We start from the raw sequence: 57,671 nt of genomic DNA, 5'->3' as shown, positions 1-57,671 counted from the left end.
CAGCGGGCAGGTCCCGGAGCGGCCGCGTCGACCGCCTTCACGATGCGTTTGTCGGAGATCGGATACGCCGTTCCGAGGGCGTGCGCGAAGTAGCTGACCCGCAGTTCCTCGATCATCCAGCGGATGTCCGTGACCGCCGTCGGGACCGGTCGGCCCTTGGGCAACTGCTCCAGCAGCCACAGGTACTCGTCCCGCATCTCGTGGACCTTCTCCATGCGCGTGGTGTCGCGCTGGACCCCCGTGGGCATCTGTTGGAGCCGCCGGTCGACGGCCACCAGGTAGCGCATCAGGTCCGGCAGCCGGGGCAGTCCGGTCAGCGTGACGAAGCCGGCCGGCATGAGTGCCGCGAGCTGCGTCTTGGCGTCCTGGACGTTGGCCACCAGGGCGAGGCTGGCCGTGGTCTTCAGGCGGCGTTCACAGGCCTGCCAGGCGGCCAGCACCTGCTGCACCTGCGTGATCGTCCGTACGGTCGTGTCCACCAGGTCGGTCCGCACGGCCTCGTAGAGCTTCCGGAAGCCCGCCTCGTCCCACGCCGGTCCGCCGTGCCGCGCGATCAGGTGGTCGGCCGCCGCGGTGGCGCAGTCGTCGAACAGCGCCTGGATGGAGCCGTGCGGATTGCGCGACAGCGCCAGCTTCTGCTGGTTGCTCAGGTGGTCCGAGGCGAACTTCGCCGGGTTCACCGTGATGTTGAGCAGGATCAGCCGCCGGGTGCCGAGCCGCATCGCCTGCTGCTGCTCCGCCTCGGTGTCGAAGAGGCGTACGGAGACGCTCGTACCGGCGTCCACGAGCGCCGGGAACGCCTTCACCGGCTGGCCGGCCCGGCGGGTCTCGAAGACCTTGGTCAGGGTGCCGATGGTCCAGTCCGTCAGCCCGGTCTTCTCCACCGACTCCCCGCCCTCCCGCTCGGCGGTGGCCGCGGCGGCCTGCGAGAGGGCCTGGCGGGCCTTGGGCTTGAGCTGGAGCCGCAGGGCCTCCAGGTCCTTGGCCTCGGCGAGGTTCTTGCGGCGCTCGTCGACGATCCGGAAGGTGATCTTCAGGTGGTCGGGGATCCGGGTCAGGTCGAAGTCCTCGGCGGTGACCGGGACCCCGACCATCCGGTGCAGCTCGCGGGCCAGCGTGACGTGCAGGGGCTCCTGGAGGGGATGCGAGGTGGCCAGGAACCGCGTCGCGAAGTTCGGCGCGGGCACGTAGTGCCGGCGGATCGGCTTCGGGAGCGACCGGATCAGCTCGGTGACCACCTCTTCCCGCAGGCCCGGGATCTGCCAGTCGAAGCCCTCGTCCGTGACCTGGTTCAGCACCTGGAGCGGGATGTGGACGGTCACGCCGTCCGCGTCCGCGCCCGGCTCGAACTGGTAGGTCACCCGGAACTTCAGCCGGCCCTGGTGCCAGGAGTCCGGATAGTCGGCCTTGGTGACCCCGGCCGCCTTCTCCGTCAGCAGCATCTCGCGCTCGAAGTCGAGCAGTTCGGGCTCGTCGCGCTTCTTGTGCTTCCACCACGAGTCGAAGTGCGCGCCGGAGACCACGTGTTCGGGGATCCGCTGGTCGTAGAAGTCGAAGAGCGTCTCGTCGTCGACCACGATGTCGCGGCGCCGGGCCCGGTTCTCCAGCTCCTCCACCTCGGTGAGGAGCTTGCGGTTGTCGGCGTAGAACTTGTGGTGGGTCCGCCAGTCGCCCTCGACCAGGGCGTTGCGAATGAACAGTTCGCGCGAGACCTCGGCGTCGATCCGGCCGTAGTTGATCTTCCGCTGGGCGACGATCGGGACCCCGTACAGGGTGACCTTCTCGTACGCCATGACGGCCGCCTGGTCCTTCTCCCAGTGCGGCTCGCTGTAGGTGCGCTTGATCAGGTGCTGGGCGAGCGGCTCCACCCACTCCGGCTCCACCTTGGCGTTGACCCGGGCCCACAGCCGCGAGGTCTCCACCAGTTCCGCCGACATCAGGAACTTGGGCTGCTTCTTGAACAGCGAGGAGCCGGGGAAGATCGCGAACTTGGCGGACCGGGCCCCCAGGTACTCGTTCTTGTCGGTGTCCTTGAGCCCGATGTGCGAGAGCAGGCCGGCGAGCAGCGAGATGTGCACGCTCGTCTCCGGGGCATCGGCCTCGTTGACGTGGATGCCCATGCCCTTGGCGACCGTACGCAGCTGCGAATAGATGTCCTGCCATTCGCGGATCCGCAGGAAGTTCAGGTACTCCTGCTTGCACATCCGGCGGAAGGAGGACGAGCCGCGTTCCTTCTGCTGCTCGCGCACGTAGCGCCACATGTTCAGGAACGAGAGGAAGTCGCTGGTCTCGTCCTTGAAGCGGGCGTGGTTCTGGTCGGCCTGGGTCTGCTTGTCCGAGGGCCGCTCGCGCGGGTCCTGGATGGACAGGGCCGCCGCGATGACCATGACCTCGCGGACGCAGTTGTTCTTGTCCGCCTCCACCACCATGCGGGCGAGCCGCGGGTCGACCGGGAGCTGGGAGAGCTGGCGGCCCATCGGCGTGAGCCGCTTCTTGTGGTCCTTCTCGGCCGGGTCGAGGGCCCCGAGCTCTTGAAGGAGCTGGACGCCGTCGCGGATGTTGCGGTGGTCCGGCGGGTCGATGAAGGGGAACTTCTCGATCTCGCCGAGGCCCGCCGCGGTCATCTGGAGGATGACGGAGGCCAGGTTCGTGCGCAGGATCTCGGCGTCCGTGAACTCCGGACGGGTGGTGAAGTCGTCCTCGGAGTAGAGCCGGATGCAGATGCCGTCCGAGGTACGGCCGCAGCGGCCCTTGCGCTGGTTGGCGCTGGCCTGCGAGATCCGCTCGATCGGCAGCCGCTGGACCTTGGTGCGGTGGCTGTAGCGGGAGATGCGGGCGGTGCCCGGGTCGATCACGTACTTGATGCCGGGGACGGTCAGCGAGGTCTCGGCGACGTTGGTGGCCAGGACGATCCGCCGACCGGTGTGCTGCTGGAAGACGCGGTGCTGCTCGGCGTGCGAGAGGCGGGCGTAGAGGGGGAGCACCTCGGTCAGGCGGAGCTTGCGCTTCTCCAGCGCGTCCGCCGTGTCGCGGATCTCGCGCTCGCCGGAGAGGAAGACCAGGATGTCGCCCGGCCCCTCCGCCTGGAGCTCGTCCACGGCCTCGCAGATCGCGGTGATCTGGTCGCGGTCGGAGTCCTCGGAGTCGTCTTCGAGGAGCGGCCGGTAGCGCACCTCCACCGGATACGTACGGCCGCTGACCTCGACGATCGGGGCGTCGCCGAAGTGCCGGGAGAAGCGCTGCGGGTCGATCGTCGCCGAGGTGATGATCACCTTGAGGTCGGGGCGCTTGGGCAGCAGCGTGGCCAGGTAGCCGAGCAGGAAGTCGATGTTCAGCGACCGCTCGTGGGCCTCGTCGATGATGATCGTGTCGTACGCGCGCAGCTCGCGGTCCGTCTGGATCTCGGCGAGCAGGATGCCGTCCGTCATCAGCTTCACGAAGGTCGCGTCCTGGTCCACCTGGTCGGTGAACCGGACCTTCCAGCCGACCGTCTGCCCGATCTCGGACTTCAGCTCCTCCGCGATGCGCTCCGCGACCGTGCGGGCCGCGATCCGGCGGGGCTGGGTGTGGCCGATCATGCCCCGGACGCCGCGCCCCAGCTCCATGCAGATCTTGGGGATCTGCGTGGTCTTGCCGGAGCCGGTCTCGCCCGCGACGATCACGACCTGGTGGTCGCGTATCGCCTCGGCGATCTCGTCCTTCTTCTGGCTGACGGGAAGGTTCTCGGGATACGTGACCTCCGGCATCCGCGAGGCGCGCCCGGCCAGTCGCGCGGCGGCCTTTTCGGCCTCCGTGGCGATCTCGTCGAGTACGGCCTGCTTGGCCTCGGGCTTGCGGATACGGCGGGCGCCTTCGAGGCGGCGGCCGAGGCGGTGCGCGTCACGGAGGTTGATCTCACCGAGAAGCGTCTGCAGGGCGGCGAAGGAAGTAGACATACCTGGTCGAGGATCTCACCCGCAGGTGCCGGGTGGCGAACGCATTTGTGCACCCTCCCCGTACCATTTCGGGACGAGATCCCCTGAACCGACCCGCCGTCCGAGTGAGAGGCCCGCCATGTTCCGCGCCCGCGCCCGAGGAGCCCGTGGATGGCGGCTCCTGCTCGGCGCCGTGCTCGCGGTGCTGCTGGCCTGCGCTGCTCCGGCGACTCAGGCGTCTCAGGCTCAGGCCGCTCCCGCTCGGGCCGCCTCGGCGCAGGCCGGTCCGGCTCACGCCGTCCCGGTTCAGCCCGCCTCGGCTCACGCCGTCCCGGCTCAGGCCGGTCCCGCAGCGGTCCCCGCCGCGGCCGTGGTGTTCGGGGCCGCGGAGGTCGTCGGTCGGGGGCCCGCCTGCGCCCCCGGGGCGCCGGAGCGGGGGCCGCTGCCGGCCGCGCCGCCGCGCGGAGCCGGGGACCAGGGGCACGTGCCGCCCGCGCGGGTCGGGGCGGAGCGGGCCTGGGACGGGCGGGCGATACCCCTACGGGTCCTCGTACGCGGGCCCGAGCGGCCGGCGCCGTCTGCTCCGGAGCTCTCCGTGATGCGGGTCTAGGAGGACCGGTCGCAGCCCGCCCGGTCCGCCGTACCCCTCTTTACGCAGCTCTGGAGCATCCGCATGTCCTCGTCCCCCCGTAAGCCCGCCTCCTCCCGCAAGCCCCTGCTGATCTCCGCCGGGGTCGCCGTCGCCGCGGTCACCCTCGGCATCGTGTCCTGGCAGGCCACCGCGCCCGGCGAGAACCCCGCCAAGTCCTCCTCGGCCTCCGCGCCGCAGGCCTCCGACGCCCACGCGGAGCTGAAGGCGCTCGCCCGCCGCGAGTCCGGCGACAAGCTCGCCGTCGGCCGCGCCGACGCGCCCGTGGTCCTCATCGAGTACTCCGACTTCAAGTGCGGCTACTGCGGGAAGTTCGCCCGCGACACCGAGCCCGAGCTGATGAAGAAGTACGTCGAGGACGGCACCCTGCGCATCGAGTGGCGCAACTTCCCGATCTTCGGCGCCGACTCCGAGGCCGCCGCCAAGGCCGCCTGGGCCGCCGGCCAGCAGGACCGCTTCGCGCAGTTCCACGCGGCCGCGTACGCCGAGGGCTCCAAGGACAAGGGCTTCGGCGAGGCCCGGCTGGAGGAGCTGGCGCAGCAGGCCGGGGTCCCGGACCTGGAGCGCTTCAAGAAGGACATGGCCGGGGAGCAGGCCTCCGCCGCCCTGCGCAAGGACCAGGAGGAGGGCTACGGCATCGGCGTCACCTCCACCCCGTCCTTCCTGATCAACGGGCAGCCCATCGCCGGAGCCCAGCCCATGGACGCCTTCACCACCGCCATCGCCAAGGCCAAGGCGCAGGCCCAGGCGCAGGCCGGGGCGGGCTCGAAGTGACCGACATCGGATACCTGGCCGCCCTGCTGGGCGGCCTCCTCGCGCTGCTCAGCCCGTGCAGCGCCCTGCTCCTGCCCGCCTTCTTCGCCTACTCCATCGATTCCACCTCGCGGCTGCTGGCCCGTACCGGGATCTTCTACGCGGGCCTCGCGAGCACCCTCGTACCGCTGGGCGCGGCCGGTTCGTACGCCGGGCGGTTCTTCCACAGCAACCGGGACGGGCTGGTGCTGTTCGGCGGCTGGCTGATCATCGCGCTCGGGCTCGCGCAGATCCTGGGACTCGGCTTCGCCTCGAAGCGGATCTCGGAGCTGTCCGGGAAGATCCGGCCGACGACCGCCCTGTCCGTGTACGCGCTCGGCGCGGTCTACGGGCTCGCCGGATTCTGCGCCGGCCCGATCCTCGGCAGCGTCCTGACGGTGGCGGCGGTCAGCGGCAGTCCGGTCTACGGGGGCCTGCTGCTGGCGGTGTACGCGCTGGGCATGGCGGTGCCGCTGTTCCTGCTGGCGCTGCTCTGGGAGCGGTTCGACCTCGGCCGCCGCCGCTGGCTGCGCGGCCGGACCTTCTCGGTCGGCCGCTTCGAACTGCACACGACCTCGCTCGCGTCGGGCCTGTTCTTCGTCCTGCTCGGCGCGCTGTTCCTGATCTACGACGGGGCGAGCGCACTGCCGGGGCTGCTGGACGTGGACGACTCGTTCGCGGTGGAGCAGCGGGTGCAGTCCGTCGCGGACGCGGTGCCGGACTGGGCGCTGCTCGGACTGGTCGCGCTGGCGGCGGCGGGCGTCGGGCTGGCGCAGTGGCGCCGCCGGGCGCGCGCGGAGGCCGCGGAGGTCACCGTAGGGGAGGAGTAACGCAAGAAGGCCCCGTCCGATGGACGGGGCCTTCTTGACTCTCTGGTGGCTGGGGCCGGGGTCGAACCGGCGACCTATCGCTTTTCAGGCGATCGCTCGTACCAACTGAGCTACCCAGCCACGAAACCGTTTCCGGTCTCAGCGAACCTGACGGGACTTGAACCCGCGACCTCCACCTTGACAGGGTGGCGAGCTAACCAACTGCTCCACAGGTCCTTGCAATGTGCGAGAACAAGTCTCGCACACGGTAATGCGTACCCCCAACGGGATTCGAACCCGTGCTACCGCCTTGAAAGGGCGGCGTCCTGGGCCACTAGACGATGAGGGCTAAAGGCCCGCCGTGCACTCTCGAGTGCGTCGGGGACGTGAGAAGCATATGGGATCCCGGCGGCGATCGCCAAAACGGTTTCCGCGGGCGGGTCAGCGGTCGCCCGGGGGGACCCGCAGGTCAGCCCCAGCCGAGTTCGTGGAGCCGCTCGTCGTCGATGCCGAAGTGGTGGGCGATCTCGTGGACCACGGTCACGGCCACCTCCTGGACCACCTCCTGCGGGCTCTCGCACATCCGCAGGGTCGGGCCCATGTAGATCGAGATCCGGTCGGGCAGCACCCCGGCGTACCACTCGCCGCGCTCGGTGAGCGGGGTCCCCTCGTAGAGGCCGAGCAGTTCGGGGTCGTCGGCGGCGGGCTCGTCCTCCACGAAGACGGCCACGTTGTCCATGACCCGGGTCAGCTCCTCGGGGATCGAGTCCAGCGCCTCGGCCACCAGCTCTTCGAACGCGTCACGCGTCATCTCCAGCACGCGCCCATTCTCCGGGACGGCCGCCCGTTCCGGAGGGCCCGGACTCGGCGGGCCGGCGCGCGGCGCGCGAGAATGGCCCGGTGACGAGACGTGCGGAGCCGCGCCGGTGACCCGGCCGACGGCGGAGCGCCGGTGACCCGGCCGACCGGGGGCGCCGAGGCCATCGACCCGGACGTCGACCTCCATGTGCCCGCGCAGCGCGCCGAACCCCTGGGGCGGGTGCTCGCGGCGGTGGCGGCGGGCGGCGCCGTGGGCGCCTCGGCGCGGTACGGGATCTCCCTGCTGTGGCCGGCCGCGCCCGGGGCGTTCCCGTGGGCGACCTTCTGGATCAACGTGACCGGCTGCGCGCTGATCGGCGTACTGATGGTGCTGATCAGCGAGGGCGGCCGGACCGCCCCGCATCCGCTGGTGCGGCCCTTCGCCGGGGTCGGGGTGCTCGGCGGGTTCACGACCTTCTCCACCTACGCGGTGGATTTCGCGCACCTGCTGGACGACGGGGAGGCCGGTACCGCGCTGGCGTACGCCGGGCTCACGGTCGTCGGGGCGATGGGCGCGGTGTGGGCGGCGGCCACGGTCACCCGGCGCGCGGTCGGCGACGGCCGCGCTCGTGGACGCGGGCGGTCGCGGGGGCGGGGGCGCCGGTGAGCTGGCTGAACTGGCTGACCGTGATGGCGGGTGCGGCCGTAGGGGCTCCGCTGCGGTACCTGACGGACCGCGCGGTGCAGCTGCGCCACGACTCGGTGTTCCCGTGGGGGACCTTCGTGGTGAACGCCACAGCCTCCCTGGTGCTGGGGGCGCTGGCCGGCGCGGTGCTGGACGGGGCCGCCTCCTCGCGGCTGAACCTGCTGATCGGCACCGGGCTGTGCGGGGCGCTGAGCACCTACTCGACCTTCTCCTACGAGACGCTGCGGCTGGCCGAGCGGGGCTGGAAGTTCCTCGCCGCCGCCAATGTGGCGGCCTCGGTGCTGGTCGGGCTCGGCGGGGTCGTGCTCGGCTACCAGGTGGCCGGACAGCTGTTCGCCTGACGGGGCGCGGCCCCGCTCGGCACTGGGGCGTGTCTCTTACGGGGCAAAGGGAGTTGGGCACATTGACCCGCTCACTGCGGACTCTTGTTCTGTGTTCCGGAGGTGCCCCGTGCGCCAGTTGTCCGCTTCCCTCCGCTTCCGCCGCCCCTCGCGCCGCCCCCTCCGGCTGGTCGTCGCCGCCCTCGCGGTGGCGGCGACGGCCTCCACGGCCGGCTGCATGAGCGTCGGCGACGACGCCGCGAAGCCGGGGCCCTCCTCCTCGGCGGGCACCCAGAGCGGGAAGTCCGGCGGGTCCTCGTCCGGGAAGGGCGCCGGGGTGCACGGCGGCGGCCACGGCTCGAAGGACGTCGCGGGGAACCAGGAGGGCAAGGCCGGGGAGCCCGGCAAGGCCTCCGGCGCGCCCGGGGCCTCCCCCAGCCCGGGAGCCCCGGCGGGCCCTCCCGGGGCCCCCTCGCCCTCGGCGGGGCCGGGCGGCGGCGCGGGCGGCCAGAGCGGCCAGCAGCCCTCGGGCGGAGGCTCCGGCTCCGGGTCGGGCTCCGGCGGGGCGGGAGGCTCTGCCGGAGCCGGTGGCTCCGGGGGCGGGCAGCCGCCCTCTCCGAGTCCGCAGCCGCCGACCCCGGCTCCGTCGGCCTCGACTCCGCCAGTGACGCAACCCACACCGAGTCCGGTGGTTCCGTCGCCGGATCCGAGCGGGGTGCCAGGGGGGCAGTGACTGGCGCGTTCCTCTGTTCGCGCGCCCCCCTACCGGTGTCGGCCGCTGCTCTCCCCGTTGGCGTTTGTGCAGGTCAGAGGCTTATTCGGGGGAGTGACTTGCCAGACCCGGGGGAGGGTGCGTATGGTTATAGATCGTTTGATCCCATTGCCCGGCGCCGACTCCGAAGAGCGCCGCGTGGCGCGTACTCTCCCCAACCGTGGCTGACCGCATTGAGGCGGTCGATTTGCGATTCACGGAGTTTGGGCGCGTGCCGAGACTCCGGAAGGTTTCGCATTTCGCATGTCCATTTCCAGTTCTGACCGTTCCGTCATGCCCGAGAACGACTCCAACGAGATCGTCGACGCCGAGACCCTTGCGGTCACCGAGGCCATCGAGGCCGTAGTCGCCGACGAGATCATCGAGGCTCTTGAGGCCGACGTGGCGACCGGCGAGTCCTTCGAGGACTCCACCATCGACACCGACACCACCGACTTCGACGACGAGGCTGCGGCCGACGACGCCGACGCCGAGCCCACCCTGACCTTCGGCGACCTCGGTCTGCCGGACGGCATCGTGCGCAAGCTCGCGCAGAACGGCGTCACCGCGCCCTTCCCGATCCAGGCCGCGACCATCCCGGACGCCCTGGCCGGCAAGGACATCCTCGGCCGTGGCCGCACCGGCTCCGGCAAGACCCTCTCCTTCGGTCTGCCGACCCTGGCCTCGCTGGCCGGCGGCCACACCGAGAAGAAGAAGCCCCGCGCGATCATCCTGACGCCGACGCGTGAGCTCGCGATGCAGGTCGCCGACGCTCTCCAGCCCTACGGCGACGTGCTCGGCCTGAAGATGAAGGTCGTCTGCGGCGGTACCTCCATGAGCAACCAGATCTTCGCTCTGGAGCGCGGTGTCGACGTCCTCGTCGCCACCCCGGGCCGTCTGCGCGACATCATCAACCGCGGCGCCTGCTCCCTGGCGAACGTCCAGGTCGCGGTCCTCGACGAGGCCGACCAGATGGCCGACCTGGGCTTCCTGCCCGAGGTCACCGAGCTGCTCGACCAGATCCCCGGCGGCGGCCAGCGCATGCTCTTCTCCGCCACCATGGAGAACGAGATCGGCACCCTGGTCAAGCGCTACCTGACCAACCCCGTCACGCACGAGGTCGACAGCGCGCAGGGCAACGTCACGACCATGACGCACCACGTCCTCGTCGTGAAGCCGAAGGACAAGGCGCCGGTCACGGCCGCCATCGCCGCCCGCAAGGGCCGCACCATCATCTTCGTCCGCACCCAGCTGGGCGCCGACCGCATCGCCGAGCAGCTCATCGAGTCCGGTGTGAAGGCCGACGCGCTGCACGGCGGCATGACGCAGGGTGCCCGTACCCGCGTCCTCGCCGACTTCAAGGACGGCTACGTCAACGCGCTCGTCGCCACCGACGTCGCCGCCCGCGGCATCCACGTGGACGGCATCGACCTGGTCCTGAACGTGGACCCGGCCGGCGACCACAAGGACTACCTGCACCGCTCGGGCCGCACCGCCCGCGCCGGCAAGTCCGGTGTCGTCGTCTCGCTGGCGCTTCCGCACCAGCGCCGCCAGATCTTCCGCCTGATGGAGGACGCGGGCGTCGACGCCACGCGCCACATCGTCCAGGGCGTCGGCGCCTTCGACCCCGAGGTCGCCGAGATCACCGGTGCGCGTTCGCTGACCGAGGTCCAGGCCGACTCCGCGAACAACGCCGCGAAGCAGGCCGAGCGTGAGGTCGCCGACCTCACCAAGCAGCTGGAGCGCCTGTCGCGCCGTGCCGTCGAGCTGCGCGAGGAGGCCGACCGCCTGGTCGCCCGCTCCGCGCGTGAGCGCGGCGAGGACCCGGAGGCCGCTGTCGCCGAGGTGGCCGAGGCCGCTGTCGCCGAGGTCGCGGCTGCCGTCGCGTCCGCGCCGGTCGTCGAGGAGCGCCCCGCGTTCCAGAGCCGTGACGAGCGTGGCAACTTCGAGCGCCGTGACAACCGTCGCGACGACCGCGGTGACCGTGGCGGTGACCGTGGCGGCGACCGTGGCGGCTTCCGCCGCGACGACCGTGGCGACCGCGGTGGCGACCGTGGCGGCTTCCGCTCCGGTGGCGACCGTCCGACCGGTGGCGGCTTCCGCTCCGGTGGTGGCGACCGTCCGTCCGGCGGTGGCTTCCGTCGCGACGACCGCCCCTCGGGTGGTTTCAACCGTGACGACCGTGGCGGCTTCCGCTCCGGTGGCGACCGTCCGACCGGCGGCTTCCGCTCGGGTGGCGACCGTCCGACCGGTGGCGGCTTCCGCTCCGGTGGTGGCGACCGTCCGTCCGGCGGTGGCTTCCGTCGCGACGACCGCCCCTCGGGTGGTTTCAACCGTGACGACCGTGGTGGCGACCGTGGCGGCTTCCGCTCCGGTGGCGACCGTCCGACCGGCGGCTTCAACCGTGACGACCGCGGTGGCGACCGTGGCGGCTTCCGCCGCGACGACCGTCCGTCCGGTGGCTTCCGCTCCGGTGGCGACCGTCCGACCGGTGGCGGCTTCCGCTCCGGCGGCGGTGACCGTCCGTCCGGCGGTGGCTTCCGCCGCGACGACCGCCCCGCGGGTGGCGACCGCCCGTACGGCCGTCGTGACGACAACCGTCCCTCCGGCTCCGGTTCGACCGGCGGTTCCTCCTTCGGCCGCCGCGACGACAAGCCGCGCTGGAAGCGCAACGACTAATAACGTCCCGAGCTGACGGCTCGGAACATGAACAGGGCCCCTACGACACCTTCGTAGGGGCCCTGTTCGCATTCCACCGCGAGCCCCAGAGGCCCTCGCCGACATGCTCCGGCCCGGACAAGCCGATATGCGATCGGCTGCCCGGCGCTCTGCGGCTATGCTCTGGGGTGAGCACGCCACGGGCCATTAGCTCAATTGGCAGAGCAGCGGACTTTTAATCCGTTGGTTGTCGGTTCGAGTCCGACATGGCCTACTGCTCGCAGGCGGGGGTCAATCCCTCCGGACCTGCTCCTGAGCGCCCCACCCGGCTTCGGCCCGGTGGGGCGCTCAGTCGTTTCCGGGCCGGATGGCCCGTACGCGGGCGGAGTTCGCCGACTCCACTGACCTCGTGAGGTCGGCCCCAGCGGCCGCGGGAAACCCGGTTTCAAGGCTCTGACCTGCGGTTATGCCCGTCTGGGAGAGGGGCGGACGTTAATTGGCGAAGCCCTCCCCCCGGATGGCGTAGAGTTGGGTTTACCGACGCGGGGTGGAGCAGCTCGGTAGCTCGCTGGGCTCATAACCCAGAGGTCGTAGGTTCAAATCCTGCCCCCGCTACTCAGTACGAAGGCCCGGTCCCCTCAGGGGGGCCGGGCCTTCGTCGTATACCCGTGCAGATCTCCGCACTCCGCACTCCGCTCCCGTCACCCGAACGGTCCCGCCCGGGTCGCCGAACGGGCCCTCCTGCGGACAGCCTTGGGGGGCGAGGCGGCGGCGGGCCCGCACCCGTGCGAGGGACCGGGCGGCAGGAGAGCAGCGTGGTGCGGCTGGGCCGACAGGGCAGGGGCGGGCGCGTGTTCGGCGCGGCCGTCGGCAGCAGCCGGGTCCGCCGGATCGTCAGAACGCTCCCGTTCACCCTGATCGTCCTCGGATTCCTCTTCGACCTCCTCACCCCGCCCAGCTTCACCGGCTCCCCCTTCTTCTCTGCGGCCCCGCTGATCGCGGCCCCGCTGTTCTCCCTGCGCTCCACCATGCTGATCGGGGCCCTGTCCACGGTCGCCGTGATCCTGCTGCACATCTTCAACGGCACCAGCTGGCAGGTGGAGTCCCTGACCGAGCTGGCCACCGTGCTCACCGTCTCCGGGCTGGCCACGCTGATCAACACCGTGGTGCGGCGCAGCGGCGCGCAGCTCGCCTCCGCGCGCGGGATCGCCGAGGCCGCGCAGCGCGCCGTGCTGCCGACGCCCGCCGAACGGATCGCGGGGCTGCACGTGTCCGCCTCCTACGAAGCCGCGCAGGCGGACGCCTTCATCGGCGGCGACCTCTACGCCGTGCAGGACACCCCGTACGGGGTGCGCCTCGCGGTGGGCGACGTACGGGGGAAGGGGCTGGGGGCCGTCGAGGCCGTGGCGGTGGTCCTGGGGGCCTTCCGGGAGGCGGCGGAGAGCGAGCCCTCGCTGGAGGCGGTGGCGCAGCGGCTGGAGCGGGCGCTGGCCCGCGAGGGCAACCGGCGCGACAGCCTGGACGCGGTGGAGGGGTTCACCACGTGCGTGCTCGGCGAGATCCCGCCGGGCGCCGGCGTGCTGCGGCTCGTCAACCGGGGCCATCCCGAGCCGCTGCTGCTGTACGCGGACGGCGGCCTCGCGGCGCTGGCCCCCGCCGAGCCGGCGCTGCCGCTGGGCATGGGGGACCTGGGCGGCTGGCCGGACCGGGTGCAGGAGTGGCCGTTCCCGGCGGGGGCCACGCTGCTCCTGTACACGGACGGGCTGACGGAGGCCCGGGACGGGTCGGGGACCTTCTACGATCCGGCGGACCGGCTGCGCGGGCGGGTCTTCTCCGGCCCCGACGAACTGCTGAGCGCGCTCGGCACCGACGTACGCCGTCATACGGGTGGCGAGGCCACGGACGACATGGCGCTGCTGGCCGTCGCGCGGCCGGGGGAGCGGCAGCAGGACCGGCGGCGGACGGTGCCGGTGGTACCGAAAGGCAACTGAACGTAACCGAAAGGGCGCGTTCAGCAAGGTCTCTGACGAGCCGTCAATGTGAAGATGTGGCGGAAGAGGCGAGGGAGTCGGCCAATTTTTGCCCGAGTTGATCCGGGAGTGAGCGCAAAAGTCCTGGCCATAGCCGTTCGGGGAGTGGCTGATTGTCGTTAACGATCAATCGCAACTGCTTGGAATCACTCCCCTTCTTCTATTACCGTTCGATAACGCAGCGCGGTCGTCCCAGCCGTCGCAAGAGATGGCGCCGTGCGCGTGCGTGTCCATGAGGAGTGTGCCCCGGTGGCCTCCAACTCGCCTGCCCCTGAAGGCATCGAAGTCCAGGAGCCGCCCACCGCCGGCGCCTGGGGCGAGTGGAACCCGACCGAGGACTCGGCCCGGCCGCTGCGCGGCAAGCACCGCGTCCTCAAGCAGCGCGGCGGACTCGCGCGCTCGTCCACCGTCCTCGGGGTCGGCGTCATCGCGGCGGTCGGCGCGGGCGGCATCGCCACCGCGCAGGACCGCCCCCAGGTGGCCATCACCCTGCCCTCCCTGCCGTCCCTGCCCGAGGTGCTGGGCGGCAGCGGAGACGGCAACGCGCAGCACGCCGACGGGAATTCGGACGGGAACGCGGACACCGCGGCCGTGCAGCGGACCGGCCTCATCCCGAGACAGGCCGACCGGAGCAATGACGCCGGTGAGCTCCTGCGCAGCCGCATCCTCCAGCAGGCGGGGTCCCAGCAGGAGGCCGCCGCGGCCCAGGAGCGGGCCGAGACCGAGCGGATCGCCCAGGAGGCCGCCGCCAAGGACGCGCACGCGGCCCAGGAGACCGCGCGCAAGGCGGCCGAGGCAGCGGCGGCCGAACAGGCCGCCAAGGAGACGCGCGAGGCCGAGGAGGCCAAGGCGGCCGCCGAGGCCAAGGCCAAGCAGGAGGCCGCCGCGGTGGCCGGCAGCTACTCCCTGCCCACCTCCGCCTACACCCTCACCTCGCACTACGGGGACGCCGGCTCCATGTGGTCCTCCGGGCACCACACCGGCCTCGACTTCGCGGCCCCGACCGGCACCCCGGTCAAGGCGGTCGGCAGCGGCAAGATCACCTCGGCCGGCTGGTCCGGCGCGTACGGCTACCGGATCGTGCTGGAACTCCCCGACGGCACCGAGATCTGGTACTGCCACCTGTCCTCGATGTCCGTGACCGGCGGCACCGTCGCTGCGGGCGACACCATCGGCCGCGTCGGCGCCACCGGCAACGTCACCGGCCCCCACCTCCACCTCGAAGTGCGCGAAGGCGGCTCTACGGTGGACCCGCTGGCGTGGCTGACGGCACGGGGCCTGAACGTCTGAGGCCGTACGGCCCCCGCTCCCGCGGAGCCGGTACGCCGGCCAGCACGGGCCGGCCCGCTCCCGCCGGGCCGAAGCGGTCGGCCGCGGCGAAACGATCGTCCGTGGCGAAACGGTCCGCCGCCTCGAAGCGGTCCACCGTCCCGAAGCGGTCCGCCGCCCCGAAGGCGTCCGCCGCCTCGAACGGGTCCGCCGGGCCCAGGGCGTCGAAGGAGGGCGGCAACAGCTCCTCCAGGGCCGCCGCCCGGCACAGCGCCGGGCCCGCCGTCGCCCGGCGCAGCCAGAGCCGGCTCAGCAACTCCCGTTCCCGGAGCGCGAAATCCGGCTCGCCGACCGGACCGCCGCTGCGCGCCCGGCGGCGTAGCAGGGCAAGGGCCACCGCGTCGGCCTCGTACAGGGCGACCGCCCGCGCGGCAGGGCGGCCCCCCACGCCGCGGGCCAGCTGGCGGGCCAGCGAACGCGCCGGCACCGAAGCCAGCGCGGGCACCTCGGCGCGGCCGAGCCAGCCGGCGGCCGCGTACACCGCGAGTTCCGCGGCGACCGTGCGCAGGCGGCGCCGCCGCAGCCACACGGCCAGCCAGACCAGGATCCCGAACACCGGGACCATCACGCAGCCGTAGACCACGTAGAAACCGGACTCACCGAGGTCCGAGGAGCTGTTCCACAGCGCGTGCAGCCCTATGGCCGGAGCCAGTCCCAGCAGCGGCAGCACGATCCGGCGGGCCCGGCGGACGCTGAGCGCGGCCGCGCCGAAACCGAGGCCGGTGAGCACGGTGAACAGCGGATGCGCGAAGGGGGACATGACGATGCGGACGAAGAACGTCGCGGCCGTCACGGAGTTCAGCACCTCGGTGCCGTTGGTGGCGTCCTCGTCGAAGGCATTGCCGAGATAGAGGATGTTCTCGGTGAAGGCGAAGCCCACGGCGGTGAAACCCGCCACCACGAAACCGTCGGCCGGGCCGGTGAACTGGCGTCTGCGGAAGAGGAACACCAGCAGGAGGGCCGCCGCCTTGGCGGTCTCCTCGACCAACGGCGCGATGGCCACCGAGCCGAGCCGATCGGCATGGGAGGGATCGGCGGTGGCCGCGGCTATCCACTCGGTGGCGAAACTGTTGGCCAGTATGGCGATCAGCGCGGCGGCGCAAGCACCCCAGCCGAAGCAGAACAGCAGCTGCGCCCACGGGTGCGGGGCGGCCCGGCCCAGCCACCGGAAGGCCGCCATGAGCGGCGGCACCGGCAGCAGGGCCAGAGCGAGACCGACGAGGAACCCGGGCGTGCCCGTCTGCTCCCGTACGAGCTCCAGGATCGCGACGCCGGACGCGGCGAGCAGCACCACGAGTACGTACACACGCACACGCGGCATGGGGAGCACGCGGAGCACACGGAACAGTCGGGTCGCTCGGGACACGCGATGACTCTACCGATCCGCGCGGACACGCGGAGTGACGTTGTCAGTTCTCCGCGTTACCCGTGCGGCGGAAGAGCAAGTCGTGTACGACGTGGCCCTTGTCGAGACCCTGGCCCTCGAAACGGGTGAGGGGCCGGAAGTCGGGGCGGGGCGCATAGCCGCCGTCGGCCTGGGTGTTCTCGAACTCGGGCTGCGTGGTGAGCACTTCGAGCATCTGCTCGGCGTACGGCTCCCAGTCGGTCGCGCAGTGCAGGACCGCCCCGGGCGCCATGCGGGTGGCGGCCAGTGCGAGGAACTCGGGCTGGATCAGCCGCCGCTTGTGGTGGCGGGCCTTCGGCCAGGGGTCGGGGAAGTACACGCGGAGCCCGGCGAGGGAGTCCGGGGGCAGCATCTCGCGGAGCAGGATGATGGCGTCGCCGTTCGCGACGCGCACATTGGTCATCCCGCCCCGCTCGGCGAGGGCGAGCAGGTTTCCCTGCCCGGGGGTGTGCACGTCGGCGGCGAGGATCCCGGTGCCGGGATCGGCGGCGGCCATCTGCGCGGTGGCCTCGCCCATGCCGAAGCCGATCTCGAGGACGACGGGAAGCCCGTCGAACATCTTCTTGAGATCGAGGACCTCGTGCCCGTCGATGTCGAGCCCCCAGGTCCCCCAGAGCCGCTTCAGGGCTTCGCCCTGCCCGGTGGTCACCCGGCTGCGCCGGGGCTGGAAGCTCCGGATCCGCCGTTCGTGGTGCGAGCCGGCCGGATCGGGCGCGGGCCCGTCGGGGAACCGCGGCTCGGTCCGCCACTTCGGGGGCGTGTAGGTGGTCGCCTCCGGCGCGGGTTCCGGGGCAGGGTGCGGGGGGTTTTGAGAGTCAGCCACAATGCGCCCGATTCTACGCGGGCGCCCCCGGGGCTGCCGCGCCCGGCAGGATCCCGAAGGGGCGGCCTACGCCGTGCGCAGCGCGGTCAGTGCCCGGCCCGCGATCTCCCGCCCGATGGGCAGCGAGGCCGTGGCCGCGGGCGACGGCGCGTTCAGCACGTGCACCGTCCGCGGTGCCTCCCGGATCAGGAAGTCGTCCACCAGCGTCCCGTCCCGCAGCACGGCCTGCGCCCGCACTCCGGCCGCCGAAGCCACCAGGTCCGCCGCGGTCACCGCGGGCAGCAGTCTGCGTACGGCTTGCAGGAAGGCGGGCTTCGACACCGACCGCCGGATCTCGCCCGCCCCGTACCGCCAGTGGCGCGCGGCCATCCGCCAGGATCCCGGCCAGGCCAGCTCGTCCGCGAGGTCCCGCGGCCGCACGACGCCCCAGCCGTACCCCTCGCGCGCCAGCGCCGGCACCGCGTTCGGTCCGACGTGGACCCCGCCGCCGATGCCCCGGGTCAGGTGGACGCCGAGGAAGGGGAACGCCGGGTCCGGCACCGGGTAGACCAGCCCGCGCACCAGCTCGGGCCGGGCCAGGTCGTAGTACTCGCCGCGGAACGGGACGATGCGCATGCCCGGGTCGTCACCGGCCAGCCGGGCGATCCGGTCGCACTGGAGCCCCGCGCAGTTCACCAGGACGCGGGAGCGCACCACCAGGCCGGTGGTCGTGCGCACCGCAACCCCCGAGGCGCGCCGCGAGATCAGGTCCACCGCGCCGCCGTAGACGATCTCCGCGCCGGAGGACTCCGCCAGCTGCCGGGCGACCCGCCCGTAGTCCACGATCCCGGTGGTCCCCACGTGGATCGCGGCGAGCCCGCGGACCTCCGGCTCGTACTCCGCGATCTGCGTCGGGCCCAGCTCGCGCACCGGGATGCCGTTCTCCCGGCCGCGCTGGACGAGCGCGTGCAGGCGCGGCAGCTCGTCCCGCCCGGTGGCGACGATGAGCTTGCCGGTCACCTCGTGCGGGATGCCGTGCTCCGCGCAGAACTTGACCATCTCGGCCGCACCGCGCACCGCGAAGCGCGCCTTGAGCGAACCGGGCTTGTAGTAGATCCCGCTGTGGATCACACCGCTGTTGCGGCCCGTCTGGTGCCGGGCGGGGCCGTCCTCCTTCTCCAGGACGACCACACGGGTCCCCGGAGCGAGCCCGGCGAGGGCATGCGCCGTCGACAGGCCGACGATTCCGCCGCCGATCACCAGCACGTCGCAGTCCACCCTGCCCATGCTGCCCAAGCCGCCCACGCTGACACCTCCCACCCCTGCATAGTGCACCCCGCCACTGACAACGAGGCCACGCGGGGCCTATGCCGGGGTCACCAGCAGAGGCCTGGCCCGCTCGCGCAGTTCGGCGACGCGCGGTTCGTCCCCGTACGGTTCCAGCCGGTGCAGCAGGTCCCGTACGTACTCGTTGGTCCGCGCCGAGGAGATCCGGCCCGCGACCTCCACCGCCCGGGTGCCGGCCGCGCAGGCCGCGTCGAGGTTCCCCGACTCCAGCTCGGCCACCGCGCTCACGACGAGCCGCAGCCCGTGCGAGCGTACGTACTCCTCGGTCGGCCGCGAAAGTGCCTGTTCTGTGAATCGCCTTACCTGGCGGGGGAGTTTGAGGTCCCGGTAACACTCGGCCGCGTCCGCCGCGAAGCGGTCGTAGGAGTAGAAGCCCAGCCAGGTCGGATCCCCGTCGCCCTCCCGGGCCCGCTCCAGCCAGCCCTCGGCGGCCCGCAGCGCGGACCCGGCGGCCGCCGAATCGCCCGCCTTCGCGTGCGCCCGGGCCTCGACGAGGCGGAAGAAGCTCATGGTGCGGGCGGTGGCCAGCCCCCGGTTGCGCTCGACGGCGGCCTGCGCGAGGTCCACGCCCTCGTCGGGGAAGTCCCGGTACGTCGCCTGCAGCGACATCGAGGCCAGCACGTACCCGCCGAGCGGTACGTCGGCTGCGGCGCGGGCCAGGCGCAGGGCCTGGATGTAGTACCGCTGGGCCGCCTCCTGCTGGCCGGTGTCGAAGGCCATCCAGCCCGCCAGCCGGGTCAGTTCGGCGGTCGCGCCGAAGAGCGCGCGGCCCACCTCGTCGGTGTAGGAGCCGAGCAGCAGCGGCGCCGCGTCCACCCGCAGGCACTCGGGGACCATCGACGAACGCCAGTCGCCGCCCCCGTACTTGGAGTCCCAGCGGCGGGCGTCCTCGGCGGCCTCGCGCAGCTTGGCCACATCGCTGTGGCCCACGCGCTGCGGGCCGGTCTCGGGGGCGGGCGGCGCGGGCGTTTCACCGGAAGGCTGGGCGGGCACACCCCCGACAAGGGCGCCCGGCGGTGCCGGAAGCCCCTCCGGCGGGGCCGCGCCGGGCACGGGTTCGCGCGAGGGAGCTGTCGCGTGGGACGGGGCTCCGCGGCGCTGGCTCAGGCCGTTCGGCTGCCCATGGGGCGGCTGGCCCTTCGGCTGTCCATGAGGCTGCTGCCCCTGCCCCTGCCCCTGCCCCGGTTCGCGTGCCACGGAGCCGTCGGCGGGAGATATCAGCCAGCGCGAGGCCGGTGTGGCGTAGGCCGACACCGAGAAGGAACCGGCGAGCGACTGCCAGATCCCGCCACCGCCGCGCCGACCGGCGAGGTCGAGCCGGTAGAGGTCGGTCGCCGAGCGCACGGCGGCCCCCACGTCCCGCGGGAAGGCCAGCCCCACCTCGGGCGCCGGGTCCGCGTCCGCGAGACCGATCTCGTGCAGCGGCACGGGCCGGCCCAGCTTCGCGCCGATGGCGGCCGCGATCAGGTGCGGGGCGGCGCCCTGCGGCACCATCCCCTTCGACACCCACCGGGCCACCGATGTCTTGTCGTACCGAAGCGTCAGGCCGCGCTGTGCGCCGAGGTCGTTGACCCGGCGTGCCAGCCCGGCGTTGCTGATGCCCGCGAGGGCGAGGACGGCGCCGAGCTTCTCATTGGGCTCGCGGAGCTCCCTGGACATGCGCCACCCCTCGTCACACGCGGAACGCAGACGCCGCCGGGGCATAGGCGCCCGGCATTTCGTAAACCCAGCGTAGTTCCCCGCCTCCCAAGCGTTAAGGCCCCCTGTTCCGTATGGCGGGATTGTTGTCCGTATGCACAGTCGGGCGGGGTCCCGTGCCCGGGGCGCACGTGTCGCGGCGTGCTCCGCCCGTGTGGCCGTGCGCCCGGCCGTGCGCTCTGGCCGCTCCACCGGCCCGGCGATTCGATGACGGTGCGTGGGTCGGCCCGCTGCGTGAATCCGGCGGGCCGGGGGATGCCGCTGCCTCAATCCCCGCGGGTGGCGGAACGGTCCGGGGGGTGGATCCCGCCTCCCGGACCGCGCTCCGCGCACCGGGCCCGGTGGGCCCCCGGTACGGCCGCAGGGTGGCCGGAGTACGGCCCCGACAGGGCCGCAGGATGGTTTCGGCACGACCGCAGTACGGTCGAAGAATGGCCGAAACCGACCTATGGGACGGTGGGAACGGAACGCCAAATACCGCATGGACGGGGCGTGTTCGTTTGCATGTGCGCCCCCCTTAACCACTCTCGCACGCCTGTCACGTGGCAGCATGGACCCCGAGCCACCCGGGGTCCCGCCGGCCGCGCCCAGTAGCGCCGACCGCGCGGTTCGCACCCCGGTCAGGTGCCCACGGGCTGTGGAGGCGGCGGTGCGCTGGTTGGTGGGTTGGAGCAGTATCGCCGCGAGCTTCGGCACGGCCGGACGGGTCGCGGGGCAGAGCCCTGCACAAGGCGCCGGCCAGGGGGGATACGGCTCCGGGTACGCCTCTTACGGGTCCGCCGCCTACGGGAACGGCTCCGGTTACGGGAACGGCGACGGCTCGGGCCACGGCTACGGCCATGGCGACGGCCCCCTCCGCGGCGGCCTCGCCGACGCGGACCACCCCGACGAACCGGGCGCCGCCGATGCCGACCGCACCGTGGTCCCCGTCGGCGCCCAACTCCTGTGGGGCGACCCCGACCCCCTGTGGGCCGTCGGCGACTGGCGCCCCGACGAGATCCGCACCCTCACCGCCGACCCCGCCGACCCCTTCACGCGGCTCGCCGTCCTCGGCTGCTGCGGGGCCACCGACGAGGAACTGCGCCGCGCCCTCTACGCCGCCCGCGGCGGCGCCCTGCGCCACCTCACCCAGTGGCCCGGCAGCTACACCGCCGTCGTCCAGGCCGGCCGCCGCATCACCGTGGTCGGCGACCTCGCGGGCGCCCGGCCCGTCTTCTACACGCCCTGGGCCAGCGGAACCGCGTACGCCACCGCCGCACTCCCGCTCGCCGACCTGATCGAGGCGCAGCTCGACATCGGCCACCTCGCCGCCCTGCTGGCCTGCCCCGACAGCCCGGAGGCGCTGGGCGACGGCACACCGTACGTCGGCGTACGCCGCATCCCGCCCGGCCACGCGCTGATCCTGCGCGAGGGCTCGCGGGAGATCACCGGGTACGAGCCGGTGGCCTCCCTCGCGGTGGCCGCCCCGACGGCCGACCCCGAGCGCGCGGTGGAGGGCGTACGGGAAGCGTTGGTCGACGCGGTGCGCGCCCGGCTCACGGCTCCCCGCCATGCCCCCGACACACTGCCCCACGATCCCGGGCCCGTTCCCGGAATGGGCCCCGCCGACCGGCGGGCGGCCCGCGGCGCCCCCGTACCCGGAGTCGGCGCCGACCTCTCCGGCGGCAGCGCCTCCGCCACCCTGGCCCTCCTCGCCGCCGGACTGCCCGGAGCCCCCGGCACGGTGGTGAGACAGTCCGGCGAACGACTCCTGGCCGTCACCTTCAACGACCTCGCCACCCCCCGGGGCCGCGAAGCCGAACTGGAACGCGCCCACGCCATCGCCGCCAACCCCCGCCTGCACCACGTGGTCGTGGCCGCCGCCGAGGAAGCCCTCCCCTACGCCGACCTCGACGGCCCGCTCACCGACGAACCCGGCCCCTCCCTCATCTCCGCCGCCCGTGAGCGGCGCCGCCTGGCCGCCGGCTCCGCCGACCACTTCACCGGCCACGGAGCCCGCCAGGTCCTCGACGCCCACCCGGCCCGCCTGGCCGACCTCCTCCTCGACCGCCGCCGCCGCCACCTGCTGCGCCCCGTCGCCGCCCTCACCCGCTCCGCCCCCGGGGAATCCCTCCTGGTCCCCTTCTCCATCTACTCGGCGGCCCGCCGCCTCGCCCGTACGCCGTACCGCACGGGCATGGAGGCGGCCGCGGCCCGCCTGCGCGAGGGCGCGATCACGGGAGCCACCTCCTCCTCCCCGGTCGACGCCTCGCTCGCGGCCCTGACCTGGTCCCGCCCGGGCCCGGCAGCGGCCTGGCTGACCGGCGAAGCCCTGGCCGAGGTATCGATCCGCCTCCACAACGCCGCGGCCCGCCCTCCCCTCTCCCTGCGCCCCGGGGAGGCCCGTGCCCGCGCCGTCCTGGCCCGCCACGCCGCCGACCACCGGGTCTTCGAACAGGCCGTCGAGGTCCGAAGCCAGCGCCTGCACGCCCCCTTCCTGGACAACCAGGTCGTACGGGCCGCCCGCGCCCTCCCCGAATCCCTGCGCGTCCAGCCCGGCGCGCGGGCGGCGATCCTGCGCAGCGTCCTGTCCTCGGCCGGAGTACGCGAACTCCCGCCCGGCTGGGGCGCCACGGCCCACGCCCCGAACGAATCCGCGACCCGCCTGGGCCTGACCGCAGCCCTCCCCGCCCTCCTGACCCTCTTCGCCACCCCCCTCCTCGCGGACGCCGGCCTCATCGAAGCCAGGGTCGTCCGCCAGGCCCTGCTCGACGCCGCGGACGGCCGCCCGGTCCCGCTGGACGGCCTCGCGGAACTCGTCTCCATGGAACTGTGGCTGGGCCGCCTGATGGCCCGCCGCGGCACCTGCTGGACCGGCACCTCCACCCCCCGCCGCCGAGCAGTCCCCAAGGGCCTCCCCACCAGGCGCCCAGCCCTGTCCTGACCCGGACCCGCCCCGGGGGCCCGGCCCCCGGAGCAGCCTTCAGCCCGTCCGGCGTTTGAGGACCGGGTCCGGGCGGAGCCCGGGGAACGGTGGAAGGGCGGGGAGGGGCAGGCCCCGCGCAGCGGAACACCCGTAGCCCCGCACCGGCCGGACCGGCACCGCGCAGCGCACACGACTGCGGGCGGCGGCGGCCCGCACACGCCCACGGGGCGGTACCGAATCAAGCCCCGCCGGCCTTTGAGGCGCGGCCACGGCGCCACGGCCGGAAACGCCACGCGCAGTGGCACAGGGCCGCAAGGCCACGGCCGGAAACGGCTCGGCGCCAACCCCCACCACCTGTGCAGAATGAGCCCGTGCTGTACCTCATCCTCGGCAACACCGAGGCCCGCGACGGGTCGAACACCCCCCTCCCCCTCGGCGGCGCCCGCCTCCGCGCCCTCCTCACCGCCCTCGCGATCCGCTCCGCCGCGCCCACGACGGCCCCCGGCTCCGGCCCCGGCCACGGGCACCGGCACGCCCCCGTCCCCGTTCCCGTCCCCGACCTGATCGACGAGGTCTGGGGCGACGACCCGCCCCGGGAGGCCCCCGCCGCGCTCCAGGCCCTGGTTGCCCGCCTGCGCCGCGCCCTCGGCGGCAGGGACACCGTCCTCGCCGACCCCGCAGGCGGCTACCGCCTGGCCGTCGACGGCCCGGACGACGTGGACCTGCACCGTTTCACCCGGCTGGCCCGCCTGGGAGCCCAGCAGTTGGCCGGTCAGGATCCCGCCACCGCCGCCGGAACCCTCCGCTCCGCCCTGGCCCTCTGGCGCGGCCCCGCCTTCGCCGACCTCGCGGAGCCCGCCCGCACCGCCCACGCGGCCGTCGCCGAGGCCCACCGCAGGGCCGCGCTCCGCGACCGCATCGAGGCCGACCTGCGCTCCGGCCGCACGGCTCCCGCGACGCTCCTGCCCGAGATCGAAGCGCTGATCCACGAGTCCCCGTACGACGAACCCCTCCGCGCCCAGCAGCTCCGCGCGCTGCGCGCGGCCGGCCGCCCCGCCGAGGCCCTCGCCGCGTACGACCGCACCCGCCGCACCCTCGCGGACGCCCTCGGCGCGGATCCCGGCCCCGAACTGGCCGCCCTGCACGCGGAACTCCTCCGGCCGACACCCCCACCCCCGGCCGACACCCCCGCCCCCATCGCTGTCCCGCAGGGAAACCTCCGCCCCCGCCTGACCTCCTTCGTCGGCCGCGAACCCGAACTCGCCGCCCTCCAGGCCGACCTGGCCCGTCTGCGCCTCATCACCCTGACCGGCCCCGGAGGTTCGGGCAAAACCCGCCTGGCCGAGCACGCGGCAGCCGCGTATGCCGCCGCACCGCCCCCCACCGACGACCACCACCCCGACCCGGTCTGGCTGGTGGAACTGGCCCGACTGGACCACCCCGCCGCCGTTCCCGGCGCCGTCCTCAGCGCCCTCGGCCTTCGCGAAAGCAGCCTCGTCGCCCGCGAAAAGGCCGTCCGCGAAAAGGCCGTCCGCGAGAAGACCGCCCCCGAAGACGCCACCACGCTCCTCGTGGAGCACTGCGCCAACCGCCGCCTGCTCCTCGTCCTGGACAACTGCGAGCACGTCATCGCGGCCGCCGCCGACCTCGCCGACCGGCTCCTCGCGCACTGCCCGGGCGTACGCATCCTCGCGACCAGCCGCGAGCCCCTGGGTGTCCCCGGTGAAACGATCCGCCCCGTGGAGCCGCTCCCACCCGCTCCCGCGCACCGCCTCTTCGCCGACCGCGCCGCCGCCGCCCGCCCCGGCTTCACCCCCGCCGAGGACCCGGCCGCCGTGGCCGAGATCTGCGCCCGCCTGGACGGTCTGCCGCTGGCGATCGAGCTGGCCGCCGCCCGCCTCCGGCTGCTGACTCCGCGGCAGATCGCGGACCGTCTGGACGACCGTTTCCGGCTCCTGACCAGCGGTTCGCGCACCTTGCTGCCGCGCCAGCAGACCCTCCGCGCAGTGGTCGACTGGTCCTGGGACCTCCTGGACGAGCCCGAGCGCACGGTCCTTCGACGTCTGTCCGTCTTCGCGGGCGGCTGCGACCTCACGGCCGCGGAGGCGGTCTGCGCCGAGGACCGGGACCTGGACGTAGCGGACCTCCTCGGCTCCCTCGTCGACAAGTCCCTCGTCCTGGCCGAGCCGGCCGGCCCCGCCGGCATGCGCTACCGCATGCTCGAAACCATCCACGAGTACGCCACCGAACGCGCCGCGGAACACACGGCCGCCCACCAACCCCCACCCACAACAGAAGCCCCACCCACAACAGGCCCCACCCCCACCGCCCTCCGCCACGCCGCCCACTTCGCGGCCCTGGCCGAAGAGGCCGAACCCCACCTCCGCTCCGGCGACCAGCTCCCCTGGATCCGCCGGATCGAGACCGAGCTCGACAACCTCCGCGCCGCCCTCCACACCGCCGTCACCCACCGCGACAGCGACACCGCCCACCGCCTCGTCTTCGCCCTCGGCTGGTTCTGGTGGCTGCGCAACTACCGCGACGAGGGCTCCGAGTGGGCCACCGAAGTGCTCGCCGTCACCCCGCCCGACCCGCCCGAGGGCTCCCCGGAGTACTGGAGCCTGATGCGCCTGCACGTCCTGCGCGTCTTCCTGCTCGCCGAGGGCCGCGCGATCGAGGAGTTCGACACCCCGGAGTACGCCGCCCTCTGCGCCCGCATCACCGAGGCCTTCGGCCACGGCAGCCCCGAGACCGCCCGGTTCCCCGGCATGCTCTGGCCCATGGCCGCGTACCTCACCGGTGGCGTCCTGGGCTTCCACGCCCACCTCGACACCACCGTCGAGAGCTGCCGCCGCTACGGCGGCGACTGGGAACTGGGCGTCACCCTCATGCTCCGCACCCACGTGGCCATCGACATCACCGGCGGCCTGCCCACCGTCGACGCGGACATCGCCGAACTGCGCGAGATCGCCGGCCGCGTCGGCGACCGCTGGACCCGCTCCACGGTCGCCAGCGCCGCCGGGGAGCTCGCGCTCTCGCGCGGCCGGTACGACGAGGCCCGCGCGGAGTACGAGGAGTGCCTGCGCCTGGCCCGCGAGGTCGGGGCCTACATCGAGGCGCCCTTCGCGCTCGTGCGGATCGCCGAGGCGTCCTTCTCGGCGGGTGAGTTCGACACCGCCGAGCGGCTGGTGGCGCAGGCGGACCGGGAGGCGGACGAGTACGGCGTGGCCTCCGACGTGCGCGCCTACAGCCGGCTGATCTCCTCGCTGCTCGCGCTCTTCCGCGGCGACCTGGACCGGGCGCGCACCGAGTGCGAGCTGGCCCGTGCCGAGGCCGGGAAGGTCACGGGGCCGCCGCAGCTCACCGCCGGGCTCGACAACATCGACTCCCTGCTGACCGCCCGCACGCAGGGCCCGGCGGCCGCCCTGGCCCGGATCGCACCCGCCCTGGCCTCGGCGGTGGCCGGGCACTGCGCCGAACGGGTCCTGGCCGCCCTCGCGGAAACCGCCGCCTGCCAGCTGGCCGACGTGGGCCGGCCGGCCGAGGCCGTACGGGTCTTCGCGGCCGCCACGGCCTGGCGCGCGGGCAATCCGCGCTCGGTCCCGGAGGCGGCGGCCCTGGCCGAGTTCCCGGCCCGCACCCGCGCCGCCCTCGGCGCGCGGGACCACGCCCGCGAGGAGGCGGCGGGCGCCGCACTCACCCCGTCGCAGGCGGCGACCCTGGTCAGCGAAGCCGCCCGCGCCCTGCCCCAGCCCCTCGCTCGTCCCCTCAACGACAGCTGATGACGGCGTCCGCCCAGCTCGCCAGCGTCGGCAGGTGGCCGCCCTCGGCACGCTCCACGACCAGGCGCAGCGTCTTGTGCCCGGACAGGGGTACGGACACGTTCGCCGCGGCGTCCTCGTAGCCCAGGGCCTGGGACTGCCACAGCCGCTCCCCGTCCCCGTACACGGAGAAGCGCACCTCGCCGTCCGTGTGCAGCGCCAGCCCGTCCACACCGGCGCGCGCGGAGAAGTTCGTGCACTGCCGGTTCAGGGCGATCTCCACGGAGGACCGGGGGCTGACGGTGATCCCGTGCGCGAAGCGCTGCCCGCCGATCTTCAGCCCCCAGCGCTGCCACACCCAACTGCTCTGCCAGGTCCGGATCTCGGGGCCTTGGTGATCCCCGTAGGCGGACTGGCCCAGCACCGCGAGCCGGAACGGCTCCGCGGCCTTCGCCGGCGGCGTCGTCGGGCTCGGCTTCGGTGTCGCCTTCGCACTAGGGCTCAGGGTGGGACTCGGGCTCGGCGACGGCCGCTCCCGGCTCGGCGAGGCCGCCGGCGGGGCCGGAGCCCTGCTCGCCGGAGGCGCAGGCTTCGACGGCGGCGGTACGGGTCCTCGTGCGGGCGGCGGCTGCGCCCCCGACGGGCTGGGCTCCTGCGCGGCCGGGCTGGACACCCGGGGCGCCGGCACGACCGGCGCGGCCACGCTCGGAGCGGGCTGCGCGCGGGCGGGCGGATCGGCGTCTTCGCCGGTCAGGGCGAAGACCACGCCGGCGGCCGCGGCGACCACGACCCCGGCGGCGATGGCGGCCTTGGCCGGAAGCCCCAGCCCTTCCGAAGCCAGCGCTCCGCCGACGCCGGAAGCTCCGCCCGACCCGGCGGCCCCACCGGCGGCGGCGCCCCCGGCAGTGCCCGCAGCTCCGGCCCCGGCGGTCGACCCGCCGACGGCGGCCGCGGCGGCCCCCGCACCGCCCGCGGCGACGGCCCCGCCGGCCACGACTCCGGCCGCCTTGGCCGCGTACCCGGCGGCGAACCACCCGATGACGGCGACCGGCAGCAGGGCGGGAATGCCCGCGTTGACGTCCTTGAGCTCCCCGGCGGCGACCCGGCACCGGGCGCATTCCTCCAGGTGCTGGCGCAGCCCCCGCTCGGCCCGCATCCGCAAGCCGCCGCGGGCATAGGCCCCCAGCCGGTCGGCGAACCGGGCGCAGTCCCCGCCGGAGCTCAGCGCGGTGGACACATGGGCTTGCAGGTAGGCCTGCTTGAGCCCTTCCCGGGCCCGGCTGGCCAGTACCGCGGTGGCGTTGGCGCTCAGTCCGAAGAGCGGGGCGATCGCGCTGGGCGAGGCCTCCTCGACGGTGGTGTGCCAGAGCACGGCCTGCCACCGCTCGGGCAGGCTCCGGAAGGCCTGCATGGCCAGCGACTGCTCGGCCTCGTGCATCGCTCGGACGTCGGCGCCGAGTTCCAGGGTGTCGTCCCCGGTGAGCCCGACCGCGCCGTCACCGGAGGACACGGAGGCCTGCTCCGCGAACAGCGCGAAGTCCTCGACGAGGTGTTCCCGCTTCGCGGTCTTCGCCCAGGCCGCGGCGACCCGTCGCACGGTGGTCAGGAGGTAGGCCCGCACCGACTGGTCCGGACCCGCCCCGCCCCGTACCGCCTGGAGCGTGCGCGCGAACACCTCGGCCGTCAGATCGTCGGCGGTGTGGCCGTCGCGGCAGCAGGTGCGGGCATAGCGGCGCACGGCATCGGCGTGCCGGCGGAACAGTTCCTCGTACGCGCCGTCGTCACCGCCGCGCATCCGCGCGATCAAGTCCCCGTCGGACGGCGGCAGCTCACCGCTCGCCCCGGCGGCGTGCCGCCCGCCCGGTTCGCGCTGCGCCGGAACCTGCCGGGCGGGCAGGCTGCCCGCCTCGACCTCGCCACCGGCGCCACCGCGTGGCTCTTCCCGCCCGTCAACGCTCATCGCGGAAGCCCTCGCACGACACACTCAACCGGTACACCGATCCAGCGTGTCACACGGCGGGCGCGTGCCGAGACCGTCTCCACACCATCCACTCATCCGGGCACAATCCGGCGAATTGCCGTACGTCACCTCACCCGTTCGAGTGAACGCCCGCCACCGGCCCCCGATTGACCCGCGCAGCCCCGGCGGGCCGCGACCCGCAGCATCTGCACGGGACGGACCCGTACGGACGGCCTGCCAGGACCGTCCGTACGTCCACGTCGAACCAGCCGGACCAGCCGGACCAGCCGAACCAGCCGAACCAGTCAGACCAGTCGGACTAGACCGTCCGGGACCGCAGCCCCTCCAGCAGGATGTCGAGCAGCCGGGCCGAAGCCGCCGCCTGCTGCGCCGCGTCCGGCAGCGCGGGCGCCGCCGTGGCGATGACCAGCAGGACATCGGCCACCGTGACGTCGGCACGCAGTTCACCGGCCTCCCGGGCCCGGTCCACCAGACGGCCGACGACCTCCAGCAGTTCGCCGGCGCCCGCGTCGTCCGAAGGCTCGTCGTCGTGGCCGATCCGCGAGGTGGCGCCGACCACCCGCAGCTCGGGCACTCCGCCGGCCACGACGGCCTGACGCTGGTGCGGCACCCGCGCGGCCTCGGCATCCGCCTCGTCCTCGCCGGGACCGCCGACCCGCAGCACCTGCGGCGGCAGCAGCCGCCCGGCGCCGGAGGCCACGGAGGTGCGCAGGAAGCGCGACAGCGCCTGCCACGGCTCCTCCTCCTGGCCGAGCGCCGTCCGGGCCTGCTCGGTCAGTCGGGAGGTCTCCTCCTCGGCTATCCGCCGGACCAGGACGTCTTTGCTCGGGAACCGCCGGTACACGGTGCCGACGCCGACCCGCGCACGGCGGGCGACGTCCTCCATCGGAGCCCCGTAGCCCAGCTCGCCGAAGACCTCGCGAGCTGCGCGCAGTACGTGTTCGAGGTTGCGCTGGGCATCGACGCGCAGCGGCGTGGAACGACCCACGCCGTGCGTGGTTGCGCCGCTCGCCATCAGCCGGCCGTTGTTCTCCGAAGAGGACGTGGCGGACGACAGAGCGGTCGCAGAAGCATGGAAATCGGAAATGTTCATATGTATCCCCCGGTAATCATTTGTCTCCCCCCGGAGACACTCCCCGCCTTCGCGTCGAGGGGGGCCACGGTCATGAGGGCCCTGGTCCTACTCCTCGACGAGATACGAACATAGTTGAGCCAGAGTCAATTCAGAAGAGGCCGCCCCGGACGGACCACCGCCCGATCGGAGCATTCACCCCGACTTTTCCGTTCCAAGCCTCCGGAATCACCGCTTCCGCACTGCTTGACCTGCACACCTTCCCCTCAACCCACACACTTCGACACCCCTGTCCCAGCACCCCGCCCGGTCACACAATTTGTCGGGCCTGTGGACAAACTCCCGGCCACGTTGCGTCATGGGGTGGTGAAGGCTGCTAACTCCCGGGGCGCGGCCCCCGGTACCCCGCCCCGCACGCGGATCCTGATCGTCGGCGGCGGCTACGTAGGCATGTACACGGCACTCCGGCTCCAGCGAAAGCTGAGAACCGGCGAGGCCGAGGTCACGGTGGTTACTCCCGAGCCGTACATGACGTACCAGCCCTTCCTCCCGGAAGCGGCCGCGGGCTCCATTTCCCCGCGCCACGTCGTGGTTCCACTGCGCCGCGTCCTCGCCAAATGCCGCATCGTCATCGGCGAGGCCCGCCGCATCGACCACGCCAAACGCACCGCGACGGTCGTCACCCTCGCCACCGAGGAGGAGGGCGCAGGCCCCGTGGAGATCGAGTACGACGAACTCGTCCTCGCCCCCGGCTCCGTCTCCCGCACGCTCCCCATCCCGGGACTCGCCGACTACGCCATCGGATTCAAGACCGTGGAAGAGGCCATCGGCCTGCGCAACCACGTGATCGAACAGATGGACATCGCCTCCTCCACCCGCGACCCCGCCCTCCGCGACGCCGCCCTCACCTTCGTCTTCGTCGGCGGCGGCTACGCGGGCGTCGAAGCCCTCGGCGAGCTCGAGGACATGGCGCGCTACGCCGCCCGCTACTACCACAACGTCAAACCCGAGGACATGAAATGGGTGCTGGTCGAGGCCAGCGACCGGATCCTCCCCGAGGTCGGCCCCGAGATGGGCACCTACACCATCCGCGAACTGCGCCGCCGCGGCATCGACCTCCGCCTGGAGACCCGCCTCGAATCCTGCGAGAACCGCGTGGCCGTCCTCAGCGACGGCGCCCGCTTCCCCACCCGTACCGTCGTGTGGACCGCGGGCGTCAAACCGCACCCGATCCTGGCCGCCAGCGATCTCCCCAAGAACGAGCGCGGCCGCCTGGCCTGCACCTCCTTCCTCACCGTCGAGGGAGTCGAGCACGCCTGGGCCGCCGGCGACGCCGCCTCCGTCCCCGACATCACGGCGGCGGAGAAGGGCGTCCCCTGCGCCCCCAACGCCCAGCACGCCGTCCGCCAGGCCAAGGTCCTCGCCGACAACCTCGTCTCGTCCCTGCGCGGCGGACTCCTCACCGAGTACGCCCACAAGTACGCCGGATCCGTGGCCTCCCTCGGCCTCCACAAGGGCGTCGCCCACATCTACGGCCGCAAGCTCAAGGGCTACCCGGCCTGGCTGATGCACCGCGCCTACCACCTCAGCCGCGTCCCCACCCTCAACCGCAAGACGCGCGTGCTCGCCGAGTGGACGCTCTCCGGTCTCTTCAAACGCGAGATCGTTTCCCTGGGATCCCTCGAACACCCCAGAGCAGAATTCGAACTCGCCGCGGGCGGAGGTCCCAAGGAACCCCCGAAGAAGACCGCGGGCTGAAGCCGGCAGTGCCTTCGGCCACACTGGACGTGTGACCATAGGTGGGCTCACACCTGCACAGAGTGACATCCGAATGCCACCCGATTGCCACCGAGTGACATAGCGACCACGAGCGACACCACGAGGCTGGAAAGCAGTGAACTTCACGCGCTGGAGCGCCCGGTTCCCCGGAACGCAGCGTCGCGCCGCCGCCCGGTCCGAACACGCCGCCGCCCAGGCCAAACGGGGCGAGGGTTCGGTCCCGGCCGCCCGCGGCGCCGCCGGCCATTGCGGGCTCGCGTCCGACGGCGGCCCCGCCGACCCCACCGTCCGCGGCACCGGTACGGGAACCACCGCCACGGGTGCGCAGCCGGGTACGGGCACCCCCGCCGGCCCCACCCCCTCGCTCGACGAGCTCTCCGTGCGGGACGTCCTCGGCCGCCTCCCCGCCCTCGTCGCCCTCGTGCACGGCCCCGAGCACCGCGTCGCCTACGTCAACGACGCCTACACCGCCGGGTTCGGCGCCCGCGCCCCCGGCGCCCCCGCGCACCTGGCCCTCCCCGAACTCGGCGAGCTCGGGCTGCTCCCGCTCCTCGACCAGGTCCAGCGCAGCGGGAAGCCCCGTACCGCCAAGAACCGCACCGCGCCGGGCGGCGGCAGCTCGTACACCGTCACCTGCACCCCGATCGAGTTCCCCAAGGCCGCTCCCGACGCCGAAGAAGGCACGGGCAGCCCCGCGGGCACGGCCGAGCGCACGGGCACCGGCACGGGCCACACCGCCGACCCGGACGACGACGCCGCCCACCACACCGGCGTCCTGATCCACCTCGCCGACGTCACCGACCACGCCGAGGCCGTCGAGCGGCTGCGCGCCAGCGAGCGCCGCCAGCGCGAGGCCGCCGTCACCCTCCAGCGCTCCCTCCTCCCGCAGGAGCTGGAACAGCCCGACGACCTGCGGGTCGCCGCGACCTACCAGCCCGGCGGCACCGAGGCCGCCGTCGGCGGCGACTGGTACGACGTCATCACCCTCGGCGCCGGCCGCACCGCCCTCGTCATCGGCGACGTCATGGGCCGGGGCGTCCGCGCCGCCGCCGTCATGGGCCAGCTCCGCACCGCCGTCCGCGCGTACGCCCGCCTCGACCTGCCGCCCCACGAGGTCCTCCAGCTCCTCGACGGCCTCGCCGCCGAGATCGACGCCAGCCAGATCGCCACCTGCGTCTACGCCGTCCACGACCCCAACGAAGGCCTCCTCGCCTACGCCTCCGCCGGCCACCTCCCGATCCTGGTCCGCGACGAGGACGGCACCGTCCGCCGCGCCGCCGACCCCACCGGCCCTCCGCTGGGCACCGGCGGCTGGCTGCACACCTCCGGCACCATCGCGCTCGGCCCCGGCTCCACCGCCGTCCTCTATACGGACGGCCTGGTCGAACGCCGCGGCGAGGACATCGACGAAGGCGTCGCCGCCCTGGAACGCGCCCTCTCCGGCGCCCAGGGCACCCCCGCCGTCATCTGCGACCGCCTGATGCGCGCCCTGGGGGTCGACGCCGACCACGACGACGACGTGGCCGTGATGGTCCTCCAGCAGCCCGCCCGCACCGGAGCCGACGCCGAGCTCTTCCACAACGCCGCCCTGGAGCTCCTCGGCGGCGTCGAGGCCGCCCCGCGCGCCCGCGCCTTCGCCCAGGGCGTCCTGGCCTCCTGGCGCTTCCCCGTGGAGCTCTGCGACCTCGGCGTCCTCGCCGCGAGCGAACTGGTCGCGAACTCCCTCCAGCACGGCACCCCGCCGATGCGCCTGCGCCTGCGCCGCACCGACCGCCGACTGATCATCGAAGTCACCGACGGCGACGACCACCTCCCGCGCCGCCGCCGCGCGGAGCCGGCCGACGAGACCGGCCGCGGCATCTCGATCGTCGCCACCATCGCCTCGTCCTGGGGCTCCCGCCGCACCCCGGGCGGCGGCAAGGCCGTCTGGTGCGAGTTCGCGCTCCCCGACAAGGACCGCGACAAGGACAAGTAGCCGGACACGACGAAGGCCCCGGTCACCGGACCGGGGCCTCCGCACGTACACCTGCACACCTACACGCCTCTACACCTCTACGCCTACACCTGCGCGGGCACGGGCTCCGAGGCCTTCACCGGTTCCACCGACCCGGCCACGACCGTGCTCGGGGCCAGCGACGGGTTGTCCTGCACCGGCGTCAGCTGCTTGCCGAGCCGCAGCGCCAGCCCGGCGATGCCGAGCGAGACCAGGACGAAGACGCCGATGTAGAGCATCGGCAGACCCGCGGCCAGCGGCACACCGAGCGGTCCGAGCGCCAGAGCCATCTGCTTGACCAGCGCGAAGGCCGAGTTGTACTGGCCCACGGAGCCCTCCGGCGCCAGGTCGGCCACCAGCGGCGCCAAGGTCGGCGACAGCATGGCCTCGCCGATGCCGAAGAGCGCGTACGTGGTCACGAACGCGGCGGCGGCCATGACCGTGCTGCCGTGTCCCAGACCGGAGAAGGCGGCGATGATCCACGCGCCGGTCCAGATCAGACCGACGAGCGCGATCACCCGGGACCGACGGTGGTTCTCGACCAGCCGCAGCACGACGAACTGGGCGAGCACGATCGCGCCGGTGTTGGCGGCGAGCGCGAAACCGAGGGTGGAGGGCGAGATCCCGGCGGCCTCGGTACCGAAGGCGGCGAGACCCGACTCGAACTGCCCGTAACAGGCGAAGAACAGAACAAAACCGAGGATGCAGAACTGCACCATCGCCTTGTGCTCCATCAGCCGCTTCCAGCCGCCGCCCCGCTGGGCGGCGTCCTTGGCCAGCGCGGGGCTGATCGCAGGCACCTGCGGCATCCGCACGGAGGCGATGACCCCGGCCAGCACCAGGAACATCACGGCCTCGATGCCGAAGAGCAGGGTGAAGCTGCCGGGCCGGCTCTCGTCGACGATGAGACCGCCGATGAGACCGCCGATGCCCAGACCCAGGTTCTGCATGAAGAACTGGAGGGCGAAGGCGCGGGTCCGGGTGGACGGGGTGGAGCAGCGGACGATCATCGTGGCCAGCGCGGGCTGCATGACGGCCTGGCCGGCGCCCAGGGCGAGCGCGGAGAGCAGGATCGCGACCACGCCGGTGGAGAGGCCGAGCGACAGCGCACCGAACGAGGCGACGAGGGCCGCACCGATGACGACGGGGACCGGACCGCGCCGGTCGATCACCCGCCCGGTGAAGGGCAGCGCGAGGAGCGCACCGAGGGCGAACGCCATGAACGTCCCGGTCGCCCACATGGGGTCCAGCTCTCGCACCTTCGCCGCGTAGACGTACAGGAACGGAACCGTGAAGCCGATACCGAACGCGGTCAACGCGTTCCCGGCCTGGATCCTCCGCATCGCAGCGCCCATCACCCTGGTCACTTCTCACCACCTTGATTGCTGAAGCCTCAAGACTTCATCCCTAAAGTTCGATCCTTAACTCTACACATCGAAGGAGTTAGACGCCAACGGGCTCGTGCGATACTTCGGCCATGGGTGATACCCCCGACGGCACTGCGCCCGTCCACGAGCCGAGCCTCGACGAACAGATCGCCGTCTATCAGCGCGAGTTCCAGGACCTCGACCCCCAGGTGGAGAAGGTCGTATCGGCCCTGAGCCGCCTGAACCGACGGATGAACGTCGCCTACGGACGCCAGACCGCGGCCCTGGGCATCAGCAACGCGGAGTGGGAGGTCCTCAAGGCCCTGGTCCTCTCCGGAGCCCCGTACCGGATGGGCCCGAGCGAGCTCGCGAAGCAGCTGGGACTCACGCCGGCGGCGATGACCCACCGGATCGACCGCATGACGGCCGAAGCCCTGGTCACGCGCGAGCGCGACGAGAACAACCGCGTACGGGTGATCGTGGAGCTCACGGCGGAGGGCCGCAGCAAGTGGCTGGACGCCATGCGCGCGGCCACGGTCTTCGAGGAGGACCTCCTCCAGGACCTCTCCACCGCGGAGCGCGGGCAGCTGGGCGACATGCTCACCCGCCTCCTGGACCGCGTAGAGGCCCTGCAGTCCCCGAGCTGAACAAGGAAGGGGGGCCGAGCCAGCAGGCTCGGCCCCCCTTCCTTGTTCAGCCCTGCTCGGCCCGGAACGGCCCGGAGCGACGAGGGTTGACAGGGAGTTGCCGTCGGGTTGACACGGACCCCACGGATCCGTAAGGTTCTTCGAGTTGCCTCTGAGCCGAAAGGTTTTGGAGACAGCGAATCCCGCCGCCTCGTTGCGGCACCCAACTCTGCAAGATCTCCCACCGGGAACGCATTCGGCATGCCCGAATTCATTTCCGAAGGCCGATTATGAATCGCCTGGGAAATCCACTAGAGTTCTGGGAGTCGGAAGGGCCCAACAGCCCGGAAGACAAACCCCGCTGACTGGGAGTCAGGCCCGAAAGAGTCTGATAGAGTCGGAGACACAAGAACGAAGGAAGCGCCCGGAGGAAAGCCCGAGAGGGTGAGTACAAAGGAAGCGTCCGTTCCTTGAGAACTCAACAGCGTGCCAAAAATCAACGCCAAAAAGTTGATACCCCGTCCACCTCGGTGGATGAGGTTCCTTTGAAAAAAGACCTGTGAGGTCGCGGTTCTGCCGTGGTGCTTGCAGGCAATTACACAGCGAGGACGCAGTGGACGGTCGGTCTTATTCCGACATGACTGTCCCGCTCTAAGTGCGTGTGCACCCGATTACGGGTAAACATTCATGGAGAGTTTGATCCTGGCTCAGGACGAACGCTGGCGGCGTGCTTAACACATGCAAGTCGAACGATGAAGCCCTTCGGGGTGGATTAGTGGCGAACGGGTGAGTAACACGTGGGCAATCTGCCCTTCACTCTGGGACAAGCCCTGGAAACGGGGTCTAATACCGGATAACACTCCTGCCTGCATGGGCGGGGGTTAAAAGCTCCGGCGGTGAAGGATGAGCCCGCGGCCTATCAGCTTGTTGGTGGGGTAATGGCCCACCAAGGCGACGACGGGTAGCCGGCCTGAGAGGGCGACCGGCCACACTGGGACTGAGACACGGCCCAGACTCCTACGGGAGGCAGCAGTGGGGAATATTGCACAATGGGCGAAAGCCTGATGCAGCGACGCCGCGTGAGGGATGACGGCCTTCGGGTTGTAAACCTCTTTCAGCAGGGAAGAAGCGAAAGTGACGGTACCTGCAGAAGAAGCGCCGGCTAACTACGTGCCAGCAGCCGCGGTAATACGTAGGGCGCAAGCGTTGTCCGGAATTATTGGGCGTAAAGAGCTCGTAGGCGGCTTGTCACGTCGGATGTGAAAGCCCGAGGCTTAACCTCGGGTCTGCATTCGATACGGGCTAGCTAGAGTGTGGTAGGGGAGATCGGAATTCCTGGTGTAGCGGTGAAATGCGCAGATATCAGGAGGAACACCGGTGGCGAAGGCGGATCTCTGGGCCATTACTGACGCTGAGGAGCGAAAGCGTGGGGAGCGAACAGGATTAGATACCCTGGTAGTCCACGCCGTAAACGTTGGGAACTAGGTGTTGGCGACATTCCACGTCGTCGGTGCCGCAGCTAACGCATTAAGTTCCCCGCCTGGGGAGTACGGCCGCAAGGCTAAAACTCAAAGGAATTGACGGGGGCCCGCACAAGCAGCGGAGCATGTGGCTTAATTCGACGCAACGCGAAGAACCTTACCAAGGCTTGACATATACCGGAAAGCATTAGAGATAGTGCCCCCCTTGTGGTCGGTATACAGGTGGTGCATGGCTGTCGTCAGCTCGTGTCGTGAGATGTTGGGTTAAGTCCCGCAACGAGCGCAACCCTTGTCCTGTGTTGCCAGCATGCCCTTCGGGGTGATGGGGACTCACAGGAGACCGCCGGGGTCAACTCGGAGGAAGGTGGGGACGACGTCAAGTCATCATGCCCCTTATGTCTTGGGCTGCACACGTGCTACAATGGCCGGTACAATGAGCTGCGATACCGTGAGGTGGAGCGAATCTCAAAAAGCCGGTCTCAGTTCGGATTGGGGTCTGCAACTCGACCCCATGAAGTCGGAGTTGCTAGTAATCGCAGATCAGCATTGCTGCGGTGAATACGTTCCCGGGCCTTGTACACACCGCCCGTCACGTCACGAAAGTCGGTAACACCCGAAGCCGGTGGCCCAACCCGTAAGGGAGGGAGCTGTCGAAGGTGGGACTGGCGATTGGGACGAAGTCGTAACAAGGTAGCCGTACCGGAAGGTGCGGCTGGATCACCTCCTTTCTAAGGAGCACAGTACCGATTGCAGACAAACGTTCTGCACGGTCAGCTCAGGGTGGAACGTTGATTAGTTGGCACGGTTTCCAAAACCTTCTGTGAGTACTGCTTCGGCGTGGAAAACGGTTTGAGTGGCGGAGATCGTGCTTGGCACGTTGTTGGGTATCTGAGGGTACGGCCGTATGGTCATGCCTTCTGCGATGCCGGCCCCAGTGAACTTCATCCTTTGGATGAGGGTGATGGGTGGCTGGTCGTTGCTTGAGAACTACACAGTGGACGCGAGCATCTGTAGGCCAAGTTTTTAAGGGCGCACGGTGGATGCCTTGGCACCAGGAACCGATGAAGGACGTGAGAGGCCGCGATAGGCCCCGGGGAGCTGCCAACTGAGCTTTGATCCGGGGGTGTCCGAATGGGGAAACCCGGCAGTCGTCATGGGCTGTCACCCACTGCTGAACACATAGGCAGTGTGGAGGGAACGCGGGGAAGTGAAACATCTCAGTACCCGCAGGAAGAGAAAACAACCGTGATTCCGGGAGTAGTGGCGAGCGAAACCGGAACAGGCCAAACCGTATGCGTGTGATACCCGGCAGGGGTTGCGCATGCGGGGTTGTGGGAATTCTTTTGATCGGTCTGCCGGCCGGTCGGCGAGTCAGAAACCGTTGATGTAGTCGAAGGACATGCGAAAGGTCCGGCGTAGAGGGTAAGACCCCCGTAGACGAAACATCAGCGGCTTGCTTAAGAATCTCCCAAGTAGCACGGGGCCCGAGAAATCCCGTGTGAATCTGGCGGGACCACCCGCTAAGCCTAAATATTCCCTGGTGACCGATAGCGGATAGTACCGTGAGGGAATGGTGAAAAGTACCGCGGGAGCGGAGTGAAATAGTACCTGAAACCGTGTGCCTACAAGCCGTGGGAGCGTCGCCGTTATTCTTCGGAATAACGGTCGTGACTGCGTGCCTTTTGAAGAATGAGCCTGCGAGTTAGCGGTGTGTAGCGAGGTTAACCCGTGTGGGGAAGCCGTAGCGAAAGCGAGTCCGAATAGGGCGATTGAGTTGCACGCTCTAGACCCGAAGCGGAGTGATCTAGCCATGGGCAGGTTGAAGCGGAGGTAAGACTTCGTGGAGGACCGAACCCACCAGGGTTGAAAACCTGGGGGATGACCTGTGGTTAGGGGTGAAAGGCCAATCAAACTCCGTGATAGCTGGTTCTCCCCGAAATGCATTTAGGTGCAGCGTCACGTGTTTCTTGCCGGAGGTAGAGCACTGGATAGGCGATGGGCCCTACCGGGTTACTGACCTTAGCCAAACTCCGAATGCCGGTAAGTGAGAGCGTGGCAGTGAGACTGTGGGGGATAAGCTCCATGGTCGAGAGGGAAACAGCCCAGAGCATCGACTAAGGCCCCTAAGCGTACGCTAAGTGGGAAAGGATGTGGAGTCGCAGAGACAACCAGGAGGTTGGCTTAGAAGCAGCCACCCTTGAAAGAGTGCGTAATAGCTCACTGGTCAAGTGATTCCGCGCCGACAATGTAGCGGGGCTCAAGCGTACCGCCGAAGTCGTGTCATTGCAGCAATAGGGCCAACGCCCGCTGTGATGGGTAGGGGAGCGTCGTGTGCCGGGTGAAGCAGCAGCGGAAGCTAGTTGTGGACGGTTCACGAGTGAGAATGCAGGCATGAGTAGCGATACACACGTGAGAAACGTGTGCGCCGATTGACTAAGGGTTCCTGGGTCAAGCTGATCTGCCCAGGGTAAGTCGGGACCTAAGGCGAGGCCGACAGGCGTAGTCGATGGACAACCGGTTGATATTCCGGTACCCGCTTTGAAACGCCCAATATCGAATCAGGCGATGCTAAGTCCGTGAAGCCGTTCCGGACCCTTCGGGGAAAGGAAAGTGGTGGAGCCGACGAACCAGACTTGTAGTAGGTAAGCGATGGGGTGACGCAGGAAGGTAGTCCAGCCCGGGCGGTGGTAGTCCCGGGGTAAGGGTGTAGGCCGAGGGGTAGGCAAATCCGTCCCTCATATAAGGCTGAGACCTGATGCCGAGCCGATTGTGGTGAAGTGGATGATCCTATGCTGTCGAGAAAAGCCTCTAGCGAGTTTCATGGCGGCCCGTACCCTAAACCGACTCAGGTGGTCAGGTAGAGAATACCGAGGCGTTCGGGTGAACTATGGTTAAGGAACTCGGCAAAATGCCCCCGTAACTTCGGGAGAAGGGGGGCCAGTCCTGGTGATCGGATTTACTCCGTGAGCTGGGGGTGGCCGCAGAGACCAGCGAGAAGCGACTGTTTACTAAAAACACAGGTCCGTGCGAAGCCGTAAGGCGATGTATACGGACTGACGCCTGCCCGGTGCTGGAACGTTAAGGGGACCGGTTAGTCACATTTCGGTGTGGCGAAGCTGAGAACTTAAGCGCCAGTAAACGGCGGTGGTAACTATAACCATCCTAAGGTAGCGAAATTCCTTGTCGGGTAAGTTCCGACCTGCACGAATGGCGTAACGACTTCTCGACTGTCTCAACCATAGGCCCGGTGAAATTGCACTACGAGTAAAGATGCTCGTTTCGCGCAGCAGGACGGAAAGACCCCGGGACCTTTACTATAGTTTGATATTGGTGTTCGGTTCGGCTTGTGTAGGATAGGTGGGAGACTTTGAAGCTGTGACGCCAGTCATGGTGGAGTCGCCGTTGAAATACCACTCTGGTCGTGCTGGATGTCTAACCTCGGTCCGTGATCCGGATCAGGGACAGTGTCTGATGGGTAGTTTAACTGGGGCGGTTGCCTCCCAAAAAGTAACGGAGGCGCCCAAAGGTTCCCTCAGCCTGGTTGGCAATCAGGTGTTGAGTGTAAGTGCACAAGGGAGCTTGACTGTGAGACCGACGGGTCGAGCAGGGACGAAAGTCGGGACTAGTGATCCGGCGGTGGCTTGTGGAAGCGCCGTCGCTCAACGGATAAAAGGTACCCCGGGGATAACAGGCTGATCTTCCCCAAGAGTCCATATCGACGGGATGGTTTGGCACCTCGATGTCGGCTCGTCGCATCCTGGGGCTGGAGTCGGTCCCAAGGGTTGGGCTGTTCGCCCATTAAAGCGGTACGCGAGCTGGGTTTAGAACGTCGTGAGACAGTTCGGTCCCTATCCGCTGTGCGCGTAGGAATATTGAGAAGGGCTGTCCCTAGTACGAGAGGACCGGGACGGACGAACCTCTGGTGTGCCAGTTGTCCTGCCAAGGGCATGGCTGGTTGGCTACGTTCGGGAGGGATAACCGCTGAAAGCATCTAAGCGGGAAGCCTGCTTCAAGATGAGTATTCCCACCTCCTTGAGAGGGTAAGGCTCCCAGTAGACGACTGGGTTGATAGGCCAGATGTGGAAGCCCGGTAACGGGTGGAGCTGACTGGTACTAATAGGCCGAGGGCTTGTCCTCAGTTGCTCGCGTCCACTGTGTTAGTTCTGAAGTAACGAACTGTGTTCATATCCGGTTGGTTAACTTCATAGTGTTTCGGTGGTCATAGCGTTAGGGAAACGCCCGGTTTACATTCCGAACCCGGAAGCTAAGCCTTTCAGCGCCGATGGTACTGCAGGGGGGACCCTGTGGGAGAGTAGGACGCCGCCGAACAATCATTGTTGAGAAGCCCCGTACCAGGGAACTGGTACGGGGCTTTTCTGCGTTTACAGACCATCACGCCCCGCGGATCATACGGTCGCAGAATGCACTGGCTTCGGAGGGGCTGCAAGACGACTCGGAACCCATCGGTCGACGCGCCGAGCTGAGAGGCCACTGTGATGCCCATATATCCGTAGCGGAGTCCGACCCAGCGCGACGGGGGTTCCTGGAAGGGTTCCCGGAAGGATTCGGGCTTGTCGAGGACGCGGTCTGAGTCGGCCTTCAGGAGCCGGTGACCTTCCAACTGGGTGAGCATGCGGGCGAACGAGCGCACTTGTGCGGCCAGGGCATGGAGTTCGGGGCACGCGGCCAGGACAGCCTTTAGGTCGATCCGATCTAGTTCCTGCAGCGCTTCGAGGTGGGTGAGGATCCATCGGGTGATGGTGCGGGCCGTCGGCGGCCGCGGACCGATGGGCTGAGGACTGCCCCGCAGCACGGAGCGGATGTAGTTGCGGACGCTGGCGTAGCCGTGCGAGTAGCCCTGCTCCTTGAGCTCCTCCCGCAGCTGCCAGGTGTTGGCGCAGCCGTCCTGCCGGCGCTGATGGAGGTAGGGCTTGTAGGAGTCGAGTGCGGTCCGGCGGTTTTGCCACTGTCCGGTGAACAGGCCCCAGGTGTGGCCGCGCCGGCGAAACGTAGGACCGTGCGAACCGGTGTCCCGTAGGCCATGGCTGCGACGGGAAAACGGGCATTGTTTCTGGCTCGTCCGGCTCCGCCGGCTGGACCGGTGCGGGCCGCAGGCAGCCACGGTGCCGTAGATCCGTCCCCTGCGCTGGGCATACTCATCGACGCCGACCACGCGGGGCGCCGCTGCCTCAGGGTCCGGCAGCGAGGTGATCAGCCGCAGGAGAACCGACGGACCCTCAAGGACAACACCACATGCTGGCCGGCGGTCGGAAGAGCACGAGGAAACCGCAGGTACGAACCATGGACTCGCGCTGACCACCGTCCGCAGCTCGGACAGGACGCCCCGCCCATCGTCGACCGGGCCTCCACGTGGACACCGGCATCCGCCGTCTCGACCGCCACCACGTGGACGCCCTGAACCGATGCGAGCAGCACCTCTTCGAGCGTTGTCCGTACTTCGTTCACGCCGAAGCACTATTGGCCAGCCCCCGCTTACCGCAGGCGATTTCCGCGAGGAACCTGCCCCGACCCAGCAGACCAGCGTCACCTGCCTCCACAGTGAACTGGGCGCCGACAACGCGCCCGGCACCCACCAGCTGGTCCGCGCCCACGTCGCCGCCCTCCATGGGGCTCCGGCCTGAAGGAGGTCCTGACCCGCTGCCCCGAACCGGACCAGGCCGCCGGACATGTTCGCAACTTCGGCCGCATCGCGGTCAGGGCCAGTGGTCGCTGCTTGCCTCCGGGGGAGCCGGCGGGCTCGGTTGCCCCGGAGGGGGCACGGGTCCTACAGCCAGCGGCGGGCAGTGCGGGTGAGGACCGGGGGAAGGAGATCCTTGGCCAGGCGGCGGATCAGCGGGCTCCGCCGGGGCGGAGTCGGCCGCGACGGTACTGCCGCGGGGACGGGAGCCGTCTTCTGGGCCCGGCCGGGGGCCGCCGCCTGGTGGCGGGAGCGGGGGTGCGGCGGGGGGACGGCCTTTCGGCCGGTGATCCGGATCAGGGGTGCGCCGGCCACCTCTTCGACCCCGTGCCACAGATCTTCGCGGCCGGCCAGGAACATGGCCAGCTCCGTGCGCAGCGGTTCGGGGTCGTCCCACGTCGCGTACATCTTGTGCTGGGTGATGCACAGGACGTGCAGCCGCCGCGCGTCCACGGCTCCCCAGACGGCCGCCGCGACGCCCGGGCAGTGCTCCGCCCTGAAGTCGTCGAAGACGACGACCGCTCCGGGGGCGGCCAGCAGCCGCGAGGTCTCCACGTCGGTGCGCACGTGCGCGTACAGGTGCGAGGCGTCCACGTGAACGAAGCGACAGGAGGCGGGTCGGACGCGATCGGGGAGGATCGCAGTCACCGCCTGGATCACCGTGGGCAACTCGTCGTGGAAGGCCCGGTAGTTGGCCTCGAACGCCCGGCGCGTCAGGGTGGAGTACGAGCGCTGCATCTCGCCGTCGTTGCTGTCGTCCTCAGCCGGGGAGTCGAAGAGGTCGCAGACCGTGAACTCCTCTCCCTCCTTGAGGTATCCGCCGACGAAGATGGCGCTCTTGCCCAGGTAGGCGCCGAGCTCCAGGAGGTCACCACCGCCTGCCGGATCGGCGTTCTGCCGGCTCAGGAACCAGTCGAAGAGGATCTGGTCGGCCGGCCAGAACCATCCCTTCACCTCGTCCAGACGCGTGGGCACGGGCAGGTTCGTGGATTCCTCGGACTGCACAAGCGGTTCGGTCATGGAGTGGACATCCCCGGGGCGAGGTGGATCGGACTGTCCGGCGAGGATGCGGGTTCCAGATGACTGCACGGCGAACGGCCGTCAGCCGTACAGCGGCACGCGGACGCACGCTGTCGGTACACCGCCGGTAGGAGCCCGGCGACTCTTCCCGGACGAGCTCCCCACCCCCTCGCCGGCGACCGAGTACGGCGGGGAGCACATCGTTATTGAGGCGCGGGTACGGGGTTCGGGCGCCAGGATGTTCGGATGAGCACGGTGGTGGAGCTGGTGGGGCAGGCGCGGGTTGCCTTCGCGGCGGGGGACTGGAGTGGGTACCGGGCCCTGATGTGGCGGGCCGGCGGGGAGGGGGCGCGGGCGCTGCAGGTGGGGCTGGGGCTGATCCGGTCCGGTGATCCGGTCGAGCGGGAGTTGGGTTGCCGCCTGCTGGGTGATGCGAGTGACCAGAACGATGAGTGCCGCGCCGAGACGGCGGGCGCGCTAGTCGCTCTCGCTGAGCGGGAGGGGGAAGCGGAGGTCCTGGCGGCCTTGGCGCGTGCGGTGGAGAGGACCTACGACCCGCGGGCCGTTCCCGTGCTCGTGGTTCTCGCCGGGCATCCTGACGCCGAGGTCCGTCGACAGGTGGCCTGTTCGTTCCCCGGGGTTCTCACCGGCTCGCCGGACGGACCGGATGTGGATGCGCTCATCACGTTGACCCGCGACCAGGACCCCGAGGTCCGGAACTGGGCGACCTTCACCTTGGGGTCCCAGTCCGAGGCGGACGGGCCCGCGATTCGTGACGCGCTCCGGGAGAGGACCACCGATGGGAACGCGGATGTCCGCGAGGAGGGAATCCACGGCCTGGCCCGGCGGCGCGATCCGCGCGCGATCCCGCTGATGGTGGAGCTGCTCGGGAATCCCGAGGGGGCACGCGTACTCACGTTCGGCGCGGCGGAGGCCATGGGTGCCCCCGAACTGCTGCCGGCCCTGTTGGAGTACGAGCCCGAGGGGATCGGGGTGGCTGCCGCGGTGGAGGCCTGTGACCCCGCCAGGCGGGCCGCGCCGTAACGGGAGCCCGGGAGAGTAGCGGGTGCTGGGCCGTCCTGTCGCGTCGATTTGGACGGTGCCGGGGGTGTCATGTAGAGTCAAACGGTTGCCTGGAACTGGACAAGTTCGGCAGCCGGCCCCCAAAGAAGCAATTCAGAGTGGGCACCCTCGACTCCTCATCCAGGAATCTGAAGCCGGGAAATCCGGTGGAAAACTTCTGATAGAGTCGGTCTCGCCGGAAAGGGAAACGCGAAAGCGAAGAACTGGAAAGCGAATCCCGCTGACTGGGAATCGGACACGAAAGAGTCTGATAGAGTCGGAGACACAAGAACGAAGGAAGCGCCCGGAGGAAAGCCCGAGAGGGTGAGTACAAAGGAAGCGTCCGTTCCTTGAGAACTCAACAGCGTGCCAAAAATCAACGCCAAAAAGTTGATACCCCGTCCACCTCGGTGGATGAGGTTCCTTTGAAAAAAGACCTGTGAGGTCGCGGTTCTGCCGTGGTGCTTGCAGGCAATTACACAGCGAGGACGCAGTGGACGGTCGGTCTTATTCCGACATGACTGTCCCGCTCTAAGTGCGTGTGCACCCGATTACGGGTAAACATTCATGGAGAGTTTGATCCTGGCTCAGGACGAACGCTGGCGGCGTGCTTAACACATGCAAGTCGAACGATGAAGCCCTTCGGGGTGGATTAGTGGCGAACGGGTGAGTAACACGTGGGCAATCTGCCCTTCACTCTGGGACAAGCCCTGGAAACGGGGTCTAATACCGGATAATACTCCTGCCTGCATGGGCGGGGGTTAAAAGCTCCGGCGGTGAAGGATGAGCCCGCGGCCTATCAGCTTGTTGGTGGGGTAATGGCCCACCAAGGCGACGACGGGTAGCCGGCCTGAGAGGGCGACCGGCCACACTGGGACTGAGACACGGCCCAGACTCCTACGGGAGGCAGCAGTGGGGAATATTGCACAATGGGCGAAAGCCTGATGCAGCGACGCCGCGTGAGGGATGACGGCCTTCGGGTTGTAAACCTCTTTCAGCAGGGAAGAAGCGAAAGTGACGGTACCTGCAGAAGAAGCGCCGGCTAACTACGTGCCAGCAGCCGCGGTAATACGTAGGGCGCAAGCGTTGTCCGGAATTATTGGGCGTAAAGAGCTCGTAGGCGGCTTGTCACGTCGGATGTGAAAGCCCGAGGCTTAACCTCGGGTCTGCATTCGATACGGGCTAGCTAGAGTGTGGTAGGGGAGATCGGAATTCCTGGTGTAGCGGTGAAATGCGCAGATATCAGGAGGAACACCGGTGGCGAAGGCGGATCTCTGGGCCATTACTGACGCTGAGGAGCGAAAGCGTGGGGAGCGAACAGGATTAGATACCCTGGTAGTCCACGCCGTAAACGTTGGGAACTAGGTGTTGGCGACATTCCACGTCGTCGGTGCCGCAGCTAACGCATTAAGTTCCCCGCCTGGGGAGTACGGCCGCAAGGCTAAAACTCAAAGGAATTGACGGGGGCCCGCACAAGCAGCGGAGCATGTGGCTTAATTCGACGCAACGCGAAGAACCTTACCAAGGCTTGACATATACCGGAAAGCATTAGAGATAGTGCCCCCCTTGTGGTCGGTATACAGGTGGTGCATGGCTGTCGTCAGCTCGTGTCGTGAGATGTTGGGTTAAGTCCCGCAACGAGCGCAACCCTTGTCCTGTGTTGCCAGCATGCCCTTCGGGGTGATGGGGACTCACAGGAGACCGCCGGGGTCAACTCGGAGGAAGGTGGGGACGACGTCAAGTCATCATGCCCCTTATGTCTTGGGCTGCACACGTGCTACAATGGCCGGTACAATGAGCTGCGATACCGTGAGGTGGAGCGAATCTCAAAAAGCCGGTCTCAGTTCGGATTGGGGTCTGCAACTCGACCCCATGAAGTCGGAGTTGCTAGTAATCGCAGATCAGCATTGCTGCGGTGAATACGTTCCCGGGCCTTGTACACACCGCCCGTCACGTCACGAAAGTCGGTAACACCCGAAGCCGGTGGCCCAACCCGTAAGGGAGGGAGCTGTCGAAGGTGGGACTGGCGATTGGGACGAAGTCGTAACAAGGTAGCCGTACCGGAAGGTGCGGCTGGATCACCTCCTTTCTAAGGAGCACAGTACCGATTGCAGACAAACGTTCTGCACGGTCAGCTCAGGGTGGAACGTTGATTAGTTGGCACGGTTTCCAAAACCTTCTGTGAGTACTGCTTCGGCGTGGAAAACGGTTTGAGTGGCGGAGATCGTGCTTGGCACGTTGTTGGGTATCTGAGGGTACGGCCGTATGGTCATGCCTTCTGCGATGCCGGCCCCAGTGAACTTCATCCTTTGGATGAGGGTGATGGGTGGCTGGTCGTTGCTTGAGAACTACACAGTGGACGCGAGCATCTGTAGGCCAAGTTTTTAAGGGCGCACGGTGGATGCCTTGGCACCAGGAACCGATGAAGGACGTGAGAGGCCGCGATAGGCCCCGGGGAGCTGCCAACTGAGCTTTGATCCGGGGGTGTCCGAATGGGGAAACCCGGCAGTCGTCATGGGCTGTCACCCACTGCTGAACACATAGGCAGTGTGGAGGGAACGCGGGGAAGTGAAACATCTCAGTACCCGCAGGAAGAGAAAACAACCGTGATTCCGGGAGTAGTGGCGAGCGAAACCGGAACAGGCCAAACCGTATGCGTGTGATACCCGGCAGGGGTTGCGCATGCGGGGTTGTGGGAATTCTTTTGATCGGTCTGCCGGCCGGTCGGCGAGTCAGAAACCGTTGATGTAGTCGAAGGACATGCGAAAGGTCCGGCGTAGAGGGTAAGACCCCCGTAGACGAAACATCAGCGGCTTGCTTAAGAATCTCCCAAGTAGCACGGGGCCCGAGAAATCCCGTGTGAATCTGGCGGGACCACCCGCTAAGCCTAAATATTCCCTGGTGACCGATAGCGGATAGTACCGTGAGGGAATGGTGAAAAGTACCGCGGGAGCGGAGTGAAATAGTACCTGAAACCGTGTGCCTACAAGCCGTGGGAGCGTCGCCGTTATTCTTCGGAATAACGGTCGTGACTGCGTGCCTTTTGAAGAATGAGCCTGCGAGTTAGCGGTGTGTAGCGAGGTTAACCCGTGTGGGGAAGCCGTAGCGAAAGCGAGTCCGAATAGGGCGATTGAGTTGCACGCTCTAGACCCGAAGCGGAGTGATCTAGCCATGGGCAGGTTGAAGCGGAGGTAAGACTTCGTGGAGGACCGAACCCACCAGGGTTGAAAACCTGGGGGATGACCTGTGGTTAGGGGTGAAAGGCCAATCAAACTCCGTGATAGCTGGTTCTCCCCGAAATGCATTTAGGTGCAGCGTCACGTGTTTCTTGCCGGAGGTAGAGCACTGGATAGGCGATGGGCCCTACCGGGTTACTGACCTTAGCCAAACTCCGAATGCCGGTAAGTGAGAGCGTGGCAGTGAGACTGTGGGGGATAAGCTCCATGGTCGAGAGGGAAACAGCCCAGAGCATCGACTAAGGCCCCTAAGCGTACGCTAAGTGGGAAAGGATGTGGAGTCGCAGAGACAACCAGGAGGTTGGCTTAGAAGCAGCCACCCTTGAAAGAGTGCGTAATAGCTCACTGGTCAAGTGATTCCGCGCCGACAATGTAGCGGGGCTCAAGCGTACCGCCGAAGTCGTGTCATTGCAGCAATAGGGCCAACGCCCGCTGTGATGGGTAGGGGAGCGTCGTGTGCCGGGTGAAGCAGCAGCGGAAGCTAGTTGTGGACGGTTCACGAGTGAGAATGCAGGCATGAGTAGCGATACACACGTGAGAAACGTGTGCGCCGATTGACTAAGGGTTCCTGGGTCAAGCTGATCTGCCCAGGGTAAGTCGGGACCTAAGGCGAGGCCGACAGGCGTAGTCGATGGACAACCGGTTGATATTCCGGTACCCGCTTTGAAACGCCCAATATCGAATCAGGCGATGCTAAGTCCGTGAAGCCGTTCCGGACCCTTCGGGGAAAGGAAAGTGGTGGAGCCGACGAACCAGACTTGTAGTAGGTAAGCGATGGGGTGACGCAGGAAGGTAGTCCAGCCCGGGCGGTGGTAGTCCCGGGGTAAGGGTGTAGGCCGAGGGGTAGGCAAATCCGTCCCTCATATAAGGCTGAGACCTGATGCCGAGCCGATTGTGGTGAAGTGGATGATCCTATGCTGTCGAGAAAAGCCTCTAGCGAGTTTCATGGCGGCCCGTACCCTAAACCGACTCAGGTGGTCAGGTAGAGAATACCGAGGCGTTCGGGTGAACTATGGTTAAGGAACTCGGCAAAATGCCCCCGTAACTTCGGGAGAAGGGGGGCCAGTCCTGGTGATCGGATTTACTCCGTGAGCTGGGGGTGGCCGCAGAGACCAGCGAGAAGCGACTGTTTACTAAAAACACAGGTCCGTGCGAAGCCGTAAGGCGATGTATACGGACTGACGCCTGCCCGGTGCTGGAACGTTAAGGGGACCGGTTAGTCACATTTCGGTGTGGCGAAGCTGAGAACTTAAGCGCCAGTAAACGGCGGTGGTAACTATAACCATCCTAAGGTAGCGAAATTCCTTGTCGGGTAAGTTCCGACCTGCACGAATGGCGTAACGACTTCTCGACTGTCTCAACCATAGGCCCGGTGAAATTGCACTACGAGTAAAGATGCTCGTTTCGCGCAGCAGGACGGAAAGACCCCGGGACCTTTACTATAGTTTGATATTGGTGTTCGGTTCGGCTTGTGTAGGATAGGTGGGAGACTTTGAAGCTGTGACGCCAGTCATGGTGGAGTCGCCGTTGAAATACCACTCTGGTCGTGCTGGATGTCTAACCTCGGTCCGTGATCCGGATCAGGGACAGTGTCTGATGGGTAGTTTAACTGGGGCGGTTGCCTCCCAAAAAGTAACGGAGGCGCCCAAAGGTTCCCTCAGCCTGGTTGGCAATCAGGTGTTGAGTGTAAGTGCACAAGGGAGCTTGACTGTGAGACCGACGGGTCGAGCAGGGACGAAAGTCGGGACTAGTGATCCGGCGGTGGCTTGTGGAAGCGCCGTCGCTCAACGGATAAAAGGTACCCCGGGGATAACAGGCTGATCTTCCCCAAGAGTCCATATCGACGGGATGGTTTGGCACCTCGATGTCGGCTCGTCGCATCCTGGGGCTGGAGTCGGTCCCAAGGGTTGGGCTGTTCGCCCATTAAAGCGGTACGCGAGCTGGGTTTAGAACGTCGTGAGACAGTTCGGTCCCTATCCGCTGTGCGCGTAGGAATATTGAGAAGGGCTGTCCCTAGTACGAGAGGACCGGGACGGACGAACCTCTGGTGTGCCAGTTGTCCTGCCAAGGGCATGGCTGGTTGGCTACGTTCGGGAGGGATAACCGCTGAAAGCATCTAAGCGGGAAGCCTGCTTCAAGATGAGTATTCCCACCTCCTTGAGAGGGTAAGGCTCCCAGTAGACGACTGGGTTGATAGGCCAGATGTGGAAGCCCGGTAACGGGTGGAGCTGACTGGTACTAATAGGCCGAGGGCTTGTCCTCAGTTGCTCGCGTCCACTGTGTTAGTTCTGAAGTAACGAACTGTGTTCATATCCGGTTGGTTAACTTCATAGTGTTTCGGTGGTCATAGCGTTAGGGAAACGCCCGGTTTACATTCCGAACCCGGAAGCTAAGCCTTTCAGCGCCGATGGTACTGCAGGGGGGACCCTGTGGGAGAGTAGGACGCCGCCGAACAATCATTGTTGAGAAGCCCCGTACCAGGGAACTGGTACGGGGCTTTTCTGCGTTCAGGCTCCGAAACGGGCCAGGTAATGCCAGACCCGTTTGAGGGACTGCTCGTCGTGCCGTCCCGCGAGGGCTGCCTCGCCGAGGATGCGCGGGGTCAGCAGACCTGAGACGGCGATGGCCGCACCGAGGTCGACGTATTCCTGGCCGCGGTAGTCGGGGTGCCGGCGGAGTTCGGCCACGGTGAGGCGGAAGCCGGGGTGCCATTCCGTGGGGCAGGGGAGTTCGGCGGCCGCCGTCTCGATTTCCGTGTCCCGGTAGCTGGGGTCCAGGACGAGGGCCGCGATATCGCGATCCAGTAGTACCGGCTCGTGGACCTGGGCCTCGATGTAGTCGTCCAAGGCGTCCTGGTCGTCGGCCTCCGCGAGGGCGATCAGGGACATGCGGTCGGCTACGCCGAAGGATTCCGGTTCGAGATGGCTGTCCGGGTAGCAGAACGTGGTGCGTGAGAGCGCCTCGGGTGTGAGGCGGAAGTGCGCGGAGCCGAAGCGGGGGGCGGCGCCGGCCGGGTTGTGGCGGAAGTTCAGGGCTCCGTACACCGGGCGGGCTTCGGCGGGTGCGTTGTCGTAGGCGCCGGCGAACATCCGGCTCTCCCACTGCCAGCGCGAGCCGCCGGGGTGGGCGGTGAGTCCGCCGTTGCTGGTGCCGGTGACGAACTGGGAGCGGTACACCCCGTCCTCGGACAGGGCGGTGAGGATGGGGCGGTGGGCGGCCGTGCGGTCCGGGTGGAAGTTGAGGGTCACCGTGAGCGTCGGGTCCAGCGGGGGGCCGGCCGAGAGTGTGGTGACGTGGTGCAGGGCGTGTGCATGAGGGCGCATGGGGCCAGAATGGCGCAGCGGTGATCGCGGGCAGTCGTTAATATCTCCACCCATGAACCAGCACGTGATACGCCCTGTACGAGCCGATGAGTGGGAGAAGGTCAAGGAACTTCGTCTGGCCGCTTTGCGGGATCCGGCGGCGCCGGTGGCCTTCCTGGAGACCGAGGAAGCGGCCGTTGGCCGGCCGGATGCCTTTTGGCAGGAGCGGACCGAGGGCGCTTCCCATGGCAGGTCGGCCCGGCAGTTCATCGCGGAGGCGCCTGACGGGACGTGGAACGCGAATGTGGTGGTGCTGGTCGAGGAGGCCGGTACCGTCGGGATCTTCGACGAGGCGATCGACGTGGACCAGGGGCACCTGGTGGGTGTGTTCGTACGGCCCGAGCAGCGGGGGAGCGGGCTGACCGAGGCGCTGTTCGAGGCCGCGCTGGAGTGGTCCTGGTCGCTGGAAGGGCCTGCGCTGGATCGCGTACGGCTCTTCGTCCACGAGGACAACGCGAGGGCCGCGGCGTTCTATCGGCGCTTCGGGTTCGAGGTGAGCGGGTTGGTCGTGCCGATGCCGACCGATCCGTCCGCGAAGGAGCTGGAGTACGTGTTCCCGCGGCCCGCGGCGAACTAGCGGGTGGTGACGGGCAGGTCCGCTTCCGGCCAGCGGGAGCGAGCCTGTTCACGGCTGCGGCACAGGGCTAGCAGGGGGAGCGTCCGGTCCTCGAGGAGCTGCGGGAGTTCGGGGAGCGGGGCCACGGCGGCCACGTCGTCGAAGACGAGCGCCAGTGGTGGGTCGAGCCGACCGCGGGATGACCGTGCGGCCATGCGGCGGCCGTGCTCGACCACGCTGGAGGCGAGTGCGGTGAGGAGCGGCATCGCACCCGGGTGGGTACGGGGATCTTCCAGGGATTCGCCCACCACGTAGAGGGTGCCCCCTTCGGAGACGAACGATGCGAGGGCGAGCGAATCGGTTCGGTTCGGGGTGCAGGATTCGCGGATGTGGATCGAGGACAGGGCGGTCAGCGCGCGGGCCGTGAGGTGTTGGGCCAGTTCGCGGCGCTCCGGGTGGGCGGTCAGGGCGCTTTCGAGTTCGCCGGCCGCGCCGGGGGCGGCTGCCGCCGCCTGGGGGTGGGTACGGAGGATGCGGACCGGCTCCTGGGCGTTCGTGCCCTGGGCCCAGCGTTGGAGCTGCTTGAACGGACGGTTGTCCAGGGCGGCCGCCATGAGCCAGCTGCGGAGGAGCGTTTCCGCGGTCTCCGCAACCGCGGCGTCCATACGGGCCTGCGGGCGGACGGGCGCGAGGAGCGCGATGGCGCGGGCCGCGGCGGTTGCGCGGTCCGCGCAGTCGGTGGCCGGGTTCCAGTGCAGGCGGGCCGGGGTGTCGCAGAGGTGGGACGGGTCGTAGAGGAGGACCGGGCCGAGCTTGGCGCGGGCGTCCTTGCTCTCCGCCCAGAGGGCGGGGGAGGACGTGATGACGAGGACCGGGCCGGTGGCTTCTGAGATTGCCGTCGCGGCAGCGGTGTGGCGGTCCGCGGGTGGGCCGTAGGCCAGGCGGTGGGGTCCCGCCGGTGCCGGTGCCGGTGCCGGTGCCGGTGCCGGTGCCGGTGCCGGGGCCGGGGCCTTGGCGGGGGCGTAGCCGAAGCCGTAGCGGTACGCCTCGTCCGTGGGGGGTGGTGCGGCGCCGTTGCCGGGGGCTCTGCCCCCGGGCCCCCGCGCCTCAAACGCCGGCGGGGCTGAATTTGCCCCGTCGGGGGCTGGATTCGGCACGGCGGAGGCGGTGGGGGACGGGTTTTTGCGGTGGGCTCTGGTGCGGGTGATGAGGCCCAGGGTGAAGATCGTCAGGACCAGCAGGATGAGGAGCTGGCTGATGAACAGGCCCCAGAACAGGCCCCAGCCCGAGAGGGATTGGGCGGGGGTGTCGGGCCAGGCTGCCGCGAGGTTGTGGGGTTGAGCTATCAGTGAGCGGACCGCGGTCGGGGTGCGGGTGAAGGTGACCGTGGAGGGCCAGTCGCCGTGAGTGAAGAGGGCCGATAGGCCGGTGGCCGTCCAGATGAGGACGGCCAGGCCGAGGAGGAAGGCGAGGAGGCCGACCAGGAGGCCGTCCGGGATGCCGCCTTGGGGGCGGGTGGTGCGGTCGGGCATGTCAGGCCACCGTGGTTGCCGAGCCGGCGCCGCCGTTGCGGTGGCGCTCCATCAGGAGGGCGCGTTCCTCCGCCTCCAGTTCGGCGGCCAGGAGATCGTCGGGGAGGCGGTGCTGGGCCGAGGATTCGGTCATGGCGCGGTCCGTGTAGACGAGGGGGCGTTCGGCCTCGGTGATCAGGTGTTTGACCACCTGGACGTTGCCGTTGACGTCCCAGACGGCGATGCCGGGGGTGAGGGTCGGGATGATTTCCACCGCCCAGCGGGGTAGGCCGAGGACGCGGCCCGTGGCGCGGGCCTCGTCGGCCTTCTGGGCGTAGATGGTGCGGGTGGAGGCCATTTTGAGGATGGCTGCCGCCTCGCGGGCGGCCGCGCCGTCGACCACGTCGGAGAGGTGGTGGACGACGGCCACGAAGGACAGGCCCAGGCGGCGGCCGAACTTGAGGAGGCGCTGGAACAGCTGGGCCACGAAGGGGCTGTTGATGATGTGCCAGGCTTCCTCGACCAGGAAGATGCGCTTTTTGCGGTCCGGGCGGATCCAGGTGTGTTCCAGCCACACGCCGACGATCGCCATGAGGATGGGCATGGCGATGGAGTTGCGGTCGATGTGGGAGAGGTCGAAGACGATGAGGGGGGCGTCGAGGTCGATGCCGACCGTCGTCGGGCCGTCGAACATGCCGCGGAGGTCGCCGTCGACCAGGCGGTCGATGACCAGGGCCACGTCCAGGCCCCAGGCTCGGACATCGTCTATGTCCACGTTCATCGCCTGGGCGGACTCGGGCTCGGGGTGGCGCAGTTGTTCCACGATGTCGGTCAGGACCGGCTGGCGGGTGGTGATCGTCTCGACCACGTACGCGTGCGCGACCTTGAGGGCGAAGCCGGAGCGCTCGTCGAGGCCGTGGCCCATGGCGACTTCGATGATGGTCCGGAGCAGCGCGAGCTGACCGGTCGCCGTGATCGCCGGGTCGAGGGGGTTGAGGCGGATCCCGTCGTCGTTGGCGGCGATGGGGTCCAGGCGGATGGGGGTTATTCCCAACTGCTGGGCGATGAGGTTCCACTCGCCGACGCCGTCCTCGCCCTGGGCGTCGAGGACCACCACCTGGCGGTCCCGGAAGCGCAGTTGGCGTAGGACGTAGGTCTTCTCCAGGGCCGATTTGCCGTTGCCGGACTCGCCCAGGACCAGCCAGTGGGGGGCGGGCAGCTGCTGGCCGTACAGCTGGAAGGGGTCGTAGATGTAGCCCTTGCCGCTGTAGACCTCACGGCCGATGATGACGCCGGAGTCGCCGAGTCCCGGGGCGGCGGTGGGGAGGTAGACCGCTTGGGCCTGGCCCGTCGAGGTGCGTACGGGCAGGCGCGTGGTTTCGACCTTGCCGAACAGGAAGCTGGTGAAGGCGTCCGTCAGGGCGGACATGGGATCTCGCATGGGCGGCCATTCCCTCCAGCTAGCGTCGGATGCCGGTGGCGAACGGCAGGGTGTTGACGAAGGCGCGGTGGTGCTCGCGGTCGCACCATTCGAGTTTCAGGTAGGACTTGCCGGCGGAGGCGCGGATGGTGCGCTTGTCGCGGGCGAGGGCTTCGGGGGAGCGGGAGGAGACCGTGATGTAGCCGACCAGGTTGACGCCGGCGGCGCCGCTGGCGAGGTCTTCGCCGCGCTGGTCGAGCCGGCCGTGCGCGGCGATGTCGCGGGGGTCGACGGTGCGGTTCATCTTGGCGGCGCGGCTGGCGTCGGCCTCGTCGTTGGTCTTCTCCGTGAGCATGCGCTCGATGGCGATCTCGGTGGGTTCCAGGTCCATGGTGACGGCGACCGTGCGGATGACGTCGGGGGTGTGGACGAGGAGGGGCGCGAGGAAGTTCACGCCGACCGGGGTCATCGGCCATTCCTTCACCCAGGCGGTGGCGTGGCACCAGGGGGCGCGGGTGGAGGATTCGCGGGTCTTGGCCTGGAGGTAGGTGGGTTCCACCGCGTCGAGTTCGGCCGGCCAGGCGTTGCGCTTGGTCATGGCCTGGATGTGGTCGATGGGGTGGTCCGGGTCGTACATGGAGTGCACGAGGGAGGACAGCCGGCCCTGGCCCAGGGGCTGGCGGACGCGGATGTCGGCCTCGGCGAGGCGGGCGCAGATGTCGGTGAGTTCGCGGGCCATGACGATGGCGAGGCCGGCGTCGCGGTCGAGCTTGCGGCCCTTGTACGGGGTGCTCGCGCGGGCGATGGTGTGGGCCTCGGCGGCGAGTTCGCGCGTGAAGTGCATGCAGGCGACGAGGTACGCACGGTGCTGCTCGGAGGAGGTGGAGACCATCGACTGGAGCTGCTCGTACGAATCGCGCAGCCAGACGGGGGCGTTGGTGTCGCCGCGCTGGGTCACGTCCTTGGCGTGCGCGTCCGGGTCGGCGGGCAGCGTGCGGGCGAGCATCTGGATGCGGGTGACGAAGCCGTCGCCGTTGGCCACGTGCTTGAGGAGGGTGCCGAAGCGGTCCACGAGGGCCTCTTGGTCCTCGCTGTCGCGCAGGCCGACGCCGGGGCCCTCGATCTCGATGGCGGCGGTGACGGTTCTGCGGTCGGCGTGCAGGAGCACGGCGATCTCGTCGGGGCCGAAGGGGGCGGCCAGCCAGTTGATCCGGCCGATGCCCGGGGGTGGGCCGACCTCGACCTCGCGGCCGTCGGCGGCGCGGATGCCGGCCTCCATGGCGCCCGAGCGGAACGTCGTACCGCGGCGCAGGGTGCGCTTGTAGCTGCGGTTGATCTCGAACCAGCGGTAGAAGGTGCGGCCGCGGTAAGGGATGTAGACGGCGGCGAGCGCGAGCATCGGGAAGCCGGCGAGCGAGACGATGCGCAGGGTGAGGTCGGGGACGAGCAGTCCGCTCATCATGCCGAGGAACGCACCGGCGATGATCAGGGCGATCTCGCCGGTTTCGCGGTTCTTGCCGACGATCGCGTTCGGCCGGGCGCGGCCGATGAGGTACGTGCGGCGGGGCGCGACCGGGTGGAGCTGGTGGGACTGGGTCGTCACCGCCCGTCACCTCCTGTGTTCCTCGTGCTGGAGCCCGTACGGGGTGCGGGTGCGGCGGAGGCGGATCCGCCGCCGGACCCGCCACTTCCGCTGCCGGAGCCGCGGCTGCTGTGTGCGGCCATGCCTCCGGAGATCTGGTTGGCACCGCCGCCGCCCCCGCCGCTCGCGCGGTGGGCGCCGCCGTTGCCGCCGCCCCGGCTGCTGTGGGTTTTGATGCCCTGGGAGACGAGGGAGGCCGGGGAGCTGATGACGGCGGCCGCCTGGGCGCCGTCGGTGGCCTTGCTGCGGTTGGAGCGGGCGGAGGCGATCTCGTCGCCGAAGCCGGGGACGAAGCGGTAGATCATCGCCGAGGCGAAGATCGCCAGGAGGATGATGGCGAGGCCGGAGACGACGGCGGAGAAGGAGTCCGGGCCCTTCTCGCCGGCCAGGGCCCCGGCGAGGCCGAGGACGATGACGATGACCGGCTTCACGAGGATCACGGCGATCATGATGCCCGCCCAGCGGCGGACGTGGCCCCAGAGGTTGCGGTCGACGAGGCCGGCGTAGACGACGGTGCCGAGCAGGGCGCCGACGTAGAGGAGCGCGGCCCGGATCACGAGCTCGAGGCAGAGGATGCCGGCGGCGAGGACCGTGACGAGGGCGACCACGATCAGCATGATCGGGCCGCCGCCGATGTCGTCGCCCTTCTTGAGGGCCTCGGCGAAGGACCCGAAGAACACGTCGGTCTGGCCGCCCGTGGCGGAGGCGATGACCTCGGTGACGCCGTCGGTGGCGGAGACGACGGTGTAGAGGATGAGGGGGGTGAAGGCGGAGGCGAGGACGGTGAGCCAGAGGAAGCCGATGGCTTCGGACATGGCGGTGGTGAAGGGGACGCCGCGGATGGCTCGTTTGGCGACGGCGAAGAGCCACAGGACGAGGGTGAGGATGGTGGAGGCGGCGAAGACGATGGCGTACTGCTTGAGGAAGGCGCCGTTGGTGAAGTCGACGTTGGCGGTGCCGTTGACCGCTTTGCTGAGCTGGGCGACGATCCAGGCGGCGGCGTCGGCGCAGCCTCTTGCCAGAGAGGTGAGCGGATTGAGCGCGCCGGTCGGATCGTTGGTGACCCCGGTGCTGGGTGTCCCGCCGGTGGCCGCCTTGTCGCCCAGGTCGCAGTACTGCCTCGCGGGCCCGGTGAACGCGGCACAAGGGTCCGTGCTTGCCTGTGGGGACGGAGTGGCCGCCGGAGAGGCC

32 protein-coding genes, 5 tRNA genes and 6 rRNA genes (2 of these 43 only partly in view) are annotated in these 57,671 nt (G+C 69.4%); 24 read left to right on the top strand and 19 right to left on the bottom strand.

Annotation, left to right across the window (positions count from 1 at the left end):
* On the bottom strand, positions 1-3,935 hold the 5' portion of the coding sequence (hrpA, locus tag OG490_RS17670) for an ATP-dependent RNA helicase HrpA (RefSeq protein WP_330297257.1). It extends 1 nt beyond the left edge of the window; 3,935 of the gene's 3,936 nt are visible here — the first part of the coding sequence; the start codon lies at positions 3,933-3,935; its stop codon straddles the left edge of the window (only 2 of its three bases are visible, at positions 1-2).
* A 118-nt stretch (positions 3,936-4,053) separates the two neighbouring features.
* Between hrpA and OG490_RS17665 the strand changes: the two genes are divergently transcribed.
* The 3 genes from OG490_RS17665 (at position 4,054) to OG490_RS17655 (ending at position 6,185) form a co-directional block, all read left to right on the top strand.
* Positions 4,054-4,524, top strand: a complete 471-nt coding sequence (locus OG490_RS17665) for a hypothetical protein (RefSeq protein WP_330297256.1) — start codon at positions 4,054-4,056, stop codon at positions 4,522-4,524.
* A gap of 63 nt (positions 4,525-4,587) precedes the next feature.
* On the top strand, positions 4,588-5,337 hold the full coding sequence (locus OG490_RS17660) for a DsbA family protein (RefSeq protein ID WP_330297255.1): 750 nt from the start codon (positions 4,588-4,590) through the stop codon (positions 5,335-5,337).
* Complete coding sequence (locus OG490_RS17655; protein WP_330297254.1) at positions 5,334-6,185, top strand: cytochrome c biogenesis CcdA family protein; 852 nt, start codon at positions 5,334-5,336, stop codon at positions 6,183-6,185. Before OG490_RS17660 ends, OG490_RS17655 begins: the two co-directional genes overlap by 4 nt.
* 43 nt (positions 6,186-6,228) lie before the next feature.
* On the opposite strand, the gene OG490_RS17650 is transcribed toward OG490_RS17655, so the two are convergent.
* From OG490_RS17650 to OG490_RS17635, 4 genes are all read right to left on the bottom strand, one after another.
* Positions 6,229-6,305, bottom strand: a tRNA-Phe gene (locus tag OG490_RS17650).
* Between the two features lie 22 nt (positions 6,306-6,327).
* Positions 6,328-6,401, bottom strand: a tRNA-Asp gene (locus OG490_RS17645).
* Between the two features lie 39 nt (positions 6,402-6,440).
* Positions 6,441-6,513: transfer RNA gene (locus OG490_RS17640), tRNA-Glu, on the bottom strand.
* Positions 6,514-6,633: 120 nt separating this feature from the next.
* On the bottom strand, positions 6,634-6,984 hold the full coding sequence (locus OG490_RS17635; RefSeq protein ID WP_330297253.1) for a metallopeptidase family protein: 351 nt from the start codon (positions 6,982-6,984) through the stop codon (positions 6,634-6,636).
* Positions 6,985-7,116: 132 nt separating this feature from the next.
* Between OG490_RS17635 and OG490_RS17630 the strand changes: the two genes are divergently transcribed.
* The 8 genes from OG490_RS17630 (at position 7,117) to OG490_RS17595 (ending at position 14,717) form a co-directional block, all read left to right on the top strand.
* Positions 7,117-7,629 (top strand): FluC/FEX family fluoride channel, encoded by a 513-nt coding sequence (locus OG490_RS17630; protein WP_330297252.1) that lies wholly within the window; start codon positions 7,117-7,119, stop codon positions 7,627-7,629.
* Between the two features lie 5 nt (positions 7,630-7,634).
* Positions 7,635-8,009 (top strand): fluoride efflux transporter FluC, encoded by a 375-nt coding sequence (locus OG490_RS17625; protein WP_330300966.1) that lies wholly within the window; start codon positions 7,635-7,637, stop codon positions 8,007-8,009.
* A 109-nt stretch (positions 8,010-8,118) separates the two neighbouring features.
* Positions 8,119-8,721, top strand: a complete 603-nt coding sequence (locus OG490_RS17620; RefSeq protein WP_330297251.1) for a hypothetical protein — start codon at positions 8,119-8,121, stop codon at positions 8,719-8,721.
* A 282-nt stretch (positions 8,722-9,003) separates the two neighbouring features.
* Entirely contained in the window at positions 9,004-11,418 is a 2,415-nt protein-coding gene (locus OG490_RS17615; RefSeq protein WP_330297250.1) for a DEAD/DEAH box helicase, read from the top strand.
* Between the two features lie 180 nt (positions 11,419-11,598).
* Positions 11,599-11,671: transfer RNA gene (locus OG490_RS17610), tRNA-Lys, on the top strand.
* A 267-nt stretch (positions 11,672-11,938) separates the two neighbouring features.
* A tRNA-Met gene (locus tag OG490_RS17605) sits at positions 11,939-12,012 on the top strand.
* 200 nt (positions 12,013-12,212) lie between these two features.
* A complete protein-coding gene (locus tag OG490_RS17600; protein ID WP_330297249.1) occupies positions 12,213-13,388 on the top strand; it encodes a PP2C family protein-serine/threonine phosphatase in 1,176 nt (391 codons plus the stop codon).
* 288 nt (positions 13,389-13,676) lie between these two features.
* A complete protein-coding gene (locus tag OG490_RS17595; RefSeq protein WP_330297248.1) occupies positions 13,677-14,717 on the top strand; it encodes a M23 family metallopeptidase in 1,041 nt (346 codons plus the stop codon).
* Here the strand turns inward: OG490_RS17595 and OG490_RS17590 are convergent.
* The 4 genes from OG490_RS17590 to OG490_RS17575 all read right to left on the bottom strand — a co-directional run bounded on the left by OG490_RS17590 (position 14,668) and on the right by OG490_RS17575 (position 19,969).
* Positions 14,668-16,077: a PrsW family intramembrane metalloprotease gene (locus OG490_RS17590; RefSeq protein WP_330297247.1), complete on the bottom strand. Its 1,410-nt coding sequence runs from the start codon at positions 16,075-16,077 to the stop codon at positions 14,668-14,670. The two genes, OG490_RS17595 and OG490_RS17590, sit on opposite strands and share 50 nt — an antisense overlap.
* Positions 16,078-16,165: 88 nt before the next feature.
* Positions 16,166-16,984 carry a tRNA (guanosine(46)-N7)-methyltransferase TrmB gene (trmB, locus tag OG490_RS17585; protein ID WP_330297246.1) on the bottom strand — a complete coding sequence of 273 codons (819 nt, stop codon included), beginning with the start codon at positions 16,982-16,984 and terminating at the stop codon, positions 16,166-16,168.
* A gap of 66 nt (positions 16,985-17,050) precedes the next feature.
* Positions 17,051-18,250 carry an L-2-hydroxyglutarate oxidase gene (gene lhgO / locus OG490_RS17580; protein ID WP_330300965.1) on the bottom strand — a complete coding sequence of 400 codons (1,200 nt, stop codon included), beginning with the start codon at positions 18,248-18,250 and terminating at the stop codon, positions 17,051-17,053.
* Between the two features lie 78 nt (positions 18,251-18,328).
* The gene (locus OG490_RS17575; protein WP_330297245.1) at positions 18,329-19,969 is read right to left on the bottom strand and encodes a sporulation protein; all 1,641 of its coding nucleotides are present in this window, start codon (positions 19,967-19,969) and stop codon (positions 18,329-18,331) included.
* 688 nt (positions 19,970-20,657) lie between these two features.
* Between OG490_RS17575 and OG490_RS17570 the strand changes: the two genes are divergently transcribed.
* Together OG490_RS17570 and OG490_RS17565 are read left to right on the top strand one after the other, a co-directional pair.
* Entirely contained in the window at positions 20,658-22,931 is a 2,274-nt protein-coding gene (locus OG490_RS17570) for an asparagine synthase-related protein (RefSeq protein ID WP_330297244.1), read from the top strand.
* Between the two features lie 353 nt (positions 22,932-23,284).
* On the top strand, positions 23,285-26,695 hold the full coding sequence (locus OG490_RS17565; RefSeq protein ID WP_330297243.1) for a BTAD domain-containing putative transcriptional regulator: 3,411 nt from the start codon (positions 23,285-23,287) through the stop codon (positions 26,693-26,695).
* Here OG490_RS17565 and OG490_RS17560 read toward each other — a convergent pair.
* Together OG490_RS17560 and OG490_RS17555 are read right to left on the bottom strand one after the other, a co-directional pair.
* The gene (locus OG490_RS17560) at positions 26,682-28,634 is read right to left on the bottom strand and encodes a sigma-70 family RNA polymerase sigma factor (RefSeq protein ID WP_330297242.1); all 1,953 of its coding nucleotides are present in this window, start codon (positions 28,632-28,634) and stop codon (positions 26,682-26,684) included. The genes OG490_RS17565 and OG490_RS17560 overlap by 14 nt on opposite strands.
* Positions 28,635-28,953: 319 nt before the next feature.
* Entirely contained in the window at positions 28,954-29,748 is a 795-nt protein-coding gene (locus OG490_RS17555; RefSeq protein WP_330297241.1) for a TetR/AcrR family transcriptional regulator, read from the bottom strand.
* 342 nt (positions 29,749-30,090) lie between these two features.
* Between OG490_RS17555 and OG490_RS17550 the strand changes: the two genes are divergently transcribed.
* Positions 30,091-31,485 (top strand): NAD(P)/FAD-dependent oxidoreductase, encoded by a 1,395-nt coding sequence (locus tag OG490_RS17550; RefSeq protein ID WP_330297240.1) that lies wholly within the window; start codon positions 30,091-30,093, stop codon positions 31,483-31,485.
* Between the two features lie 136 nt (positions 31,486-31,621).
* Positions 31,622-33,481 (top strand): ATP-binding SpoIIE family protein phosphatase, encoded by a 1,860-nt coding sequence (locus OG490_RS17545; protein WP_330297239.1) that lies wholly within the window; start codon positions 31,622-31,624, stop codon positions 33,479-33,481.
* An 83-nt stretch (positions 33,482-33,564) separates the two neighbouring features.
* Here the strand turns inward: OG490_RS17545 and OG490_RS17540 are convergent, their stop codons facing one another.
* The gene (locus OG490_RS17540; protein WP_330300964.1) at positions 33,565-34,854 is read right to left on the bottom strand and encodes an MFS transporter; all 1,290 of its coding nucleotides are present in this window, start codon (positions 34,852-34,854) and stop codon (positions 33,565-33,567) included.
* Between the two features lie 122 nt (positions 34,855-34,976).
* On the opposite strand from OG490_RS17540, the gene OG490_RS17535 reads away from it, so the two are divergent.
* The 4 genes from OG490_RS17535 (at position 34,977) to rrf (OG490_RS17520) (ending at position 41,302) form a co-directional block, all read left to right on the top strand.
* Positions 34,977-35,513 carry a MarR family winged helix-turn-helix transcriptional regulator gene (locus OG490_RS17535; protein ID WP_330297238.1) on the top strand — a complete coding sequence of 179 codons (537 nt, stop codon included), beginning with the start codon at positions 34,977-34,979 and terminating at the stop codon, positions 35,511-35,513.
* 663 nt (positions 35,514-36,176) lie between these two features.
* A 16S ribosomal RNA gene (locus tag OG490_RS17530) occupies positions 36,177-37,701 on the top strand.
* 285 nt (positions 37,702-37,986) lie between these two features.
* Positions 37,987-41,110: ribosomal RNA gene (locus OG490_RS17525) — 23S ribosomal RNA — on the top strand.
* A 74-nt stretch (positions 41,111-41,184) separates the two neighbouring features.
* Positions 41,185-41,302, top strand: a 5S ribosomal RNA gene (rrf, locus tag OG490_RS17520).
* The 16S, 23S and 5S rRNA genes sit together here, the layout of an rRNA operon.
* 882 nt (positions 41,303-42,184) lie before the next feature.
* Here the strand turns inward: rrf (OG490_RS17520) and OG490_RS39205 are convergent.
* The gene (locus tag OG490_RS39205; protein WP_443065958.1) at positions 42,185-42,325 is read right to left on the bottom strand and encodes a transposase family protein; all 141 of its coding nucleotides are present in this window, start codon (positions 42,323-42,325) and stop codon (positions 42,185-42,187) included.
* Positions 42,326-42,758: 433 nt separating this feature from the next.
* Positions 42,759-43,691: a class I SAM-dependent methyltransferase gene (locus tag OG490_RS17515; protein ID WP_330297237.1), complete on the bottom strand. Its 933-nt coding sequence runs from the start codon at positions 43,689-43,691 to the stop codon at positions 42,759-42,761.
* 246 nt (positions 43,692-43,937) lie between these two features.
* Here OG490_RS17515 and OG490_RS17510 point away from each other — a divergent pair, with 246 nt between their 5' ends.
* The 4 genes from OG490_RS17510 (at position 43,938) to rrf (OG490_RS17495) (ending at position 50,443) form a co-directional block, all read left to right on the top strand.
* Positions 43,938-44,735, top strand: coding sequence for a HEAT repeat domain-containing protein (locus OG490_RS17510; RefSeq protein WP_330297236.1), 798 nt, complete (start codon positions 43,938-43,940; stop codon positions 44,733-44,735).
* Positions 44,736-45,317: 582 nt separating this feature from the next.
* A 16S ribosomal RNA gene (locus tag OG490_RS17505) occupies positions 45,318-46,842 on the top strand.
* Between the two features lie 285 nt (positions 46,843-47,127).
* Positions 47,128-50,251, top strand: a 23S ribosomal RNA gene (locus OG490_RS17500).
* A 74-nt stretch (positions 50,252-50,325) separates the two neighbouring features.
* A 5S ribosomal RNA gene (rrf, locus tag OG490_RS17495) occupies positions 50,326-50,443 on the top strand.
* Positions 50,444-50,496: 53 nt separating this feature from the next.
* On the opposite strand, the gene OG490_RS17490 is transcribed toward rrf (OG490_RS17495), so the two are convergent.
* Positions 50,497-51,312 carry a DUF3626 domain-containing protein gene (locus OG490_RS17490; protein WP_330297235.1) on the bottom strand — a complete coding sequence of 272 codons (816 nt, stop codon included), beginning with the start codon at positions 51,310-51,312 and terminating at the stop codon, positions 50,497-50,499.
* A gap of 52 nt (positions 51,313-51,364) precedes the next feature.
* On the opposite strand from OG490_RS17490, the gene OG490_RS17485 reads away from it, so the two are divergent.
* A complete protein-coding gene (locus OG490_RS17485; protein ID WP_330297234.1) occupies positions 51,365-51,928 on the top strand; it encodes a GNAT family N-acetyltransferase in 564 nt (187 codons plus the stop codon).
* Here the strand turns inward: OG490_RS17485 and OG490_RS17480 are convergent.
* The 4 genes in view from OG490_RS17480 to OG490_RS17465 are tightly spaced (at most 19 nt apart) and all read right to left on the bottom strand, a layout consistent with a single transcriptional unit that may run on beyond the window.
* Positions 51,925-53,439, bottom strand: a complete 1,515-nt coding sequence (locus OG490_RS17480; RefSeq protein WP_330297233.1) for a type VI secretion protein — start codon at positions 53,437-53,439, stop codon at positions 51,925-51,927. The genes OG490_RS17485 and OG490_RS17480 overlap by 4 nt on opposite strands.
* A gap of 1 nt (position 53,440) precedes the next feature.
* Positions 53,441-54,859, bottom strand: coding sequence for an ATP-binding protein (locus OG490_RS17475; protein WP_330297232.1), 1,419 nt, complete (start codon positions 54,857-54,859; stop codon positions 53,441-53,443).
* Between the two features lie 19 nt (positions 54,860-54,878).
* Complete coding sequence (locus OG490_RS17470) at positions 54,879-56,441, bottom strand: SCO6880 family protein (RefSeq protein ID WP_330297231.1); 1,563 nt, start codon at positions 56,439-56,441, stop codon at positions 54,879-54,881.
* Positions 56,438-57,671, bottom strand: partial view of a hypothetical protein gene (locus tag OG490_RS17465; protein ID WP_330297230.1) — the 3' portion only. 98 nt of this gene lie beyond the right edge of the window; 1,234 of the gene's 1,332 nt are visible here — the last part of the coding sequence; the start codon falls outside the window, past its right edge; it ends in the stop codon at positions 56,438-56,440. The genes OG490_RS17470 and OG490_RS17465 overlap by 4 nt, the downstream gene beginning before the upstream one ends.

This window comes from Streptomyces sp. NBC_00503 (assembly GCF_036346895.1).
Classification (GTDB): Bacteria; Actinomycetota; Actinomycetes; order Streptomycetales; family Streptomycetaceae; genus Streptomyces.
This window is presented reverse-complemented; position numbering and strand designations above follow the sequence as displayed.

Coding starts and splice junctions, on each gene's coding strand:
- OG490_RS17590 (WP_330297247.1), bottom strand. CDS start 16,077: ATGCCGCGTGTGCGTGTGTACGTACTCGTGGTGCTGCTCGCCGCGTCC.
- OG490_RS17555 (WP_330297241.1), bottom strand. CDS start 29,748: ATGAACATTTCCGATTTCCATGCTTCTGCGACCGCTCTGTCGTCCGCC.
- OG490_RS39205 (WP_443065958.1), bottom strand. CDS start 42,325: ATGGGCGGGGCGTCCTGTCCGAGCTGCGGACGGTGGTCAGCGCGAGTC.
- OG490_RS17575 (WP_330297245.1), bottom strand. CDS start 19,969: ATGTCCAGGGAGCTCCGCGAGCCCAATGAGAAGCTCGGCGCCGTCCTC.
- OG490_RS17485 (WP_330297234.1), top strand. CDS start 51,365: ATGAACCAGCACGTGATACGCCCTGTACGAGCCGATGAGTGGGAGAAG.
- OG490_RS17515 (WP_330297237.1), bottom strand. CDS start 43,691: ATGACCGAACCGCTTGTGCAGTCCGAGGAATCCACGAACCTGCCCGTG.
- lhgO (WP_330300965.1), bottom strand. CDS start 18,250: ATGGGCAGGGTGGACTGCGACGTGCTGGTGATCGGCGGCGGAATCGTC.
- OG490_RS17540 (WP_330300964.1), bottom strand. CDS start 34,854: ATGGGCGCTGCGATGCGGAGGATCCAGGCCGGGAACGCGTTGACCGCG.
- OG490_RS17535 (WP_330297238.1), top strand. CDS start 34,977: ATGGGTGATACCCCCGACGGCACTGCGCCCGTCCACGAGCCGAGCCTC.
- OG490_RS17665 (WP_330297256.1), top strand. CDS start 4,054: ATGTTCCGCGCCCGCGCCCGAGGAGCCCGTGGATGGCGGCTCCTGCTC.
- OG490_RS17475 (WP_330297232.1), bottom strand. CDS start 54,859: ATGCGAGATCCCATGTCCGCCCTGACGGACGCCTTCACCAGCTTCCTG.
- OG490_RS17510 (WP_330297236.1), top strand. CDS start 43,938: ATGAGCACGGTGGTGGAGCTGGTGGGGCAGGCGCGGGTTGCCTTCGCG.
- OG490_RS17490 (WP_330297235.1), bottom strand. CDS start 51,312: ATGCGCCCTCATGCACACGCCCTGCACCACGTCACCACACTCTCGGCC.
- OG490_RS17560 (WP_330297242.1), bottom strand. CDS start 28,634: ATGAGCGTTGACGGGCGGGAAGAGCCACGCGGTGGCGCCGGTGGCGAG.
- OG490_RS17480 (WP_330297233.1), bottom strand. CDS start 53,439: ATGCCCGACCGCACCACCCGCCCCCAAGGCGGCATCCCGGACGGCCTC.
- OG490_RS17615 (WP_330297250.1), top strand. CDS start 9,004: ATGTCCATTTCCAGTTCTGACCGTTCCGTCATGCCCGAGAACGACTCC.
- OG490_RS17660 (WP_330297255.1), top strand. CDS start 4,588: ATGTCCTCGTCCCCCCGTAAGCCCGCCTCCTCCCGCAAGCCCCTGCTG.